50 protein-coding genes and 1 other annotated feature (2 of these 51 cut by a window edge) are annotated in these 57671 nt (G+C 37.1%); of the genes, 40 read left to right on the top strand and 10 right to left on the bottom strand.

The window, feature by feature from the left end; genetic code table 11:
- The 28 genes from aroA to D1Z92_RS07345 all read left to right on the top strand — a co-directional run.
- Positions 1-415: the 3' end of a 3-phosphoshikimate 1-carboxyvinyltransferase gene (gene aroA, locus D1Z92_RS07485; RefSeq protein ID WP_128895039.1), read on the top strand. The gene continues 881 nt to the left of window position 1, outside the view; the window shows 415 of its 1296 coding nt (coding positions 882-1296); its start codon lies beyond the left edge, outside the window; its stop codon occupies positions 413-415.
- Between the two features lie 680 nt (positions 416-1095).
- Positions 1096-1914 carry a C39 family peptidase gene (locus tag D1Z92_RS07480; RefSeq protein WP_128895137.1) on the top strand — a complete coding sequence of 273 codons (819 nt, stop codon included), beginning with the start codon at positions 1096-1098 and terminating at the stop codon, positions 1912-1914.
- 160 nt (positions 1915-2074) lie between these two features.
- Positions 2075-2704 carry a hypothetical protein gene (locus D1Z92_RS07475; RefSeq protein WP_128895038.1) on the top strand — a complete coding sequence of 210 codons (630 nt, stop codon included), beginning with the start codon at positions 2075-2077 and terminating at the stop codon, positions 2702-2704.
- A gap of 349 nt (positions 2705-3053) precedes the next feature.
- Complete coding sequence (locus D1Z92_RS07470; RefSeq protein WP_128895037.1) at positions 3054-3500, top strand: hypothetical protein; 447 nt, start codon at positions 3054-3056, stop codon at positions 3498-3500.
- A 421-nt stretch (positions 3501-3921) separates the two neighbouring features.
- Entirely contained in the window at positions 3922-4380 is a 459-nt protein-coding gene (locus tag D1Z92_RS07465; RefSeq protein ID WP_128895036.1) for a helix-turn-helix domain-containing protein, read from the top strand.
- Positions 4381-4637: 257 nt separating this feature from the next.
- Positions 4638-5150, top strand: coding sequence for a hypothetical protein (locus D1Z92_RS07460; protein ID WP_128895035.1), 513 nt, complete (start codon positions 4638-4640; stop codon positions 5148-5150).
- Between the two features lie 43 nt (positions 5151-5193).
- Entirely contained in the window at positions 5194-6300 is a 1107-nt protein-coding gene (locus tag D1Z92_RS07455) for a phage tail sheath subtilisin-like domain-containing protein (RefSeq protein WP_128895034.1), read from the top strand.
- A 32-nt stretch (positions 6301-6332) separates the two neighbouring features.
- A complete protein-coding gene (locus D1Z92_RS07450) occupies positions 6333-6773 on the top strand; it encodes a phage tail tube protein (RefSeq protein ID WP_128895033.1) in 441 nt (146 codons plus the stop codon).
- 81 nt (positions 6774-6854) lie between these two features.
- Positions 6855-7247, top strand: a complete 393-nt coding sequence (locus D1Z92_RS07445) for a phage tail assembly chaperone (RefSeq protein WP_128895032.1) — start codon at positions 6855-6857, stop codon at positions 7245-7247.
- 185 nt (positions 7248-7432) lie between these two features.
- Positions 7433-9418, top strand: a complete 1986-nt coding sequence (locus D1Z92_RS07435) for a LysM peptidoglycan-binding domain-containing protein (RefSeq protein WP_128895031.1) — start codon at positions 7433-7435, stop codon at positions 9416-9418.
- 13 nt (positions 9419-9431) lie between these two features.
- The gene (locus D1Z92_RS07430; protein WP_240666608.1) at positions 9432-10082 is read left to right on the top strand and encodes a LysM peptidoglycan-binding domain-containing protein; all 651 of its coding nucleotides are present in this window, start codon (positions 9432-9434) and stop codon (positions 10080-10082) included.
- Entirely contained in the window at positions 10079-11047 is a 969-nt protein-coding gene (locus D1Z92_RS07425) for an XkdQ/YqbQ family protein (RefSeq protein WP_128895030.1), read from the top strand. Before D1Z92_RS07430 ends, D1Z92_RS07425 begins: the two co-directional genes overlap by 4 nt.
- A 36-nt stretch (positions 11048-11083) precedes the next feature.
- The gene (locus D1Z92_RS07420) at positions 11084-11602 is read left to right on the top strand and encodes a DUF2577 family protein (protein WP_128895029.1); all 519 of its coding nucleotides are present in this window, start codon (positions 11084-11086) and stop codon (positions 11600-11602) included.
- A gap of 1 nt (position 11603) precedes the next feature.
- The gene (locus D1Z92_RS07415; RefSeq protein ID WP_128895028.1) at positions 11604-12152 is read left to right on the top strand and encodes a DUF2577 family protein; all 549 of its coding nucleotides are present in this window, start codon (positions 11604-11606) and stop codon (positions 12150-12152) included.
- Complete coding sequence (locus D1Z92_RS07410) at positions 12149-12574, top strand: DUF2634 domain-containing protein (RefSeq protein WP_128895027.1); 426 nt, start codon at positions 12149-12151, stop codon at positions 12572-12574. Before D1Z92_RS07415 ends, D1Z92_RS07410 begins: the two co-directional genes overlap by 4 nt.
- Complete coding sequence (locus tag D1Z92_RS07405) at positions 12564-13676, top strand: baseplate J/gp47 family protein (protein ID WP_128895026.1); 1113 nt, start codon at positions 12564-12566, stop codon at positions 13674-13676. The genes D1Z92_RS07410 and D1Z92_RS07405 overlap by 11 nt, the downstream gene beginning before the upstream one ends.
- A gap of 14 nt (positions 13677-13690) precedes the next feature.
- Complete coding sequence (locus tag D1Z92_RS07400) at positions 13691-14266, top strand: putative phage tail protein (protein WP_240666616.1); 576 nt, start codon at positions 13691-13693, stop codon at positions 14264-14266.
- A gap of 23 nt (positions 14267-14289) precedes the next feature.
- Complete coding sequence (locus D1Z92_RS07395) at positions 14290-14676, top strand: hypothetical protein (protein WP_128895024.1); 387 nt, start codon at positions 14290-14292, stop codon at positions 14674-14676.
- Positions 14677-14691: 15 nt separating this feature from the next.
- A complete protein-coding gene (locus tag D1Z92_RS07390) occupies positions 14692-15153 on the top strand; it encodes a hypothetical protein (protein ID WP_128895023.1) in 462 nt (153 codons plus the stop codon).
- Between the two features lie 151 nt (positions 15154-15304).
- Positions 15305-18271: a hypothetical protein gene (locus D1Z92_RS07385; protein WP_128895022.1), complete on the top strand. Its 2967-nt coding sequence runs from the start codon at positions 15305-15307 to the stop codon at positions 18269-18271.
- A 44-nt stretch (positions 18272-18315) separates the two neighbouring features.
- Complete coding sequence (locus tag D1Z92_RS07380; protein WP_128895021.1) at positions 18316-18576, top strand: BhlA/UviB family holin-like peptide; 261 nt, start codon at positions 18316-18318, stop codon at positions 18574-18576.
- Positions 18577-18580: 4 nt separating this feature from the next.
- Positions 18581-19309 carry an N-acetylmuramoyl-L-alanine amidase gene (locus D1Z92_RS07375; protein ID WP_240666607.1) on the top strand — a complete coding sequence of 243 codons (729 nt, stop codon included), beginning with the start codon at positions 18581-18583 and terminating at the stop codon, positions 19307-19309.
- A 19-nt stretch (positions 19310-19328) separates the two neighbouring features.
- Positions 19329-19583, top strand: coding sequence for a hypothetical protein (locus D1Z92_RS07370; RefSeq protein WP_206099720.1), 255 nt, complete (start codon positions 19329-19331; stop codon positions 19581-19583).
- 129 nt (positions 19584-19712) lie between these two features.
- Complete coding sequence (locus tag D1Z92_RS07365) at positions 19713-21713, top strand: oxidoreductase (RefSeq protein WP_128895019.1); 2001 nt, start codon at positions 19713-19715, stop codon at positions 21711-21713.
- A 428-nt stretch (positions 21714-22141) separates the two neighbouring features.
- Positions 22142-22666, top strand: coding sequence for a type 1 glutamine amidotransferase domain-containing protein (locus D1Z92_RS07360; RefSeq protein WP_128895133.1), 525 nt, complete (start codon positions 22142-22144; stop codon positions 22664-22666).
- A gap of 16 nt (positions 22667-22682) precedes the next feature.
- Positions 22683-23093, top strand: coding sequence for a VanZ family protein (locus D1Z92_RS07355; RefSeq protein WP_164931497.1), 411 nt, complete (start codon positions 22683-22685; stop codon positions 23091-23093).
- A 55-nt stretch (positions 23094-23148) separates the two neighbouring features.
- A complete protein-coding gene (gene ccpA, locus D1Z92_RS07350) occupies positions 23149-24150 on the top strand; it encodes a catabolite control protein A (RefSeq protein ID WP_128895017.1) in 1002 nt (333 codons plus the stop codon).
- Positions 24151-24219: 69 nt separating this feature from the next.
- The gene (locus tag D1Z92_RS07345) at positions 24220-24930 is read left to right on the top strand and encodes a 5'-methylthioadenosine/adenosylhomocysteine nucleosidase (protein ID WP_276318867.1); all 711 of its coding nucleotides are present in this window, start codon (positions 24220-24222) and stop codon (positions 24928-24930) included.
- A gap of 291 nt (positions 24931-25221) precedes the next feature.
- On the opposite strand, the gene D1Z92_RS07340 is transcribed toward D1Z92_RS07345, so the two are convergent.
- On the bottom strand, positions 25222-29697 hold the full coding sequence (locus D1Z92_RS07340; RefSeq protein ID WP_164931496.1) for a binary toxin-like calcium binding domain-containing protein: 4476 nt from the start codon (positions 29695-29697) through the stop codon (positions 25222-25224).
- Positions 29698-30111: 414 nt separating this feature from the next.
- Between D1Z92_RS07340 and acsA the strand changes: the two genes are divergently transcribed.
- The gene (gene acsA / locus D1Z92_RS07335; protein WP_128895015.1) at positions 30112-31824 is read left to right on the top strand and encodes an acetate--CoA ligase; all 1713 of its coding nucleotides are present in this window, start codon (positions 30112-30114) and stop codon (positions 31822-31824) included.
- 141 nt (positions 31825-31965) lie between these two features.
- Here the strand turns inward: acsA and D1Z92_RS07330 are convergent, their stop codons facing one another.
- The 5 genes from D1Z92_RS07330 to D1Z92_RS07310 all read right to left on the bottom strand — a co-directional run bounded on the left by D1Z92_RS07330 (position 31966) and on the right by D1Z92_RS07310 (position 39840).
- The gene (locus D1Z92_RS07330; protein WP_128895014.1) at positions 31966-32745 is read right to left on the bottom strand and encodes an amino acid ABC transporter ATP-binding protein; all 780 of its coding nucleotides are present in this window, start codon (positions 32743-32745) and stop codon (positions 31966-31968) included.
- 12 nt (positions 32746-32757) lie between these two features.
- Positions 32758-33975, bottom strand: coding sequence for an amino acid ABC transporter permease (locus D1Z92_RS07325; RefSeq protein WP_240666606.1), 1218 nt, complete (start codon positions 33973-33975; stop codon positions 32758-32760).
- Positions 33976-33984: 9 nt separating this feature from the next.
- Positions 33985-35142 (bottom strand): amino acid ABC transporter permease, encoded by a 1158-nt coding sequence (locus D1Z92_RS07320; protein WP_128895013.1) that lies wholly within the window; start codon positions 35140-35142, stop codon positions 33985-33987.
- A 233-nt stretch (positions 35143-35375) separates the two neighbouring features.
- On the bottom strand, positions 35376-36410 hold the full coding sequence (locus D1Z92_RS07315) for an amino acid ABC transporter substrate-binding protein (RefSeq protein WP_128895012.1): 1035 nt from the start codon (positions 36408-36410) through the stop codon (positions 35376-35378).
- A gap of 259 nt (positions 36411-36669) precedes the next feature.
- Entirely contained in the window at positions 36670-39840 is a 3171-nt protein-coding gene (locus D1Z92_RS07310; protein ID WP_128895011.1) for a transglycosylase domain-containing protein, read from the bottom strand.
- Positions 39841-40316: 476 nt separating this feature from the next.
- Positions 40317-40548 (top strand) — a binding site (T-box leader).
- Between the two features lie 53 nt (positions 40549-40601).
- Here D1Z92_RS07310 and tyrS point away from each other — a divergent pair.
- Positions 40602-41855: a tyrosine--tRNA ligase gene (tyrS, locus tag D1Z92_RS07305; RefSeq protein ID WP_206099719.1), complete on the top strand. Its 1254-nt coding sequence runs from the start codon at positions 40602-40604 to the stop codon at positions 41853-41855.
- A gap of 60 nt (positions 41856-41915) precedes the next feature.
- On the opposite strand, the gene D1Z92_RS07300 is transcribed toward tyrS, so the two are convergent.
- Positions 41916-44726 (bottom strand): transglycosylase domain-containing protein, encoded by a 2811-nt coding sequence (locus D1Z92_RS07300; protein ID WP_128895009.1) that lies wholly within the window; start codon positions 44724-44726, stop codon positions 41916-41918.
- A 346-nt stretch (positions 44727-45072) separates the two neighbouring features.
- Positions 45073-45672: a 30S ribosomal protein S4 gene (gene rpsD, locus D1Z92_RS07295; protein ID WP_128895008.1), complete on the bottom strand. Its 600-nt coding sequence runs from the start codon at positions 45670-45672 to the stop codon at positions 45073-45075.
- A gap of 430 nt (positions 45673-46102) precedes the next feature.
- Here rpsD and D1Z92_RS07290 point away from each other — a divergent pair, with 430 nt between their 5' ends.
- The 6 genes from D1Z92_RS07290 (at position 46103) to D1Z92_RS07265 (ending at position 50640) form a co-directional block, all read left to right on the top strand.
- Positions 46103-47527 (top strand): sensor domain-containing diguanylate cyclase, encoded by a 1425-nt coding sequence (locus D1Z92_RS07290; RefSeq protein ID WP_128895007.1) that lies wholly within the window; start codon positions 46103-46105, stop codon positions 47525-47527.
- A gap of 115 nt (positions 47528-47642) precedes the next feature.
- Positions 47643-48755 (top strand): aminopeptidase, encoded by a 1113-nt coding sequence (locus D1Z92_RS07285; protein WP_128895006.1) that lies wholly within the window; start codon positions 47643-47645, stop codon positions 48753-48755.
- A gap of 86 nt (positions 48756-48841) precedes the next feature.
- Entirely contained in the window at positions 48842-49081 is a 240-nt protein-coding gene (locus tag D1Z92_RS07280; protein WP_128895005.1) for an HPr family phosphocarrier protein, read from the top strand.
- Positions 49082-49238: 157 nt separating this feature from the next.
- Positions 49239-49523, top strand: a complete 285-nt coding sequence (locus D1Z92_RS07275) for a DUF1507 family protein (RefSeq protein WP_128895004.1) — start codon at positions 49239-49241, stop codon at positions 49521-49523.
- A 107-nt stretch (positions 49524-49630) separates the two neighbouring features.
- Complete coding sequence (locus D1Z92_RS07270) at positions 49631-50038, top strand: DoxX family membrane protein (protein WP_128895003.1); 408 nt, start codon at positions 49631-49633, stop codon at positions 50036-50038.
- Between the two features lie 212 nt (positions 50039-50250).
- On the top strand, positions 50251-50640 hold the full coding sequence (locus D1Z92_RS07265; protein ID WP_128895002.1) for an Asp23/Gls24 family envelope stress response protein: 390 nt from the start codon (positions 50251-50253) through the stop codon (positions 50638-50640).
- Positions 50641-50697: 57 nt separating this feature from the next.
- Here the strand turns inward: D1Z92_RS07265 and ftsW are convergent, their stop codons facing one another.
- Complete coding sequence (ftsW, locus tag D1Z92_RS07260; RefSeq protein ID WP_128895001.1) at positions 50698-51864, bottom strand: putative lipid II flippase FtsW; 1167 nt, start codon at positions 51862-51864, stop codon at positions 50698-50700.
- 11 nt (positions 51865-51875) lie between these two features.
- Positions 51876-52214, bottom strand: coding sequence for a YugN family protein (locus D1Z92_RS07255; RefSeq protein ID WP_128895000.1), 339 nt, complete (start codon positions 52212-52214; stop codon positions 51876-51878).
- A gap of 209 nt (positions 52215-52423) precedes the next feature.
- Here D1Z92_RS07255 and D1Z92_RS07250 point away from each other — a divergent pair, with 209 nt between their 5' ends.
- From D1Z92_RS07250 to D1Z92_RS07235, 4 genes are all read left to right on the top strand, one after another.
- On the top strand, positions 52424-53599 hold the full coding sequence (locus D1Z92_RS07250) for a M20 family metallopeptidase (protein ID WP_240666605.1): 1176 nt from the start codon (positions 52424-52426) through the stop codon (positions 53597-53599).
- A gap of 110 nt (positions 53600-53709) precedes the next feature.
- Positions 53710-54132 carry a CBS domain-containing protein gene (locus D1Z92_RS07245; protein ID WP_128894999.1) on the top strand — a complete coding sequence of 141 codons (423 nt, stop codon included), beginning with the start codon at positions 53710-53712 and terminating at the stop codon, positions 54130-54132.
- Positions 54133-54253: 121 nt separating this feature from the next.
- Positions 54254-55954 (top strand): DNA repair helicase XPB, encoded by a 1701-nt coding sequence (locus D1Z92_RS07240; RefSeq protein WP_128894998.1) that lies wholly within the window; start codon positions 54254-54256, stop codon positions 55952-55954.
- A protein-coding gene (locus tag D1Z92_RS07235; protein ID WP_128894997.1) for a hypothetical protein crosses the window boundary here: on the top strand, positions 55932-57671 show its 5' portion. The gene runs 87 nt beyond the window's last position; the window shows 1740 of its 1827 coding nt (coding positions 1-1740); the start codon lies at positions 55932-55934; the stop codon falls past the right edge of the window. Before D1Z92_RS07240 ends, D1Z92_RS07235 begins: the two co-directional genes overlap by 23 nt.

The following is a 57671-nucleotide window of genomic DNA, read 5'->3' as shown; positions in this document are numbered from 1 at the left end:
TGGCAAGCTTGTTGCTGGTGAATTTGATGGCGATGAATTCACAGATGGTGTTTTAGCTATGGTAGCAGCGGCTGTACATGCAGAGGGAACATCTCGTTTTTACAATGTGGAGAACCTGCGATACAAAGAGTGTGATCGAATAACTGACTTTTTAAATGAATTGCGCAAAGCTGGAGCTAATGTGGAAGAGCGACAAAGTGAGATTATCGTACATGGAACTCCATCTGGAGTTGCTGGTGGTGTGGAAATAGATGCTCATTATGATCATCGAGTCATCATGGCTTTATCCATTGTGGGATTAAGATCAGAAAAAGGTCTTATTATTAATGATGCAGAACATGTAGCAAAATCCTATCCTCAGTATTTTGAACATTTAAAAGCACTAGGAGCAAATATCCAATTAAGTAAAGCGTAATAGATAAGTTGAAGAAACAAGTTCAAGCAACTTATTACCACTAACATAAGATGGAGAAATTCCTATATGAACCTTTACGCCTGGCAACTGAGGCGTAAACATATCTTGTTATTTCTTCATCTTAGATAAGTTGAAGAAACAAGTTCAAGCAACTTATTACCACTAACATAAGATGGAGAAATTCCTATATGAACCTTTACGCCTGGCAACTGAGGCGTAAACATATCTTGTTATTTCTTCATCTTATAGATAAGTTGCAACGTGTTCAAGCAACTTATTACCACTAACATAAGATGGAGATATTCCTATATGAACCTTTACGCCTGGCAACTGAGGCGTAAACATATCTTGTTATTTCTTCATCTTATAGATAAGTTGCAACGTGTTCAAGCAACTTATTACCACTAACATAAGATGGAGATATTCCTATATGAACCTTTACGCCTGGCAACTGAGGCGTAAACATATGTCTTATTATTTCTTCATCTTAGATAAGTTGAGTGAACTTGTTCAAGCAACTTATTACCACTAACATAAGATGGAGAAATTCCTATATGAACCTTTACGCCTGGCAACTGAGGCGTAAACATATGTCTTATTATTTCTCCATCTTATATATAAGTTGAGTGAACGTGTTCAACCATGTTATATAGAACGGGGTGTTGATTAACTTGAAACTCATGTTCAAAAAGCTTGGTATCATACCAACGATTATATTTGTTATTTCCGTAATGCTGATGAGTAGTGCCATGACAGTGATTTTATACGATCAATATATGCATAAAACAACAGCGAATGTCATTTATACAATGGATACCACAGTAGAGGCGATGCAAACGGTGCCCATTGAGCAAAATGTGTTGGATATTCCACATTCTGCGGAAGCTATGGTAACAGCGCCTCATGTACTGCAATATCCCGAGCTTCCACGTGGCTGTGAAATCACTAGCCTTACAATGCTATTGCAGTATAGTGGTTTAGATGTAGACAAGCTTAAGTTAGCTGAAGAGATGAAAAAAGACACGACGCCACTCGTTCGAAACAAGAGTGGAGAAATAGCATACTGGGGAAATCCGAACGTTGGGTTTGTAGGTAATATCACACTAAATGAACCGGGATTCGGCATTTATCATGCAGCTTTGTTTCCGTTGTTGCAATCGTACATGCCAAGTGCAGTGGATTTAACGGGTAAATCCTTTGCAGAGTTAGAAAAACAAGTAGCCGATGGCATCCCTGTTGTCGTTTGGACAACCGTTGAATACAATAATCCAACAGATTGGGTGATTTGGGATACAGATTTAGGTCCTATTCGTACGACGTTTAAAGAACATGCCGTTTTACTTGTTGGTTACGATGAAGATCATGTGTACATTAATGATCCGTTGAAAAAACAATTCCCTGTAAAAGTAGATAAGGAACAATTTATCGTAAGTTGGAATGTAATGGGTAAACAAGCTCTTTCTTATGAAAATAATGATAAAGATGAAGATAATGTATAATATTTGAACTTCCTATGTTCCATGTTAATTGGTAAATGTTGAGATACAATTATGTAACAAACTTCCTCATAATTTTTGTGATATGTGAAACACTATACATGCAATCACTATAAAGGACTTCATGACATTCATGAAGATTTATTCACAATAGGAGGAAGTTATGTATAACCAACAATCTGGAGGCAAGCAGAAGTCTGGATACCAAGCGTCGTCACAAGGATATGGACAAAGCATGAGCACACAGCAATACGGTGCAGGTGCACAACAAAGCCAATATCAGCAGCAACAAAGTCCAAGTCAGTTCCATACATCAAACTATAAAGGGAACCAATCAGGATACAACACAAACCAATATGAGCAAGCATATCAAACAAATGCACAATACACCGCTCAATATGGTGCTCAAGCTGGTGCTGGTATGCAACAAGGAATGGGACAACAATCTGGTGGACAGCAAGGTCAATATCAACAACAAAACCCAAGCCAGTTCCACATGTCAAACTACGTGGGAAATCAACAACCATATCAGTACAACCAGTACAAAGAAGCTTCTGATCAACAACAATACGCAGGTCAAGGTCAGCAGTATCAAGAGCCTCAACAAAGTGCAGGCCAAGGACAATCGTATCAGCAATCTGCTGGAGCAATGGGAGGCCAACAAGCTGGTCAATCATATCAAGCTAGTACTGGACAATTCCACCAATCCAATTACAAAGGGAATCAACCAGGATACAACGTGAATCAATACTATCAACCAGCTTCAACTGGTGGTCAACAAAGCCAACAATAAAGCAACAAACTCCGGTGTTTGCCGGAGTTTTTTTATTGTGCAATTGTTGTAATTTACATAATTTGCAGACATTGCAGCAAAAGCAGAAAGAATGAATCGATAATATTTGAATGTATAATAATAATAAATGCATAAAAATTTAATTTTTCAAATTAATAAACCATAATAAACAATGAAAAGACGGTATAATATTCTTTAAAATCTTAAATATTCTGTAAATAAAATTAATGAAATATATAATTAAACACATTTTTTAAAAAATTAACCTTAGTTTAGACATTTGAATTTTCCAATTTCACATAAAAATATATTCAACATTCAGTTGAAACAATAGGATGGTGTATAAAAAATGAATAAACAAGAGATAAGGTTAGCATTGAAAGATTTTCATTGGATGGAGAGTGAAATATTAAGATTGTATGCTGAATTACATGTAACATCAAGTGGGTCAACATCACGATATGAAATGGAATCTATGATGATACAAGAACGAGCATGTGCTGATATAGTTGGTACTTTTGTAATTAGAAAAGACCGATATCGAAAGATCATACATAAATTAGAGAAGAAAGTGAGGATGATACATGATCATACAGAAAGTATCAAAGAAGATCGAATGACAGCGGTGTTATATTGCATTTTGGATGGTATGACGATTGTTTCTATATCCAAACATTTAAACATAAGTGAACGCAACATATACAATATTCGGGATGCCATAATCAATCATATTTATGAAAGTATACACAAACAAAAAGAACATCTAGATAGGTTTAATAATGTTATAACTGTCTAATATGTTTGCTGTATATGCAGGAAAAACAGGAAAGATGCATGAAAAAAGGGGGATGAGATATAATGATGGCAAGAGTAGAAGAGTAGAAAAACAACATGATTGAGATATCTTCAACTTTATGGGATGGATTTTCTTATGTCTAAATATAGTGCAGATGTTGCAGGAAAAGCAGTAAAGATGCGGAACTTCGATGTTGTTTGTTAAAATAAAGATAGGACAAATTATAGTAATCATATTCAATGCAGAACAAATGTTTGGTATAATAAAAGAATAGTAAGTTAATTAATTATGACAGCAGATAGTGACAACATCGATGATAGCTAAATTATTAAATAAATATTTCTTTATATAGAAAATAATAACCAATAAGATATTATTTTTTTATGTTTCATTCATCAAAATGGATTGGATGGTGTTGTGTATGAATAAAAAAGAAATTAGAGAAGCACTGAAAGATTTTCATTGGATGGAGAAAGAAATTTTAAGACTGTATAAAGAACTTGATATGACACCGACAGCATCCACTTCACAATATGGAATAGAAGCAAGCATGCCTAAAGGAAGAGGGAATCCTACAGATAAAGTTGCAAATTTTGTCATAAGAAAAGACCGTTATGGGAGCATCATTTTCAAGCTAGAAAAAAAGGTAAGACTGATTAATGAGCATACGGAATCCATTAACGATGATAGAATGACAGCAGTGTTGCATTGTATTTTAGACGGTATGTCCATCGTATCTATATCTAAACATTTACAAATTAGTGAGCGTAATGTGTACAATATTAGAGATGCTATTGTGCATCATATTCACCGAAGTATGCAGAAGCAAGTAAATGCAAGTAATCATAAAGGGCAAGCAGTAATCAAAGTAAAGCGGTAATTTGCAGTTGTTGCAGGAAAAACAGGAAAGATGCAGGCAGTACGCTTGAACTGATAAGATAAAGACAAGAAAAAAATATCTTCCATATAGTTGAATGCCATGTACACCCTTTGCGGATGTGGATGGCATTTTCCATTGAAAGGAGGTGAAAGTCATTGTTTATCGTCATAACTCGAAAATGGATATCTTTTTCTTATGATTAATTAAGATGTTATTGCTACTGCAAACGCTCATCATTTGCTTAAGGAGGGAACCAGATGGCAATTGCGGAGTACTTTCAAGCAATAGAAGATGTGATAAAAAGTCAATTCCCTACAAAACAAGTAGTAAAACATCACTTTTCAAATACGATAAACGGGGACACATTTTATATGTATCATGTGGAAGATAAGAGAGAAAAACAAATGCAGCAACATATGATCATACAGCGTCAATGTCGTATTGAATACGTAGACGTTAGTGCGGAACAGGCATTGATGGAAATGGATAAACTGAGTGAGGTTTTGCATCAAGTACAAGGCATTCCGATTTCGACGAATCAAAACCAACATAAGCAGGCTAATAACGGAATAGCAGTAGAATACTTCATCATAAATGAAGTAAAGCAGATACCGCAAAATGAAGACTCCCAAACTACTGAACAAATTGGGATGCACCAATGCACTGGAGTGTTGTTGACCACGGAGCGAGTGCCGATGCAACAACAATCATGGGATAAGATGAATAAAATGTACGTCAATAATAACTTGATTGCACAGGCCGAAATATAATAACTTTTCATAAAAAAATAAATTATTTTAGGAGGAATGTAACATGGCAGGAGGAACATGGGATCCAACAGCTTTGAAAGTAAGACCAGGTCTATATATTAATTTCGAGGAAGCAGCTGCAGCACAAATTAGCGGTGGTGCGCGAGGTACGGTAGCGATGAACCTATTTTCCTACGCAGTTGGTGATGATAAAGCTGCAAATGGAAAAGTGTATACGATTGAAACGTTACAGCAAGCAAATGATTTATTCGTAAAAAAGACAGATACTACTACTGTAGGAGATATTACTTCCATTGAAATGGCATTGCAAGCAGGTGCGAAGAAAGTGCTTGTGTACACTGGTGCTGTGGGGGATAGTGGTGACGTTTCCGCCATTGTCAATGCACTAGAAGGGTATGATTTTAACGTATTTGTTTTTGATGGAAAAGATAGTAAAGTGAATGATGTTGCAAGATATAAAACTGCGTTTTGGATTGAAAATAACATGGACGCAGGCAAGCATTTTATGGGCGTGTTTGGAAGAGATGATGATACATTAGCCATAGGTGAAAGTACTGTAGATTCGGATGGTAATTCAATTTCATATCAACTTCCAAATTATAATAATGGTAAATACATTGTGCAACTAGTCAACGGTGTAGTAAATAACGATATACAATATAACTCACAGGTATATGCGCCGTATATTGCAGGATTAATTGCTACAACACCAATTAATAAATCGATTACTTATCAGCAAGTACCAGGTTATACCGTTAATCAACGCTTTAGTAATGCAGCGATGGAAGATTTCTTAAATGCTGGTGCATTAGTAATGGTTCACGACGGAAACAAAGTGAAAGTGGAGCAAGGGATTACCATGACAAAAGATAAGATCCGTGCCATTCGCGCACGACAAGCTGTTTCCACCGATATTAGCAATACAGCGAAAGATTCCTATATTGGTAAACTAGATAATAGTGAAGATGGGCAAAAAGCACTTGTAGCAGCAATAAAAGCTTACTTAGAGCGTTTAGAAACAGCAAGTGTACTAACGGATATTGTGGTTACATTAGATGCTGAAAAGTCTATTAACGACCAGGTATTTGTTAACATTTCATATCGTGAATTAGATTCAATGGAACGTATATTTATTACTATTGATGTTTAATATACTAAATGATAAAGGAGAAGTGATGTAACATGGCACTAGATTCAACCAAAATAATTAACGGAACATATGGGGAAGTATGGCAAGACGGTGTGTGGCTAACGAATATAAAAAGTGCGGAAGCTACAGTAGAAATTAATAAAGAAGAAATTCAACGTGCAGGTACTCGTTGGGTCTCTCATAAAGTGACGGGGCTAACAGGGACAGGTACGATGACAGGATATAAAGTAACGACTGAATTAATTGAGAAGATTGGTTCAATTGCAGATGATAAAAGCGGAGTATTTTATAGTACAGAATTAATTTTAGCGTTGAAAGATCCAGAATCTTTCGGTTCTTATCGTGTACGTCTAAAAGGAGTGCAATTTGATAACATTCCATTAATTAACTATGAAGTGGGTTCTATTGTAGAAGAGGAGTTACCTTTTACTTTTACGGGTTATGAATTAATCGATACCATTGCTTCTGTTTAATGGGAACGATGCAAAGATGTGACGGGTGATATTCACTCGTCATTTTTCTTTGTACAAAAAACGATAAAGGATGATGTGATTATGACTATGCATAACGAAAACGACGTACTTCGTTCGCTTTTAGATACAGATTTGAAGCCAGAGAAAAATATATTCATGAAACGTTTCGGTGTTTCTTTTACCATTCAAGCGTTAGATGGAAAAACAATCAACCGCATTCGTGAACAAGCAAGTTTCCCTATTAAAGGTGGAAAAGAGCTAGACGAGGAAAAGTTTGGTGCACTTATTATTGAAAAGGCTTGTCTCATTCCTCAATGGTCTTCGTCAGAACTAATAGAAAAATTTGGCCCAACTCCAGCAGATGTTATACAAAAAAGATTGCTGGCAGGGGAAATTTCAAAACTGTCAAATGAAATCTTATCATTATCAGGTTTTTCAGATGAAGAGGAAGAAATCGAAGAAATAAAAAACTAATACAATCAGGTGGTAAAGCTTATTTATACCATGTTATTTTTCAACGGCATGGACTACCTCCTGATGAAATTTACAATAAATCAATAGGAGCAAAACATTTTATGTTCGCCTCTACCCTGCTTCAACTTGAAGAGGAGCAGAAGGAGATACAGAAAATAAAGCGAGCTCAGAAAGGAGGACAATAAATGTCATCGCTCAATTTAACGAATAATGTGTTAAGTGACATGAATAGAACATTAGATAAGCATGGTAAGCTCATTAAAAAAATGCACAAACTCATTGCTTCCATAGAACATATGCAACAGGACAATAAAATGTGTTCAAAACAAACAAAAGTAACCAAAATAACAAATATTAAAAATATTTCTAATATATCTAACACAAACAAAATAGTAAATATTTATCAAGCTACTGCTTCATCTAAAATAATGTCCATGAAGGGTAGTGGAATAACCACAAGCAATGCAGCAGGAAAGAAACCGGGGTTATCTTTAATAGACGGTTTCAAACAAATACTAGGAGCAAAAAAAGCACTAGATCATGTTGAAAAAGCAATCAAATATATCACACATGGTATTGACTCAAAAGCATTCAAATCCCTTTCAACTGCTTTTAAGCCATTGGGCAAGTTAATCAATAAAAAAATATTTAAAAAGGCACATTTACTCTTACGATTTTCAAGAAGAAAATTCACCAAGCTATTAGGTCCAGTTGGGAAAGCGATAGATATTGGTGAGAAAATTTTTAAATTTTCTAAAGCCAAAGACAAAGGTGAGGCAGCAGCTGATATTATCGGTTCTACACTAGGAACTGCCTTAGGAGCAGCAATTGGATCATTAGGTGGTCCCCTAGGTACTATGATAGGAGGTACTATCGGTGGGGAGCTTGGTGGGAAAGCAGCAAAATGGGTGTATAAAAATTGGAGTAAATTACCACAGTTTACTGAAAAAACGGGTCGTTTTTTATTCCGTGATGCTGGCGCGAAAGTGGGAAAACAGGCTGGTCAATGGATCATAGATCGCTGGGATGGAATAAAGACTGCTGCTGCATCTATGTGGAAGGCAACTAAAACATTGTTTGGTGGTAAAAAAATAAAAAGTGCATATACCGTAACAAAAGGAGACAACTTATGGAATATTGCCAAACAGCATTATGGAGATCCGATGAAATGGAAAGAAATATATGCAAACAATAAAGAGATCATAGGAAATAATCCAGATTATATTCTTCCGGGACAAAAGTTAATTCTACCAGGTATGAACAGTAAAGAACCTAGCAAAACGAAAAATAATGCTTCATGGAATGCTATGAAACAGATTTTTGGAGCAAAAAAAATCCTAGATAACGCGCAGAAAGCGATAAAGTTTATCACGCATGGTGTTGATACTGATTTATTTAAAAATATGACAAAGAAATTCAAACTGCTAGGTCGAATGACAGAAACGAAAGCTTATAAAAAGTCACATCTTTTACTTCGCTTTTCAAGAAGAAAATTTACTAAATTATTAGGTCCAGTAGGAAAAGCAATAGATATAGGAGAGAAAATATTTAAATTTTCTACAGCAAAAGACAAAGGTGAGGCAGCAGCAGATATTGTTGGTTCATCCATAGGAACGGCATTAGGGGCAGCAATAGGAACTACAGTGGGAGGACCTCTGGGTACGTTAATTGGAGGAACGATAGGAGGCGAACTCGGTGAAAAAGCAGGAAAATGGGTGTGCAAAAACTGGAGTAAATTACCGAGCTTCGGAAAGAAAGCTGGAAAATTTCTTTCCAGAGATGCTGGAGCAAACAGCAGTTATGTCGTTCAAAAAGGAGATAACTTATGGAATATTGCTAAACAGAGATACGGAAACCCGATGAAATGGAAGGAAATATATGCGCAGAATAGAGCGGTGATCGGCTCTGATCCGAATCTTATTTTACCTGGACAACAATTAATGCTGACAAGTTCATCACCAAAGTTAGGGACTGTAAAAGTGGATAGCACTTACAATGCAACCAATCCAGTAAGAAAATCATTCGAATTTGGTGCACAAGGAAATGTGAATAATACATTTCAAATTCATATTAACTACACCGCTCAGCAAGAGACGCAAGAAAAAGATGTAGATCATTTTACTAGATTATTAGTCAACAAATTAAAAGAAGCAAGCATGTCCTATGCTTAGGAGGTGAATTCTATTGCAAATATGGCTAATCTACGAAAAAGATAGTGAGCAAGAGCAATTTCAGTTGCCAGTTAATCCACCTACTATTAAAATGACATCGCCCCATCACTTTAACGATTTGCAAGTACCGCAGCTAGGTGAATATACCGTCATAGGGGACAAGCAATTAAGAGAATTTAGTCTATCTTCTTTTTTTCCTCGTGACTATCATAGAGGGTACTGTGAGTATGATGATCTAGCCTTACCTTGGGACAGTGTCAACTTAATAGAAAAATGGCAGCGAATCGGCGAACCTATTCGGTTGGTTGTTACAGGGCAAAATAAAATTAATTATCCCGTTACGATTCGCTCCTTTCAATATGAGGAAAGAGCGGGGAGTCCTGGAGACGTTTATTATGATTTGCAGTTAAAAGAATATCGCTACCTCACTTTTGAAAAAATAGAGGAACAAGACGGCGGTAAAAAGTTACAACAGAAAAGACCGAGCACGAAGAAAACGCCTAAAACTTATATCGTAGTACCAGGCGATTCACTATGGAAAATCGCTCACAAAATGTATCGAGACGGAAGCAAGTGGCAGATAATCTATAACGCGAATAGAAAGACAATAGGGGAAGATCCCGATAAAATTTTTCCAGGTCAAAAGTTGGTGATCCCAGCGTGAATATAAAAGTAGAGTATAACAAAGAGACTGTTCTTAATCCCATTGTGAACCGTATTACGTGGTCGGGTAATCAAGATCAACCATTTCGAAAGTGTGAAATAAACGTTCATAATACAGTGGATGGAAAATCTACCTTCATCGATTTTGAACCAGGAAAGTCTCTCCGACTACTAAAAGACGATCAAGAGTTATTTCGCGGCGTCATTTTTACCGATCAAATGGATTTGCAAGGAAGCATGAGTCTAACGGCATACGATGAAAATGTGTATTTAACAAAAAATATAGATACAAAAAAATTTGTAAATAAAAAGGCATCCGATATCGTGAAACAATGTTGTAAGGAATTTAACATTCCTACTGGAACGATTGTCGATACCACTTATAATATACCGAAGCTTCTACTTCGAGACAGAACGCTATGGGATATGATGAAAACGGCATTAGCAGAGACAGAAGATCACACAGGCAAGAAATATATCCTCTCCTCTAAGCAAGGTAAGTTACATTTGTTAGATGTAGCAGAGGAAGAAGTGGAATGGAAACTAGAACAAGGTGTAAATATACTTTCTGCTTCTCATTCTAAATCGATAGAGGAAATGAAAAATAAAATCAAAATTTTAAGTAATGATAACAAGAAAAAGCCCATGGAAGTAGTAAAAGAAGATGCTTCCCTAGCAAAAAAATATGGTACAATGCAGCACCTACAATACGTCGGGATGGATAAGAAGAAGGAAGGCATGAAGCAGCTAGCAAATCAATTGCTCAAACAAAGGGGCAAGGTTACCCATGAAACTCATCTTGAAGCACTTGGAAATGAAGCTGTCATTGCAGGAACCGTTGTAAACATTCAAGCTGGCATGACCAAGATGGAAGGGCTATATGATGTCATAACCGATCAGCATACATTTGAAAACGGTTTGCATAACATGTCCTTAACAATAAGAGAACATGCTAGTGAAAAGTAATACAATACCTATCCTCTTTCACAAAGGAGGGAGACGATGAACAAACTAGAGGGAAACGCATACAGTCAAATGGTGCAGCTAATGAAAGAAGTGGGATACAACAAAGACATCGATATCGAACTAGCAACCGTGCTGGAAATCGATGCAGATCAAAACATATTAAAAATAAAAGTAGACAACATGGATGTAGTACTAGAAGGGGATGACTTAATCGTAGCGGAACATTTGTTACATCATACACGTCAAATGGAGATTGTAGATCAAAGTCTGATTGTAGATGCGACGAGTGATGGAGTAACAGAACATGACATCGCTGCAAGTGGTAATTTCTCTGGAACAATAGGTTCCTATACAGGAAATGGAAATATAAATATCACTACAGATTCAGTACATTTCACAAAATTAAAATTATTAGCAAAGATAAGCACTAAAGTTGACCAGCCATTAATGCATAAAATTCATTCTCCTTTACAAGTAAATGACAGAATTATCGTTGCTTCAATTGATAATAACCAACATTTTATCGTTTTAGATAGAGTGAGCAAGGAGGAGTGATATGAAAAAGTTAAATGGTGGTCCTCTTAATCAATGGATACAGTTGTTTAAATTCCTAGGTTATAATGCTGACATTGGATTTGAATTAGCTACAGTTGCCTCTATAAATCCATTTAAGATGAAATTAAATCGTATGGAAATGGAGTTAGATGGAAGTGATATTATTATTTCCGATCATTTAGTAGATCATAAAAGGTATATAGAAATGAATGATCAATTACTAAAGTTTATTGAAGGGGAAATATACACAAAAGATGTTAATGGACATGATATTTCAGCTACAGGAAATTTTGTTGGAAGTTATGATAATCCAAATCCCCCACCACCAAAAATTCCTGTTGAAGGCGACATGAACCTTTCAACTAATCTATTTACCTTCACTTCGATGACACTGAATTCCGCTGTTTCCAATGCAAAAGATAATGATGGTAACGTCATTCCAATGGAAGTAAAAATACTTTCCCCACTAGCAGTAAACGATACGGTGATCGTGGCGGTCATTCATGACCAGCAACACTATATCATACTAGATAAGGCGGTGATCTTATGACATTTAGTCCATTGCAAGATTTTGATAATGATGAACAACGAGATGACGAGTTGGAAGAGGATAACCCGATGAGAACATATCGTATAGATTTTGAACTAGGAGAACTTGGTGGTTATGTCGATGGAATGGATGCTCTACGTCAATTTATTCGTAAAGCTCTCATCACTGCAAGATACAACTACCTCATTTACGATGATCAATACGGTTCTGAACTAGACTCCTTAATTGGGCAATCTTCTACCTATGATTTAATGCAAGCTGAAATACCCAGATATATTGTGGAAGCGCTCGTCTATCATCCTCATATTGAGCGCGTATATGATTTTCATATTGAATCGAACGGAGACGGTGTATACGTCTCTTTTTTTGTGGAATCTGCACTAGGTACATTTGAAGAGGAGGTGACATGGCGTGGCATTTGAACATAAAACAAAAGAAGAAATATTAAGTCATATGCTTATGAAAGCGAGCGAGGAGCAAGACATAGATACTTCGCAAGGCTCCATCGTCTACGACCTATTGTCCCCAGCAGCATTGGAATTAGCAGAAGCTTACGTGGCTATGGATAGAGTGTTGAAACTAGGCTTTGCTGACTCCACTTATGGTTCGTTTTTAGACAAGCGATGTAACGAAATGGGAGTTTATCGTAAACAAGCACAAAAAGCATCAGGAGAAGTCACATTCACTGGTAAGGTAAAAGATACCAAGATATTGCAAGGTACAAAAGTAGGAACGAAAGAAGATATTTACTTTGTTGTCACGGAAGATGGGAAATTAGAAGATGAGATCATGATAGATAACATCAAACACTATCAAACAACGCTTTCCGTACAAGCAGACGAAGAAGGGACATCAGGAAATATTCAAGCGGGTCAAATTACTGAAATCAACGATGTGAACGGGATCACAGTAAGCAACAGCAAAGACTTCTACGGGGGACTAGAAGAGGAAAAAGATGAAAGTTTATTGCAGCGTTACTTAGAAGTAGTGCGTCGCCCAGCGGCAACAGGAAACAAATACGACTATATTAAATGGGCAAAAGAAGTTAGTGGAGTAAAAGATGCAAAAGTATTACCCATTACACCTGACCCAGGAAAAGTCAAAGTCGTCTTGCTCGGAGAAGGAAATAAAAAGCCGGATGCACTTACCATACAGAAAGCCAATCAAATGATACAAGCAGAACGTCCTGTTGGCGCGTATGTAGAAGTGGTGGGCGTAGAAGAAAAAGAAATCAAGATTGAAGTTGAAATAGAAAGAACATTGCAAGCAAATACAGCAATCGATGAAGATGCATTAAAAGAAAAGTTAGTAAGTGTGATATCTGAATATTTATCTACCTTAGCATTCAGTAGTTCTGTCATTAGATATGCTCATATTGCTAAGTTCATATTAGATATGGAAGAAGTAAAAGACTATCGTAACCTTAAAATTAACGACGACATGATTAACATCCAAATCGCTGATACGGAAGTAGCTACCCTCAAAACCAATAACATTACCATTACTTTTGTGGAAGGAAGTTGATCGTAGTGAAAAACATGAATGCCTTGCAAACGATGTTACATTACCTTCCTTACTATTATCAGGATTCCAAAAAAGTACATTTTATAATGAAAAAAGAAGCACAGCAGCTCATAACGATAGATGATGCAATAAACAAGCTGCTAGATGAGTTTTTCATTACAACGGCCACGGCAGATGTTGGATTACCGTATTGGGAAAAAGTATGCGGATTAAATACAGATGAAAATGAAACGGAGGCAAGACGTCGCCAGCTTATCCAACTAAAGTTGAAACGCAATACGTTAACGACAGCATCACTTAGGGATACGGTTGCAAAATACTTTGAACTAGGTTCAGCTAATGTGGAAATCATAGAGCAATTTAATACAAATATCGTGCGAATCATATTGAGAGGAAAAAAAGGACAACCAAGCAGCTTTCCGCAAATTACACATGCAGTAGATGAAGTCATTCCAGCGCATTTAAAAGTGGAGTATGTATTCACCTACATTCTTTGGAGTGACCTAGATGCATATCAACTCACATATCAAACATTGGACGATGAACAAATAACATGGGATGAATTTCAAATATTTGATCCTAATAGTTGAAATACAATAGGGGGAGAAGATCAATGAGCGAAGCAAACACACATTCACAGCATTTGAAATTAAAGTTACCACAACCAAAAGATCAAGTATCAAGACAAGATTTTGTGGACAATTGGAACAAGATAGACGATGGGTTCGGGCGAGTGCCCATTCAATTATATAGTGGCACGGTAAGTTTGAAACAACAAGTTCATATTCCTTTAGATATAACGTCATCTGATGATTTGAAACATGTACAAATTCAATTATTGAAATATATATCCAACATTCAGTCAGATAGATATGAAATATACACAAACTATGATATTAAAGACTTCACACAAGACCCTAACTACAACAGTTGGATTTTAACAGTAAATCCTGAAACGAATAGAGAAATTGGTTACTTTAATATCATAAAATTTGCTTAAGAAAGGAGATACAATATGTATTTTTATGCTGTTCTAATGAATAATAAGGTAGTTGCTATATACAGGTCGGTTACAGAAATTTTAAGTAATGCAGTTATATCGATCTCCGAAGCGGAATTTAAAGACAGTCTGATTGGTACAGAATATAACGCACAAACGAAGCAATTTTCAGGTTTGAAAGCAGTGTTATCTTTACATTCTCCACCTACCATTCATTCTAGTCATCATAATGTCAGTATAGATCGCATTGAAAATGAGGACATAGAATTAAAATGTAGCATCATGACTTGGGATGGAAATCCAGTTTCTGACTATCAGAGTACGATTCAATTTGAAGTTAACGAAACGGAACATACTGTTTCAGCAGAAAATGGTGTTGCTACATTATCATTACACGAACCCGGAGTATATGAAGTGAGTGTCATAAATCACGATTTAATTACACACGGTAGCCATATGACGGTTACTGTGCATTAAATTTTAATATAGATATATAGCGGTTGCTACGTTACGTCTAGTAAAAATGAAAGACTAGATGGAATGAGGCTATCGCTATTTTTACATGAAAAAAGAGTAGAAAAGAACTTCGTCTGTTGTAGAAGTTCTTTTTTTAAGGAGGAAAGCAGCAATGTCCATGGTAAAAAGTAAATTCGTATTGTTAGATCAAGCTGACTGGGGAGACAACATAAGTGATGTTCAAACTAAGGCAGCAGGTGAAAAATGTGAAGTAGGTCAAAATGGTGTCACCGTCATAGCAACGAATGAAGTTTCACTTAAACTTGCAATGGAAATGCCAGTAGACCCGCAGAGTGTATATGTAGGGAGAGTCAAAGTAAAAAGTGTAAGTAATAGTGGTGGGACGATAGCGATAGGGCAAATCGGATTAAATGAATCTTTTGAAGAATGTTCAAATGAGTACAATAACTTCGTAGTGAATGAAATTGCATTGCCGACAAATCAAGAACAATATGTTGAAGGGATGATCACAGGTCAACATGCACTGGGTGATCACACACATCATCAATTTCATCCTGATGCTAAGTATTTCAATATCGGTATCATATGTAAAGGCAAAGGTACATGGCAAATACAAGCACTAGAAGTATATAAGATGGATAAGGCACCGCATGTAGACTATGAGCCTGATACAACCACGATAAAAGGAACAACCATTCTCGATGCGAGTAGCGATGAAAAACAGTCGAAACTAGAGATTACAGAACATGGTTTGACGTATAAAGGAAGTCAAGTAAGTGAACAGTTTTCTATTGCAAATGAACAATGGCAGCAATGGCAACAGTCCATATATTCTTATGAAAGTAAAAATTCACAACAAAATCCCCAACCGATTCACTACAAAGAATTAAAAGATAGCAACGGAAGTGTAATAGCAAAAGGATTGCAAGTAAACGGGGAACTATGGATGAAATTACGCATGCAAATGCCAGTAGATGGGCAAGGCGTATATATTGGTAAAATAAAAGCGCGCAAGCTGACTGGTAATGGATACACCTATGCTGGACAGATTCCACTAGATGAACAAAAAAATGAAATAAACTCTACTGATAAAGCCGTCGTATACAACTATTTTATTACAATATCCAATACATTTTCTCCGTCATCTTCCGCAGAAGGACTCATTACAGGATACAATCATGAAAAAGAAGGAAATCATCAAAAATTTGATCCCACTGCAAAGTACTTTGACATTTCTATAATCTGTAACTTTATTAAAGCTGGTGGAAGTCTGTCTGAGTTAGATCCCAATGCTTCCACGCTAATTGAATCATTAGAAGTATATAAACTGAATGATAAAAACAGTGTAGTAGTTAGGGACGAACATGGAGCCGTCTACAGCAAAGAAGCTAGAATACCTACGATAAAAGGAAACACGGTTATTGATGCGAGTAGTGGAAGTAAGGCCTCTAAGTTAGAATTGACAGAGTCAGCCATCACATACAACGGACAAGCGCTCGCTCTAAGGGATGCAAGTCATGGGAACGATTTTTTCTTAGGCAATACAGATTGGTCTTCTCTTATTTATAGTAATACAGAAAACGCAACTTACTACTATAAAAATGATGGAAACGACATGGGAATGGTCGTAGAAGGTAAGGCATTTTTAAAAGTTCGGATGCAAATGCCCATCGATCCAGATAGTATGTATGTAGGAAGAGTAAAAGTAAGACCACTAAGCGGAAAAGGACGTTTTTATGCTGGTCAAATTGCACTAAATGAAAAATTAAATGAATTTAGAAGTGATCAAGCTCATTCGTACAATTATTTTATATCGGAGTATGGACTAGCAGAATATAATGCCACTACAAACAAATCCCTTATATTTGAAGGTAGAATCTCTGGGTACAATGCTCCAGATGAAAGTAATGATCATAAGTTTGATCCAAATGCAAGTTATTTTGATCTTGTATTGCTTTGCAACTTCTATCCCGAGGGAGAAAATGTATCCACATTAATTGAATCCATCGAAGTCTGTCGTATACCAAATATAAGACAGAAAGAGCTAGTACATCAAGGGAGCAATTTCATATTAGGAAACAATGACTGGTCATCGCTTATTTATTGGAGAGATGGGAATGACACTAAAAAGTTTTATTACTCTAGTGAACATAAAGGTATGATAATAGATGGAGACATGTGGATCAAAGCACGTATGCAGATGCCGATCGATCCAGAAAGTAAATACATTGGTAGAGTGAGAATGAGGAAGTTAGATGGAAATGGTAAATTTTTTGCAGGTCAGGCAGCATTAGATCATCACTTTAACAATATCTCTAGTGATAAAGCAACGGCATATAACTACTTCATAGCGAATGGAGTGACGGTAAGTCCACAGCAAACAGAGTCACAAATTTTCGAAGGTTCCATTACAGGTTATAATACAGCAACGCAAGGAGATCATCACAAATTTGAACCGGGAGCAAGTTACTTTGATCTCGTATTTGTTTGTAATTATAAAGGAAGCGGGAAAACACTAATTGAGGCGGTAGAGATATGTAAGGTTCCGAAATCCTATGGAGCTGAGCATATTACTATTAAAGATTCAAAAAATTATTTTGCATCAAACAATATAGAAGGAGCACTATCAGAACTTTTTCAAAATGTCAGTGATGGGAAAAAGAAGATCGCTGCCGCTATTACTGACATGGGACAAAGTGCCAATGAAAATCAATCATTTTCACAAATGGCAGCGGCAATTAAAAAAATAACTACGGGGAAAAGGCACGCGCAAGGAACGTTTGAACTTGATATAAGTTCAACATATAGTGATGCTATTACCATTTCTTCTTTGCCATTTAGTCCCTCTATCATTAGAGTGTATGGAATCGATTCAGATTATAATGTAAATCCTTATAGATTGGTGACCCCAGGAAGTGCGGTTTATTTTGGGGGGTCATTCTCTTCACAAGGTATTTTTAAATTTGGTGAGATCTTTGACAATAGTAGTATACACACGAGGTATCTTGACAGTATTTCACTATATTCAAGGACGAATGGTTTTAAATTTTCTCATGAAGGTGCTCATGATAATATTCTTAACGGTAAAGTTACGTTTAAATGGATTGCCGTAGAATAAATGTTGTAGCAAAACGATAGAAAATAACATAGGAGGTCAGTGGTATGGATATAAGCAACGATTTTATTGACTTCTTTAGCATCTATGGACCGTTCGCGGTCCTTTTTGTTTCCCTTTTTTACTGGACGCTACGGACACATACGCAGCGGGAAGAGGTTTACCGTAAAGAAATAGCGAGCATGCGAAAAGAGCACGAAGAAAGATCCAAAAGATACTATACTTTGCTCAATAAGTTTGCAGAGAAATATGACATCATTATCGACAAAATTCTTGATATCGAACAGAAGCTTGACGGGAGGGAATAATATAGTGCAGAAAATTGTCATGGATGCAGGTCATGGTTACTTGACAGCTGGTAAACGTACTCCTGACGGTACGTTAAGAGAATACCAATTCAATAGCGCTGTAGCAAAATACGTAAGAGAAAAACTATTACACTATGAAAAAGTGGAAGTGCTGTTTACACACTCAGATGAAAGAGATGTTCCACTTATAGAAAGAAGTAATACAGCAAATGAATGGCATGCGGATGTATTTATTTCTATTCATGCCAACGCTTTTGGTAAAGGCGACTGGAACAACGTGAGCGGCATCGAAACATTTGTTCATATATCCAAGCCTTCAGAAGCACTGCAATTAGCCAGATGTGTGCAGCAACAATTCATTCAACAAACAAAACGTAAAGATCGTGGCGTGAAGCTAGCAGACTTTCACGTGCTACGTGAGACGCATATGACAGCGATATTAGTAGAATGTGAATTTATGACCAATCGAGAAGCAGCGTCTCTTTTGAAAAGCGAACGATATCAACAAACTTGTGCTAACTCCATCGTACAAGCTTTAGTGGAAATGTATCGTTTAATTCCAAAGAAGCAACCAGAGCATGAAGATCCTCTTCAAGACGAACATCAAGAGGAAGAAGGTCATGATGTAGATACATGGTATCGCGTACAAGTGGGCGCATTTCGAAGCAAACAGAAAGCGATGGAGTTACAAGCAAGGCTTAAAAAAGAAGGATATGCTGCTTTTGTAAGATAACAGGATAGGAGATAATATGATGGATATACAAGTATATGATATTGCTATTTTGCCGTTAATTGTCGGATTAGTTAGCATGACTAAAGCAATAGGATTACCACAAAGGTTTGCCCCATTCATTGCCATACTACTTGGAGTATTAGCGGGTATTTTTTACGTTGCTCCCCATAACATGAACGAAGGCATTCTTGTTGGAATCGCACTAGGATTAGCAGCAAGTGGTCTATATAGTAGTACGAAGACATTGGCGGAAAAGCGCTCATCAACAAAATAAAGAAAAAAGCAGGATTTAAAGCGCTTACAGCGAATATTTATGAATAGAATAGAAATATAGTCACTTTTTTATGTCTAACCAATATGACAACGTTTAAAAACTAGTTGAATAGTGAAAAGGAGGAATTGGATGCTGCATCATGTTTTTCAACCGATGACATTAGCAGGCATGACGATACCGAATAGAATTATTATGGGATCAATGCATGTGGCGTTAGAGGCATTAGATGATGGTGTAAACCGTCTTGCACAATTTTATGCAGAAAGAGCAAAAGGTGGAGTAGGGTTAATCATTACAGGTGGTATTGGTGTATGTCCGGAAGGTGGAGCAGGCGGGCACTACGTGAATGCTTACAAAGAAGAGCATATTGAACCTTTAAGCGCAATAACGGAAGCGGTACATCGTGAAAATGGAAAGATTGCCATGCAATTATTTCATACTGGACGATATGCCTACTCTATGATGACAGGGCACCCTAATGTTGCGCCATCCGCATTGCAAGCACCAATTAATCCAGATGTGCCAAAAGCGTTAACTGCCGAAGAAGTGGAGCAAACTATAGGCTATTTTGCGAATAGTGCGAAACTTGCGAAAAAAGCGGGGTTTGATGCTGTAGAAATTATGGGTTCCGAAGGCTATTTAATTAATCAATTTTTATCTCCAGTAACGAACATTCGTACAGATGAGTGGGGTGGTAGTTTCGAGAAGCGTGCGCGCTTTGGAGTGGAAGTTGCAAAAGCTGTCCGTGAAGCTGTGGGAGATGATTTCCCTGTTATTTTCCGCATGTCAGGTCTAGACTTAATCCCTGACAGCACGACGATGGAAGAGACGGTACAATTTGCTAAGATGCTAGAAGAAGTTGAGGTAGATGCATTAAATATAGGTATTGGTTGGCACGAATCCAAAGTACCTACGATTTACATGAGCGTACCACGTGCATCGTACGTATGGGTCGCTAAAAAAATTAAAGATGCTGTTAACGTTCCTGTCATTGCTAGTAATCGAATAAATGATGTTCGTTTAGCAGACAAAATACTTTCTGACCAACAATGTGACTTGGTTTCCATGGCGCGGCCATTACTTGCAGATGCACATATAGTGAATAAGAGTAAGGAAGAGCAGTATGACGATGTCAATACGTGTATTGCTTGTAACCAAGCTTGTCTTGATCATGTGTTCCAAGGTATCCCGGCTTCTTGTCTTGTCAACCCGATGGTAGGTAGAGAAGTAGAATGGGAAATTCAGCCTGTGAATGAGAAGAAAAAAGTCGCCGTCATTGGTGGAGGGCCAGCAGGAATGGAAGCGGCCCGTGTATTAGGAGAAAGAGGCCACAATGTTGTCTTGTTCGAAAAAAATAAAGAAATTGGTGGGCAACTCCTTTACGCAGTACAAGTACCTGGAAAGCAAGAGTTTAATGAGACATTAAGGTATTACACCACACAGTTTGAAAAATATGAAGTGGATGTTCGCTTAGGTTGTGAAGTGAATGAACAGATGTTATTAGACGAGGGATTTGACGACGTTGTTTTGGCTACGGGTGTAGTACCACGTGTACCTCAAATTCCTGGGATAGATCTCCCTCATGTCACGATGTATAGTAGTGTCTTCGAAGGAAGAGCTATGGTAGGAGAAAAAGTCGCCATCATTGGTGGGGGGGGTATCGCTTGCGATATTTCTCATTTCTTACTGCAAAATGAGTCATTTAGCTCACAAACAGGACAATATTTAATGCACTACGGTATTGTAGATAATGCGGCGGCAGTGGCGTATCAACATAGTGGTCGTCAAATTACACTGTTAAGAAGAGGCGATAAGTTTGGCGAAGGACTTGGCAAAACGACACGTTGGGCTGTATTATCTGATTTAAAACGCGAAGGTGTCAACATGATAGGTGGCATAGAGTACGATCGCATTGTTCCAGAAGGAATTATAGTCAGTAAAGATGGACAGCAACAGCTTATTGAGGCGGATACAGTGATTGTGGCAGCAGGCAGTACTTCCGATAATCGATTGCAAAATAAGCTAGAGGGTCGTATACCAGTACACGTGATTGGCGGTGCGAAAAAAGCAGGACAATTAGATGCGAAGCGAGCCATTTACGAAGGGGCAAAAATAGCAAGAAAGATATAAGATCATCATGTACTTAATATGATGTACTTTGTGCTTAAAGTCTTTTGCCAGCCAATGACTTCATATTATTGACTTTAAATAAAATACTTGAAACACGAAAAGGATCTCTAGGAGGTCCTTTTTTTTATATAAAATGAACAAATAATGAGAACCAGGTTTACGCCTCAGTAGCCAGGCGTAAAGATTTTGTATGCACCCAAATTAGAATGTTATGATTATATTAGAAGCGATTTTGTCCAACAATAGAGGATATCGTATTTTCATGCTATAATTTAAATATATAACTTGAAAAAAAACATAAATGAAAAAATAACACCTTTAGGAAACAAAACAAAGTCAGTGCGCTTTTCTTACTTATATTGTTCTAACTGCTGGTTATTTGAAATCATTTATGATTTGATGTATATAAGACATGAAGGAGGTAGATGATGAATCTACAAGGGAAGAAAGTGTTGGCTTTTGTTGATATAGAATTTGAAGATTTGGAAATGTGGTACCCTGTTTTACGTTTACGAGAAGCAGGTGCATGTGTGGATATCGTAGGACCGAAAGCAAAGCATACATACGTTGGAAAATATGGTGTTCCTATAGAAAGTGATTTTGATTTTTCGCAAGTAGAAGAAAGTGACTATGATGCATTATACATACCAGGGGGCTGGGCTCCAGACAAACTCCGTCGTTATGAGCGGGTATTGGAACTTACGAAACAGTTCCATCAAAATGAAAAGCCGATAGCTCATATTTGTCACGCTGGGTGGGTTCTCTCTTCCGCTAATATTTGTAAAGGTTATACGATGACCTCTACACCTGGGATCAAAGACGATTTAATTCATGCTGGTGCAAACTGGGTAGATGAAGAAGTCGTTGTGGATAGAAACATTGTTTCAGGACGAAGACCACCAGATCTCCCTGCTTTTATGAAGGCGTTTATTGAACTTATCCATGCAAAATAAATGGAAGGTTTTTATAGTGAGGTGGGCACCTGCCTTCATCGTGATGTCCATGATCTATTATTTATCTGATCAACCTGATCAATCGTTGAACACATGGTTGACTGCTTTCCAGCAATGGGTGCCTTGGATGGATAGTTTCAATTGGGGTCATCTAGTGGCTTACTTTACTTTAGCAGTGACTTATTATTGGGCTTTAGCTAATACTTTTCATCCTGTTATAAGTAAACTAATCACCGTTGGTTTATGCGTGTTATATGGATTAAGCGATGAATACCATCAAACTTTTGTTGAAGGAAGAATGGCAGATTGGTATGATATACGAAATGATACGATAGGAGCAATGATAGCCGTAATTATTTTATCACTCCCACCGGTGAAGCAATGGTTTAGTTATTGCAATAATAAATGTAAAACAATATTTTCATAACATGATACGAACGTCAAAAGGCAAAAAAAAAATAATAAATTGGAGAGATTGAATAGTGACCGTTACCATTTATGATGTAGCTAGAGAAGCAGCCGTGTCCATGGCGACTGTTTCCAGAGTCGTCAACAATAACCCGAATGTAAAACCGCAAACAAGGAAAAAAGTATATGAGGCGATTGAACGCCTTGGATATCGTCCTAATGCTGTGGCAAGAGGATTAGCAAGCAAAAAAACAACCACAGTCGGTGTTGTCATTCCAGACATATCGAATTCCATTTTTGCTGAAGTAGCAAGAGGGATTGAAGATATTGCCAACATGTACAATTACAATATCATTCTATGTAATGCGGATAAGAAAAAAGAAAAAGAAATTACGGTAATTAATACGTTATTAGAGAAACAAGTGGACGGATTGCTATTTATGGGTGGTACTGTCACAGAAGATCATGTCCATGCGTTTCAAACGACGTCTGTACCGATAGTGCTGTGTGCGACGATGGATTCTCAGCAAAAATTCCCGTTCGTCGATATTGATCATGAAAAGGCAGCTTACGATGCTGTAAAAATGCTGATTGAAAAAGGCCACCGTAGAATAGCTATGATCTGCGGGAAATTAGAAGATTACGCCAACGGAATGGCGCGCTTCCAAGGGTATAAAAAAGCAATGGAAGCTTACGATATTTCTTTGAAGGATGATTTGGTACTAATAGGCAACTACCGTTATGATTCAGGTATGGACATTATGGGTAAATTTTTATCCTTATCGGATCGACCAACAGCTGTTCTTTCTGCAACAGATGAGATGGCGATTGGTGCCATACATAAAATACAAGAACACGGTCTAACCGTACCAGATGATATTTCTGTCGTGAGTATTGGTAATACAAAAATTTGTTCTATGGTTCGCCCTAAATTAGCTGCTGTAGCACAGCCGATGTATGATATTGGTGCAGTATCCATGCGTTTATTAACGAAATTGATGAACAATGAGAAAGTGGACATGGATAAAGTCGTACTACCGCATGAATTCATTTATCGGGAATCGTTAAAGAAATAAACAGTAAACAATGAAACAGAAAAGAAAAAAAGCGGTTGGTTACGGTAAAGTGGAAAGGGAGAAACAACATTGAAAACCTCATGGGATAAAATTGCTATAATAGGAGCAATGGATGAAGAAATTCACTACTTTCAAGAAGAAATGAACGTAGTAGAAAACATTCAAATAGCAGGTATACACTATATTAGTGGCACTTGGCTTGGACAAGATATTGTACTTTGTAAATGCGGTGTAGGTAAAGTGAACGCTGCTGTATGTACACAAGTACTAATCGATAAATTTGCTGTGGAAGCTATCATTTTCACTGGTGTAGCAGGCGCATTAAATCCTGCATTGGATATTGGTGATATTGTCATTAGTGTTGACTGTTTGCAGCATGATATGGATGCTTCGCCACTCGGCTTTGAAAGAGGGGTCATTCCTTTTCATGAAAGGTCAACCTTCACAGCAGATCGTTTTCTAGTGGACAAAGCATATGAAGCTAGTAAAGCAGCTTTTTCTGGAAAAGTAATAAAGGGTACCATTCTGTCAGGAGACCAATTTATTGCGGATAGGACAAAAGTACAGTGGCTGCACGAACATTTACATGGAGACTGTACGGAGATGGAAGGGGCAGCTGTTGCACAAGTGTGTGATATGAACGATATCCCATTCGTTATTATTCGTTCCATGTCTGACCGTGCGGACGGTGCTGCTGATGTGAATTTTACAGAGTTTACAAAACTAGCGGCTGAACATTCATTCCAAATTGTCAGGTTGCTATTATCAAGTCAATCATGAATAAAACATCGTGATGATAAGCATAAAATTTTACCAAACGACGACAATCATTGAATATAGGAATGCATACATGAAGAAACATTTGCATATCGCTGCAAATGTTTTTTTTGTTTGTTTATCATATCCCAATAGAAAAACACCACTTCGTCGTATCGTGTATGTAACCTACACTATCAGACGGAAGAGGTGTCTCTCTATATTAAGGACAGAATCCATTCAATTATAATGCTCTGTATAAACGCTAATTACATTTATGTTACGATGGCTGCTTCATTTCTTTCTTTTTTATGTTTAATTTTTACTTAAATCACCTTTGTAATAATATCCCACGACTTTAACATCATAGTGTCCTTCGTCTAACCAGTCACTAGTGTTGGATTCCATGTAGAGCAAGTATCCATCCGTTACTGGGACGTACATGAATCCACTGTGTGTAACAGATGTTGGGATTTCTCCATTAGCATCTCTTGAAGGTGACGTCCCCAAATCCACGGTATGATTATTTACTTTCAGTTGTATCACGTCTCCTCCTGCATCTACAGCAGTAACATTCATGAGATAACCTGTGGGTTGCTTTTTAAAAACATCACTGTCCAATGCAGTAGCCCAGGTTCCAAAATCAATATTCGCTGGCATAGATACTTGTAACGGGTTATCCAATTGCTCGTATACCCATTCTCCATCTGGAGCGTAGTAACCGATAATTTGTATCTCATAGGAAGCTGAGGACGCTTTGTCTACGAAATGGTTGTCTATTGCAATGTTCACGTTTATTCTAGAAGGGTTTGCATCGTTTGCATTTACGGTCATGAGATGACTGTGTACAGGTAATTCATCTCCACCTGCATGTAATCCGAGTGCATGTGTAGGTGCCGTCCCTAACTGAGCAATATCTTCGTTTAGTTGTACTTTAACCTGGGATGAACCTACATCTTTTGAAGTTACTTTGACTAAATAAGCTGATGCATCTGTCACACCTGTGTTCAACGTATAGCTTCCTGCATTATCATAGCTCCATCTCCCTGTAGATTGGGAATACGTTTGGAATTTGTGTGCTGCACTATCTGTTGTAAAGTATCCATTTAACCATATTTCATAATCATTCCCGTAGGCCCTGTCCGTACCTGTAATATTTACACCTGTGATGTCTTCCTTGGATACGATCATGGACGAGTTGTGAATGGGGAGCTCTGCCGGAATCCGGGTAACGAATTGAATTGAAGAGATGTTATCATTCATTCCGTAATTTCCTAAATTCCCTATATTTTTATTGATAGAAACTTGTTTCCCCCCATGCCTGCCGTAATTGTAATCAACATGTTCATAACCAACTAAGCCGATCTCTGGCGAAGGGTTATATATTTTGACAGAACTGAATTTATCGTTAAAGCTTGACTTATTTACTAAATCATCATTACTTCCATAAAAATCCATGTAGTTCCCTTTATATCCATGATGTTCATAAAAGCGATAGACGGGACCGGTGTATAGTTTCCAAGAAGATACACTGTCATGGCCTAATTTCGTATTTCCCATGTTCGGTATGTCTTTATCTACAACAATATAGTCTCCATTGAAGTGGGCATCCTTGTATAAGAACAACTTATAGTTCGTATCTAAATCACTATTCAACATTTTGACAGAACTAATTTTATCATTAAAAAAATACGTGTTTGCATCAGCTAAAATAGTATCATCAATGATAGTTACATCTCTATAATATCCTGAATAGTTGCTACCTTCATAAAGGCGGAAAGTTGTACTTTTTTTCGACTCAATGCCAGCAAATTCATAGTTTTTATTCAACTTACTTATACTATGTGATGCAAATTTTTCAGCATTTGACTGATAATTCTCATACAACACAATGTTGAATTGATCTTTAGCATTGCTTATGATTTTAGCAGATTTGGCACGAAAGCCGTTTAAATGACTCACTTCTCTCACGTCAATTGAATCACCTTGAAAATTTTCTTGTGCATATAAACGTAAACGAGGTCTTTCATCTTGACCAATGATTTTATAAGAGGTAGTCACATCGTGAAAATCAGTAGCATAGAAGCTCTCCGTATCTCCTGTATACCCTTTGGCTTCACCTAAACCAAGATTATCTTTATACAGCACAACACCTTGTCCGCTTCCTTCATGGCGGTTAAACTGTAATGAACTTGCTTTATTATTCATAATGCTATATTGTGTTCTAAAATCGATCATATTTTGATTGTAACTAAAAGAATCGCCATTATAACCACTATTTTCAAATAATTTAATTTCAGGGGTTTTATTAGCGGGAACGTTAAATACTTCAAACGTATTGTTTGTACCGAGATAACTGTATTGATCGTTAAAGCTTACTTTCACACCGTCGTCAGCAACGCGATTTTTTTGGGCGATGATGGAGAACGCATCGGCTTCCGGATACTGTGCAGTTAAATCACTTACATTATTAATTTTAACTGGAGAAGGCAAAGCGACATACCCCATTCCAGGTATCGTAGTTGAATCTGTCAATATTGCAGTAGAAGATGAATTTCCATTTACATCTGTTGCCGTTACAGTTCCATCGTAATCCAAATCAATAAAAGTATCCTGCTTTTCCGATGTATATAAATAAGGAACATCTTCATCTTGTATGAGTGGGATTGTCTTCACTTTCCCTGCTACTTTCATTGTTGCCATTACACTGTCAATTTCTACTCCGTTTTGAAGGACAATCGCATGTACTTCTTTGGCTTCATTCGTATAAAATGCCCCTTGAAGAATTGGAGCTGCATGTTCATCAGGTTTCTGAATAATAATTTTCATCGAAGGGTCTAATACGATATCAAATAAATTAACATCGTCTGACATGTCACTCAATTGCTCTGCAATGCCTGGACCACTTTCTTCATTAAAATTAAAAATCCATGTTTCATCAATTGCTTGGCCATTGATCAAATATTTTAATTTACCATTTACTTTTACGGGTTGAGCATCAAATGTAATTTTTAACGCTTCCCCCAGTGTCATCTTCGGTCGATTTGGATTAAAATCATCCCCTGCTACGACTTTGGCATCCTCAGCTCCTGTAGATGGACTGATGAAAGAAATATCAGCAGTAACTGCATCAATCTCCCCTTTATAAAAACCCCACGGTTGACTAGTGTCGTAGTTGCCTCCACCTATATGCCGTTTAACATAGGCTTCCACCTGATTTAGTGATGTGCTGAATGCAACACCCGATTGAATTAACTTCAATTGATCCATCGTTAAATAAATGGGTGAGCTTTTCGTATCGGATATTTGATTATCTGTAATAGCAATGGATCCGTTAGCAGGATATCGTGTTCCAGGATAAAGTCCATCAGCAACACCATTTGCTGGCACTTCTACTGTCAAAGATGTTGTATCGAAAATACGAACAGAAAAGTTTGGTTTAACAAAGAAAGCAGGTGCTGTTCCTTTATTTTCATAATGTACACTCAACACTGCTGTTGCAGCTTCAGATGCATTAGTAGTGGTAGCTTTACTCCAATTGCTAGAGTCTATTCCGGAAGTAGAATCCGTTACGGATAATGACTTAGATGAAGTATGGTTTGCACTGTACTGGGTGGTTACACTTCCACTAATTTTCGTACCTCCAACCAAGCTGAAATTTGTTTCCCATCCGACGGTATTACTAACCCCCCAGCCATGGGTAACAGAAGTAGCATCACTATTAGATACAGCATTAGACCAACTTGATGATGTTGTTGTACCGTCAGATAGTGTGATCGTATCATTGGATGTAACCTGAAGACCAGTTAATGTCACTTCAAATACAGGTTGTGCTGGAACTAACGGGTGATCACCTGGTGCCATGACAGATGCATCCATATTGATTTTTGTTACTTCCATAAAGTCACTGTATGGATCTTTATCGGAACTCCAATCTACTGGGGAAGTAATGTATTTCGTTAACCCTAAATCTGCGTGGATAGCATCATTCCATTGTACAAGCATGAGGTTATGAAAAGTATATCCCATCATTTCAAAAAGATCAGGAATCCCATCACTGTCAAAATCACTTATGCTAGAGGAACCGACCATTGCATGGTTATCAGAATCACTTAACCTAGAAAAAGAAACAACTGGATTTTCATATGTGCTGTCATGTACGCTGGTTCTTTGTATTATTTTATCTTTTTGCATTGATTCCTCATATAAAGGTGGGAATAAATAATTGCTGGAGACAATTTCTTTTTCCTGCTTTTCACTTGACCAATAAATATTCAATGGTTGTATACTGTCTTCCTTGGTGTATGCAATGCGGATAGTATACTGCTCTCCTTGTTCTAAAAATATATTTTGAAGCGTATCACCATCTAGGATGAGTCGGCCATCTATCCATAGTCTGGTACTGTCATGATCAGAAGTTAAAAATGTATACTCGTCACTGTAAGGTGCCTCGATATAACCATTCCATTCAGCAGACGAAATGGAGTCTACTTTATTTTCACTCATCATACCTAATTGTTTTAAGTCTTTAATGCCATATGACGCATCTGAATCTTCGAATTTTATCGCTATTAACTCAGAAAAATCAGAGCCACTGTAATACCTTCCTTCTAAGCCATGACGTAGATCAATAGATTCATTTTCTACAGTACTGTTCTCAAATTGTACCTCTGCATTGTTATCAGAAAAATTAGAATTATTAGCAAATAAATGGGGTTGAGGTACAATCATACAAAATACTAGCATGGTGATTAGCAAAGTGGACCACATATTTTTTTTTGATTTGTTCATAGTTATCATTTTCTCCTCTCCATAATAAAATTGCTTTAAACGATTACGTTTTTTACGCTTATCACCCCTTATTGATTTCGACATCATTAGACATATTGCAATTTTATTATGATAGATCCAATAATGAGTGTCAATATAAAAATGCATAATAATTAGTTTTTATTCTATTTTAAATAATTAATTACAAAAAATGGTTTATTATGGATGTGAAATAAAATTTATAATTAAATTGAAATGGAAACGAAAATGAAAGAATAATAGTAAATATAATTTTTACACTTTTCTGAATAATCATCATGTTATATAATGAAACTTACATGTAATGTTTTACATTTTAAACTTTGAATGCGCTTTTATAATACGAAATTGGAGAACAAAAAATGTGGAAAAACGATCTGTTGAGGGGGAGAAGGGATGCAAGAGAAGTTAAACGTTGTGGCTACGGAAGCGAATATGCAACATTATGAGCAGTCCTATGCATCGTTTTCATGGAAAGATATTGAAGCACAATTTTCATGGCATAAAACAGGTCATATCAATATGGCGTATGAGGCGATTGATAAGCATGCCGAATCAGAGAGAAAAGATAAAATCGCTCTCTTGTATAGTGATGAGCAGCGAGATGAACAGTACACCTTCGAACAGATGAAGCGCAGAACAAATCAGGCAGGCAATATGCTGAAGCAGTTAGGTATACATAAGGGAGATCGCGTGTTTATTTTCTTGCCTCGTATTCCAGAATTGTATTTTACATTACTAGGAACATTGAAAATTGGTGCTATTGCTGGGCCGTTATTCGAAGCATTTATGGGAGACGCGGTAAAAGATAGAATGCTGGACAGTGGAGCAATGGCATTAGTGACAACACCAGAACTTTTACAACGAGTGCCAGTAGAATCATTGCCATCACTGAAAAAAATTATTTTGATTGGAGAAGATGTAGAAACGGGACAAGGAATATACGATTATACTTTAGAAATGGAAAAGTCATCTACAGACTTAGACATAGAGTGGATGGATGCAGAAGATGGGATGATTATACATTATACGTCAGGTTCTACTGGTAAGCCAAAAGGGGTGTATCATGTTCATCATGCCATGATACAACATTATTATACAGGAAACATCGTACTAGATTTGAAAGAAGACGACGTGTATTGGTGTACGGCTGACCCTGGATGGGTAACGGGTACTTCATATGGCATATTTGCACCATGGTTGAACGGTGTGACGAACGTAGTACGAGGTGGGAGGTTTAGCCCTCAAGACTGGTATGAAACGATACGTAAAAATAAAGTTACGGTGTGGTACAGTGCTCCGACGGCATTTAGAATGTTAATGGCAGCAGGGGAAGCGTCCGTACAGGAAGCCGATCTATCTTCCTTGCGTCATGTCCTTAGTGTAGGAGAACCGCTTAATCCAGAAGTGATTCGATGGGGAATGGAAGTGTACAAACATCGAATTCACGATACGTGGTGGATGACGGAAACAGGAGCACAGCTCATATGTAATTATCCAACTATGGAGATTAAGCCAGGTTCAATGGGTAAGCCCATTCCGGGTGTAGAGGCAGCTGTGATTGATGATGATGGAAATAAACTTCCTCCGTTCGAAATGGGACATTTAGCTATAAAGACACCATGGCCTTCAATGATGAGAGCGATCTGGAAAAACAAAGAGAAATATGATGAATATTTTAAAATGGATGGTTGGTATTTGTCTGGTGATGAGGCGTATGTAGATGATGACGGGTATTTCTGGTTTCAAAGTCGCAAAGACGATGTCATTAATTCAGCTGGAAAACGTGTAGGTCCATTTGAAGTAGAAAGTAAGTTAGTAGAACATCCCGCAGTAGCTGAAGCAGGAGTTATCGGAAAACCAGATGATGTACGTGGGGAAATAATCAAAGCGTTTATCTCCTTACGTCATGGTTTTGATCCGTCAGATACGTTGAAGGATGAAATATGTACGTTTGTAAAAGAACAATTGTCAGCGCATATGGTGCCTAAGGAAGTAGAGTTTAAACAAAAGCTACCTAAAACGCGCAGCGGAAAAATTATGCGAAGGGTACTAAAAGCATGGGAGCTAGATTTACCGACAGGAGATTTATCTACGATAGAGGATTAATAGCAGAGTGATGGCAATCAAACATAAAGAACACAACATTTCAATAAAAACAAACTAAAAAGTTCCCCTATATAAGAAAGGGAGAATGATCAAAGGAGATCATACCCCATCTATTTAGGGGAACACATAAAAACGATTTTGTTAAAGTATCTGAGATAAGAAAGCCTTCGTTCGCTCATGCTTTGGATTATCGAATAATTGTGCTGGCGTACCCGTTTCTACAATTTCACCGTAGTCAAATAAGATGATGCGATCTGCTACTTCTCTCGCAAAGTTCATTTCATGTGTCACGACAAGCATCGTCATTCCAGACTCTGCTAGTGTTTTCATGACATCTAGTACTTCTCTTACCATTTCAGGATCCAGTGCAGATGTCGGTTCATCAAACAGCATGATTTTAGGCTGCATCGCAAGCGCTCTCGCAATTGCCACGCGTTGCTGTTGTCCACCAGATAATTGCCCTGGAAATTTTTCTGCTTGTTCTGGAATCCCTACTCTTTCTAACAGTTCATGTGCTATTTTTTCCGCTTTTGCTTTTTTCCATTTACGAACCCAAATAGGCGCTAATGTGATGTTTTTCAAAATATTCATATGAGGAAACAAGTTAAACTGCTGAAAGACCATGCCTGTTTCTTTTCGTATCTCATCAATATTGCGAATATCATTCGTTAAATCAATACCGTCAACCTCAATTTCACCTTCTTGAAATTCCTCCAGTGCATTAATAGTACGGATAAAAGTAGATTTACCAGAACCAGAAGGACCAAGGATAACGACCACTTCACCTTGTTTCACCGTTAAATTGACATCTTTTAATACATGTAATTTACCAAACCACTTATTTAAACCTTTTACTTTTATAATATCTTTCCTTTCTTCCAAAGGAGTCGATATCTTTTCAACTGCAAATATACTATCCATTCTGTTTTCCTCCTATCGTTTGCCGACACCTAGTTTGACTTCAAGTCTTCTACTTACATAGGACATCAAATAGCAGAAGATAAAAAATACGAACGCTGAAAATAAATAGATTTCCATATCTAATTGGAAATATTCTAAATTAGAAGTAATTTTTTTCCCTATGCCGACAATATCACTCAGCCCAACAACTTGGACTAAAACCGTATCTTTAAAAATACCAATATATAAGCCAACGATAGCTGGGATAACCGTTCGAAGCGCTTGTGGCAAAATGACAAACAATGTGCGAAAGGTTGCGTTTAATCCCAGTGCGTGTGCAGCTTCAAACTGCCCTCTAGGGATCGCTTGTAATCCACCACGAATGTTTTCAGCGAGATATGCACTAGCAAATAAAGTAAAGCCTACCATCGCTTTAAGCACATCATCCAGCTCAATTTTTCCTCCAAGAAAAAACGGAAGTAAGTAGGTCGCAATGAACAAGATGGTGATAAGTGGCACAGCGCGAATTAATTCAATATAGGCGATGCTAAACCAACGTACAACAGGCAAATTGCTCCTTCTTCCTAGAGCGAGCAATACACCGAGTGGAAAGGAAAATACAATCGACACAAATGAAATGAGGCAAGTCAGTAAAAATCCACCCCAAGCACGTGTGCTTACTGGTGTTAACACATTAAAGCCCGCCAAAAAGAATATAAGGACAGGGAAGAGAACGAACCATCCGATAATAATCGTTAGTTTGAATCTTTTAAACGATACATAATGTCCGATAACATAACCCGCAATGACAAGCACAATATTCATGATCAGCCATATCCTTGATGCCATCGCTACAAAAGGGAGAAGGGAGCAAACTGCCATTACAGCTAATAGTGTCCAAGCGACACTTCCCATAGGGTCTTTCCACTTTGCCCAAGAAAGTCCAAGCAACAAGGAAACATAACATAAAGGTGTCCATACTCTCCATAATTCTTCAATTGGATATCGACCAACCATCAATTGGCGAAAGTTATCCGACACAGCGGACCAATTGGCATCAACGAAAATAAATTTACTAGCCCCAATAATGATGTATATCGTGATGGCGGAAAAAATAATCGTTAAAATGGTATTGAACCAACTACTGAATAAATTATGTTTTAGCCATTGAAGTAATTGAAACTTAACTTTAGGTGAAGACCGTGGCACAGGATTGTCTGATTTGTTATTTGTGACTATATTTTTATTCAAGTTTCACACCTACCTTTCCACCAATTGAAATTTACGATTAAATATATTCATAATGAAAGAAGTCAGGAGATTAATAGACAAATAAACGGCCATTAAAATGAGAATGACTTCAATCGCATGACCTGCTTGGTTAATAATCGTATTTCCAACGCTCACAACATCTGGATAGGCAACGAAAACGGCTAAACTTGAGTTTTTGATTAAATTTAAATACTGACTGGTAACCGGTGGAATAATGATTCGGATAGCTTGTGGAAATATGACGAATCTTAAAATAGCAGATCGCTTTAGTCCCAGTGCATTTGCTGCTTCTACTTGTCCTTTTGCTACGCCGAGAATACCGGCCCTTACGATTTCCGCAATGTATGTCGAGGTATACACCGTTAATCCAAGTAAAATAGCAATAAATTCAACAGATAATGAATATCCACCTACAATTCGCACATCTTCTACTACAGGAGTTGAAATCTGAAATGGTGAGGAACCCGTAATAAATAGGAGAGCCACAGCAGTAAGGATCACAATACCCACAGAAGATAGGATGGGGTATAACCTTTTTCCTAATTCTATTTGTTTCTTCACTAACGTTTTATAACAGATGAAAGATAAAAGGATAGCGATAAGCATGGTAATCCCCCACGTGGCGGAAAAATTAGAAAACCATGGAATGCCAAAGGCACGGTTGTTAAAAATGAATGAGCCTATGTTGATACTTTCTTTAATGTGTGGAAGCTGTAAAACGACAGCCGTGTACCAAATAAAAATTTGCACAAGAAGGGGAGTGTTACGAAAAACCTCAATGTATATACTAGCTAGTTTTGCTACAAGCCAGTTAGAAGATAAGCGGGATACCCCCGCAATGACACCGATAATGGATGTCAGTACAATACCGATAAGCGCTACTTTTACAGTATTTAAAAATCCAGCAAAAATAGCACGTTTATATGTATCCGAACCACTGTAATCAATCATCGTCTCTTTCAAATCAAATCCAGCTCTGTTATCCAGGAAACCAAAGCCGAATTCAGCATTCAGTTTGTTTAATCCATTCACTGTATTATTGAAAATGATGACAGCAAAAATAACAACAAATATAACGAATATGGACTGTAATAAATAAGGAATCACTACTTTATCTCGCCAGAAAGGAGTGGTCTTTTTTTTCATATCATCACCTCGGTTTGCTTCTGAATATAAGTTGAATTAACTTGTTAAACCAACTTATTACCGCTATCTATAAGATGGAGAAATTTCAATATGATAACCTTTACGCCTGGTAACTGAGGCGTAAACTTGCTTCTCATTATTTCTTCATCTTATATAGTATGTAAGGTCTGCTCTGACAAACTAAGCAGACCTTATGTTTTTCTTTATATATTTTTTTGTGGTAAAACTACGTACTAATTAAAAGGAGGGGAGTAGAGTAATCCACCATTTGTATATAAGTCGTTGTATCCTCTTTCCAATCCCATCCCACCTTCACCAAGGTGTCTATCGAATATTTCACCGTAATTACCAACTTGTTTAATGACTTGGTATGCAAAATCTTTAGGAAGACCTAATTGTTCACCGAAATTTCCTTCTACACCTAAGAAACTCTTAATTCTTGGGCTATCACTATCTAGAAACTCATCAATGTTTTGTGAATTCATACCGAATTCTTCGGCTTGAATGGTAGCGTTCACGACCCATTTTACGATATCATACCATTGTTCATCATGACCGATGACACCCATAGCCAACGGTTCTTTTGACATCGTTTCAGGCAATATTTTGTGAGCGGAGGGATCTTGCATGACAGATTGTCTTGCGACTAACCCGGATTTATCTGTTGTCCATGCATCGACACTCTTCTGCTGATACGCAGCAACTGCTGCATCGTCCCCATCAAACGTGACGGCTTCATAACTGATACCTAGTTCATTCATGACATCCGCTAAATTTTTCTCTGTCGTTGTGCCTTGTTCCACTGCAATACGTTTGCCATCTAAATCTTCTAATGATGTAATGCCGCTGTCTGCATGTACCATCATGCCTTGGCCATCGTAGAACGTCACAGGAGCGAAATTTAACCCTAAATCAACGTCACGTGTAGTGGTTACAGTAGTGTTTCTTGATAATAAATCTACATTGCCGGTCTGTACAGCGGTAAAACGCTCAGCTGCTGTTAATTCTTGAAACTCTACTTTGGATGCGTCACCGAATACAGCGGCTGCTACTGCATGTGCAAAATCAACATCAAACCCTACAAAGTCATTATTCGATTCTAAATATCCAAATCCAGGAAGTGTGCCGTTGATGCCAGCATTAATGTGACCTCTTTCTTTTATTTGACTGAGCAAGGATGATTCTTCACTACTACTGCTGTCTGAACAACCTACAAATAAAGATCCAAATAATAATATGATTGCGGATAACATGATGATACGTTTCATTCTATTTCCCTCCTATGTAATGGGTCTTCTTATTATTACTTATGAATACAAGTATAAATGAATAATAATAAGATCATATGAACATGTTAAACCATTTACATATAATTTACAATAATCAGTTTTAATGAAATCGATTACAATTTTTAATTGAACATTCTATGTTTTCATATCATTAATGATAATCGGTATAAAAAAACACCCTTCCACATTAAATGGAAGGGTGTTGAAAAGTGTGTAAATATTAGATGTGGATGAGGTTTTAGCCGTTGTCTGTATCTGTATCTGTATCTGTTTCATCATCATCATTATTGTCGCTGGTTTCATCGCCACCAGATGGCTGTTGCGTATCAATTTCATCATCCGAAGGTACATCAGTATCTTCGTTGTTATTAGGATCTTCATTGTTATCGGATGAATCTTCATCCTGGCCATCTTCACCGTTTGGGTTAGATGGTTCGTCATTGTCAGTACCTTCAGATGGATCTTGCTCATCGTCATTGGTGTTTTCATCATCACCATTGTTCTCTTGTTGCTCACCATCGTTTGGATTACCATCATTTTGCTCGTTGCCATTCTGGTCGTCACCGTTTTGGTCTCCATCGTTTTGACCACCATCATTTGGGTCATCGCTGTTTTGATTATCTTCGTTGTTCTCGTCTTCCTCTAAGTATCCGTCACCTTCATTTTCAGGATCTTCAATGTCAGTATAAGGAAGATTATCAACGACGTTACTATTTTCAGATTCATTGCCTGCAATATCCACGGTACGAATGACATAAGACAATTTCCTTGATGGGTTTGGATAAACGAGTTTCGAAGTAGAATCACCTAGTAAAATGGAATTTAACAACGTATACTCACCATCATCTATTGCTCTATACAAGCGATATCCTGCTACATCAGGGCTAGCACTTTCAGAGAAGGAAATAAGGTAGTTTCCTTCCTTTTCCGTCAATGACACACTAGCTGGTGGGTTCGGATTATTTCCATCTTCTTCTCTTGGATCTTCTTCCATAGGTGCCGTATCTTCAGAATCTGAAGGATGGTACCTTTCTATAGGTAATGAACGAACACCGTAAGGTAAACTTTTAATTTCTTCAAGAATTTCTTGTAATGAAGCTTCTTTACCATACATGTATCCTGTGCGATTTGTAATTAAATCGCCTTCTCTAAGCATATCAGATGGTGTACCAGCTTGTGGTAAATAGTTTAGACCATCTACGTTAATAAAAGTAACTGCTTCTTTTTCACCCTTGGCATTGATTTTTGGGAAATCGCCGTCAAGAACACTAGAAGCCGTACCTTCATTCGTATAATCTACAACGTCTTCGGGACGTGGGAATGTTTTGTTTGCAAATAGCTCTGGCTTCATTTCTATCGTTAAATCCATTACATTCGCCCATACATCCATTGCTCGGTTTCGTCCTTGGCCAGCAGGGATAGGATCGTTGTCATCAAATCCAGCCCATACACCGAAAGTAATATCTGGCGTATAGCCCATATACCATGCATCTCTATCTTCCTGTGTAGAACCTGTCTTTCCAGCAATTTGTATTTCGTTATAATGATCAAAGTTTCTACGTACATGTCCACCTGTACCGCCACTGATAACAGTGGATAACATGCTTGTCATGTCTGCCGCAGTTTGAGCAGAAAATACTCTTTCTGGTACTACTTTATGCTCGTAAATAATTTCTCCATTAGCATCGGTTATTTTTTCAATCATGTACGATTCCTTGTATTGTCCATAGGCCGGAATAGCAGAGTAAGCACTGGATAACTCTTCAACAGATACCCCTCTAGCAAGACCACCAATAACCCCTGTTTGAGCGTTGTAGTCTGATTCTTCTAGCGTCGTAATACCTAGTGACTCAGCGAATTTCCATGCATTATCGATTCCGAGAACATAGTTATACAAATAGATTGCTGGGATGTTATAAGATTGGTTAACTGCGGTTCTCATCGAAATAAAACCGTGATATTTTTGATCCCAGTTTTGTGGAATATGTGCACCTTTTGAACCATCACTCAAAATAATCGGAATATCATCAATCGTTGAATTCGTACTGATAGCATTGACTTCTAATGCTGGTAAGAAAGCACCAATCGTTTTCATCGTAGATCCTGGTTGCCTTACCATCGTTGTAGCATGATTATATTCTTCAATACCGTAATCACGGCCTTCTATCATACTTATGATCGCTCCGGTGTTATTGTCAATCATCACTGCTCCAACTTGTTCCACACCATTTTTATAGTCATCAGCTTCAATACTATGTTGATCTGGTGTGAAATTTTCTGGATTTTTGGCGTAATCTTGCATCATTCGATATAAATCTTTATCAATCGTGGTATGAATTTTGTATCCGCCTGTTTGTAATTGTTGAATGGCTTCATTCACTTGTTCTTCATACTCTTTTGAAGATAAATCTCTATAGGTTAGATCAGGATTGTTTTGCATTAACAGTAATTTTGCTGCTCGTTGCTCTACTTCAATCATAAGAAATGGATATGTAGAGTAAGCACGTGGCTTAGAAGCAGCTAAACTTGCTTTAATATCAAATTGCATCGCTTCATCATACTCTGCTTGCGTAATTTTGTTTTCTTCTAACATACGTCCTAAAACAAGTTGCTGACGTTGGATAGCATATTCAAAATTTTTCTCTCTAAACTGACCATACCCATCAAAAGCAGAGTAAGTTGTTGGATTTTGAGGTAAACCAGCTAAGTACGCAGCTTGCGCTATATTAATGTTATCTAGATTTTTAATATTAAAAATACCTTCAGCTGCCGCTTTAATACCACTGACGTTATATCCAGAAGAACCGTTACCGAAAGCAATTTTATTTAAGTATCCTAAGAAAATTTGTTCTTTACTTAAGTATCTCTCTACACGCATAGCTAATAAAATTTCTTTCGCTTTTCTTGCATAACTTTCCTCAAAGCCTAGTCCGTATGTTCTTCTCACAAACTGCTGTGTGATCGTACTTCCACCAGTTGTGACTGGGTCGTTATTTACTTGCTGCATCACGGCGCGAGCTGTACTTTGAAAATTAACACCGATATGTTCAAAAAAGTTTTTGTCCTCTGTGGCTAAAAATGCATCGATAACCACATTCGGAATTTCATTCCATTCTGCTAATCTTCGGTCTTCATCTGTTCGTAATTGCCCCACTAATGAATCATCATTAAAATAAACAAATCCTGATATATCATCTTTATACAATTCGGAAGTGATGAGTTCTTTTGAGCGGACTGGATCATCTTTTACCAAGTCTGTAACGAACCCATATACAGCACCAGCTGCAAAAAATCCAACTACAAAAAGTATAGCGAATAGCCACTTTGTTGAGGTCCAAGCTATTTTACCTATTTTTCTCCCTCTGTGACTTGATGATTTTTTTCCTGGTGTCTTTTTTGATTCAGTCATTGTTATCCCCCTTTTAACCAGCTATATTATATCACAAACAGTAAATGTGAGCATAACAAAGTGAAAAACCCCTTATGCTGCCTAGAACATACTTGTATGAAAGAAACAATCGAACGGGTGCACATCTAAAATAACCATGATTTAATGTTTCTTTAATTTTTTATACGCACAGTAAAGGAGAAAGTTTTTCATACAGGTTGAATTCATATTAACTTGGAGCATGCTTGACAGTAGAAGCGAGTTTGTGCTATAAAAATAAAAAAATACGTTAACGATAAATAACTTATATATATAAGATGAAGAAATAATTTAATACAAGTTTACGCCTCAGTAGCCAGGCGTAAAGCGTGTGATGTGGAGATTTCTCCATCTTATGCATCGTGGTAATAAGTTGTATTAACAAGTTAATTCAACTTATATTGATGAAAAAGTGTGAAGTGTTTTATGTATAAAGTATGCACGTTAACATACATACAGAAAATGCAATGAAGGATAAAAGTAGGGCGAAGAAGTGTTTTTAGAGAGTCGGTGGAAGGTGTAAACCGATATCACTATTCGTAGCGAAATACAATCTGGAGCAGGGGAGGTGAACGTAGTAGCCTCCTTCCGGGTGACCGTTATCTTAATGAAGTGCGCCTATCTTAATTGCATACGAAGCAGAAGATAGGTGAACTAGGGTGGTACCGCGAGCGCATCCTCGTCCCTAATGCAGGATGTGTTTTTTTATGTGCTTTTCATTACATTTTAATGGAGGAAATCAAATGACAGTAACGTGGGAACAACTGACACAAGAGCAACAAAGCGAAGTAAACAAGCAATGGGAAATTGCAAAGAGAGGCGTAGCAGAAATCGTTCCTGAATCAGAATTGAAACAGAAAATCATGACATCCCTTGCTACAGGTACTCCGATGAAAATCAAATTAGGTCTAGATCCATCTGCGCCAGATATTCATATTGGACATACTGTCGTGCTGCATAAACTGCGCCAATTCCAAGAACTGGGACATCGCATTCAAATCGTCATCGGTGATTTCACCGGACGTATTGGTGATCCAACAGGTAAGTCAGAAACGAGAAAACAGTTAAGTGTAGAAGAGATTGAGCATAACGCGTCGACATATAAAGAACAAATTTTTAAAATATTAGATGAGGAAAAAACGGAAGTACGCTACAACGCAGAATGGTTGAGTCCATTAACGTTTGAAGATGTGGTGAAATTAGCAGCAAATGTTACGGTCGCTCGTATGTTGGAGCGTGACGATTTCACGAAACGTTTCCAATCTGAACAAGCGATTAGTGTGCACGAATTTTTCTATCCATTGATGCAAGGATATGATTCCGTAGCATTAGAAAGTGATCTCGAACTAGGTGGTACAGATCAGAAGTTTAACTTGTTGATGGGACGTACGTTGCAAAAAGATTACGGACAGAAACAACAGGCTACGATGATGATGCCTATTATCGAAGGATTAGATGGCGTGCAAAAAATGAGTAAAAGCTTGAATAACTATATCGGTGTTTCTGAAGCTCCTAATGAAATATACGGTAAATCGATGTCCATACCAGATGAGCTCATGGTGAAATATTATGAGTTAGCAACGGACATGACGAATGAAGAATTAAGTGAACTGAAAAAAGGATTGGAAGATGGAAGCATACATCCAAGAGATGCTAAAATGAAATTGGCTCGTACTTTTGTACGTATGTATCATGATGAGCAAGCAGCAGAGGAAGCAGAACATCACTTTAAAACCGTCTTTCAACAAAATGCTTTGCCAGAAGATATAGATACCATTAAACTTTCTTCCTCCTTTTTAGCAGGAGAGATTCGCATTGTAGATTTATTGATGGAGCTAAAATTGCAAGCTTCGAACAGTGAAGCGAAAAGAAGTGTTAAGCAAGGTGCCGTTCGTATGAATGGAGAGAAGATGGTGGACATGCAGCAAGTGTTAACATTAAATGATGGGGATATCGTGCAAGTTGGTAAACGGAAATTCGCAAAAATTTCTTTATAACATAGATATAAAATAAAAAGCTTGATTTGTCTATTTTAAAATAGACAAATCAAGCTTTTTTTAATTACCGAACCAGTCATTCCATACATCATTAATGATCTGATTAGGAAGTCGAACATTATTCATAACTACATCGCTATTGTCGGATTCATTACCGTACATATCAACGGTACGAATGATATATTCGTATTTTCTCTTATTGGAACTTTCATCTGAGAAATACAATTCGTCTCCCATGAGTATGCTGTCTAGTAGCTTGAACTTGTTACCGTTTGTGGCTTTGTAAAGACGATAACCAACCACGTCAGGGCTAACACTTTCAGTAAAAGATATCGTATAGGTACCATTACTTTGTTGATCCAGACTCACATTAGTTGGAGGAGCTGGTATTTCTCCATCTTCTTCTCTTGGATCCACAGCAGAAGGAGCAGTGAGTGCCATATCTGTGGGTGCTATCGAAGCAGAAGTGTAGGATTGCATCGTCTCCATGGCAACATCAAGATCCATTTCTTCTCCTTTTACATAACCTTTGCGATCCGTTACCAGTATAGCTTCTCTGACCATGTCTTCTGGTGTTTGCTCATGTGCTTTATATTTTTTGCCATCGATAATGACATACTGTACGTTTTGATATTGTGTATCTTCTTTTGTTGGTATGAATGCTTTATTGAAATAATCCGTAACAACTTTCCCATCTTTTTCAATTAAAGATGAGGGCAACAAGCCACTCACACTGGATACGGTTGCTGTGACCACATTATTTGGTTGATCAAAGTACTTTTGCTGCACTAAATCTGGTGCTAGTTGTACGGTTTCATTTAATATTTGAGCCCAAATTTTATTGGCCCTATGTTTACCAGCGGCAGATAATGTCTTATTATTGTCGTAACCTGCCCATACACCTACAGTAATATCTGGAGTGTATCCGACAAACCATGCGTCGCGATCTAGGTTCGTTGATCCTGTCTTGCCGGCAATTCCTTTTCCATTGTCAAATTCACGATAAGATGTAAATTCACTTTTAATGATCGTGCCGGTTCCTTCACTAATGACGGTACTTAGCATATCTGTCATAAGAAAAGCTGTTTCTTCACTATACACTTCTATAGGTAGACTTTCATGTTCATACACGACCTCACCGTTTGCATCTACTATTTTTTCAATCATGTAAGCATCGTTGTATATTCCTTTGTTCGGTATAGATGCGTATGCATTGGTCATCTCTTCAATCGTTACGCCATGTGTTAATCCACCAATAACACCTGTCTGTGCCTGCATATCATTATCTACTAAACTCGTAATACCCAGCTGTTTTGCAAAATTCCATGCATTTTCAATCCCTACAGTATAGTTGAACAAGGATAAAGCAGGAATGTTATAAGATTGGTTCACTGCTTCGCGAACGGTAATGAGTCCATGGTACGTGTTATCCCAATTTTGCGGAATGTGTACAGATGCGCCACTAGACATCAGGATAGGAACATCATCTACGATAGAGGCAGGCGAAATAGCCCCCATCTCTAAAGCTGGTAAAAAAGCAGCAATCGGCTTCATCGTAGATCCTGGTTGGCGTTGCATCGTTGTAGCATGATTAAACTGCCCATATTCAAAGCCACGACCTTCTATCATGGATAAAATGGCCCCAGTTTCATTGTCTATCATCATTGCTCCGATTTGTTCCATCCCTTTTTCCTCAGAATCTGAAGAAAAGTAATCGGGGTTACTGGCAATGTTTTGCATTGCATCATACAGCGGCTTATGAATGGTCGTATATATTTCATAGCCTCCCGTTTGAATCATCGTTGTCATGTCATTTAATAACATTTGATTTTCTTCTAAAGCCAAATCTTCATCACTAAGCGTAGGATGTTCGAGTTCAAGTAATTTTTGTGCTGCTCGTTGTTGTATTTCAACAAGCAAGTAAGGGTAGGAAGTACTCTCTACTTCTTGGTTATCTACTAAACTTTCTTTTATATTAAATTGAACTGCTTGTTCATATTGTTCATTGTTAATGTATTTTTCTTCTAACATTCGCTGTAGCACTAATTGCTGTCTTTGTATGGCTAAATCAAAACCACTTTGATTGAAATTTCCTTCTGAATCAAAAGCAGAGTAATCATTAGGATCTTGAGGAAGTCCAACTAAATAAGCCATTTGTGCAATAGACAGTTGGGAAAGATCTTCTATACCAAAAATCCCTTTTGACCCAGCCTTAATTCCGTAAGTATACGTCCCATTAGAATTGTGTCCGAATGCCGCCGTTTTATTTAAGTAAGCTAATAAAATTTGTTCTTTACTTGCAAAGCGTTCAATTCGCATGGAAAGTAGTATCTCTTTTAATTTCCTATCTAATGTAGGTTCACGACTTAAAAAAACGTTTCTAGCTAATTGTTGTGTAATTGTACTGCCACCCGTTTTAACTTCTTCGTTAAAAATTTGCTGGTATACAGCACGAAGTACTCCATTCATATCAATACCAATATGGTGTTTAAAATTCGTATCTTCTATGGCGAAAAGAGCATTTAACATCATAGGTGGTATTTCGTTATATTCAACTAACAATCTATTACCGTCAGACTTTAGATTGCCAACTAGTTCTCCTTCATTAAAATATACAAAACTCGTTAAATCAGTTTTAATAACTTCGGTTACAATCTCATCTCTTGAACGAACTGGCTCGTCTTTGACCACCTTGGCCACGTACCCGTAAATGACTCCTGATACCATAAAAAAAGAGAGAAGTAGTGTGAAAGCTCCCCATTTACCAATTTGTAAAAGTGTATGCTTTCTGTCTATTTGTTTTATATATTGCTTTAATCTTTGGATGCTTTTTTTGCATTTTTCTTTCACTAGATTTATTTTTTGTGACATTGTTTGTTATTTTCCTCCTTCATGATATGTGCGTCGTTAGTTGTTGGCGAAAAATAAGGATCGTATAACAATAAGATGAAGAAATACATCCTGTTCTCTTTATGAGTGCATCGCTTTGTACAGGATAAGTCCATCGTTCTTCATCTTATATATAGTCGTTGTAGGTTCTCACGATAAAATTTAACCTTTACAGCTTGGTTAATTATATTATACGTTGTTACCATTCAAAAGTTTTTATCCAAATGAAAGATAAACTAAATAAATAATAGCAGAAAAAATATAAATAAAAAAACAACCGCGCTTTATTAGCAGCGGTTGTTTGATCATGCAGAGAAAGTTAAACCACTTATCTACTGTAGAACTCGACGATTTGTTTCTCATCAATTTCTTGAGGAAGCTCAGCGCGCTCTGGTAAACGAATAAATTTACCTTCCATCGCTTTTTCATCAAATTCTAAGTATGCAGGCATGAAGTTATTGTTTTCAATAGCTTCTTTAATCACTTTTAAGCTTCTGCTTTTCTCACGTAAGCCAATAACATCTCCTGGTTTTACGCTGTAAGAAGGAATGTCTACTTTTTTACCGTTAACTGTAACGTGTCCATGAGCTACAAGCTGTCTGGAACCTGATCTAGAATTAGACCAACCTAAACGGTATGCAAGATTATCCAAACGTCTTTCAAGTAAAATCATGAAGTTTTCACCTGAAATACCTTGCATGTTAGAAGCTTTGTCAAATAAGTTACGGAATTGTTTTTCACCTAAACCGTACATGTGACGAAGTTTTTGTTTTTCTTGTAACTGCAATCCATAGTTACTGATTTTCTTTCTTTGAGTAGGACCATGTTGTCCTGGTGGGAATGCGCGTTTTAGTTCTTTTCCTGTTCCGCTTAAGGAAATTCCTAAGCGACGGCTAAGTTTGAATTTAGGGCCAGTATATCTTGCCATATGTTTTATTCTCCTTTGTTTTTAAGAAATGTAGATTAAAGCAAGTTGAAAAACTCCGTTTAATCTTATATTTAATTGTTATCACCTTGTGTATTTTACTGCATTATAACAACGTTATAACCTGATAAGATGTTCAGCCGCAGCTCACCAGTCAGTAAAATTTTTTGAGGGTGAAACACAAAGGTTCTAGATTAAGGAACAATATTTTATTGTTCAACTATATTAGTTTATAAATTGGCGTAGCAAATGTCAAGTTAAAAATGTCAAGTTCAATGGGTTCACTATCAATTATATTCATTTAATGATGTTTTCATAATATAGGTACTTTTTTGTGATATATTATGATATATTACATAACTAGTATAATAGTTTTAGGACAAAAGATACATATGTGATGATGATGGTATTAAATAAGAGGCGGCGATAAACCATGTTAAAGCTAAGTAATAATGGAAATGTACAAGCTCCTTCCCTTGTGGATGCCACCAACTTAATTTTACAGTTTGCAAGTAGGCTGCACTCTATAGATGATGTGGAAGTGGTAATCAATGAAGTTTTCGATGGTGTTCAACAATTATACCCTACATCTCGCGTCAATTTATATATGTCACAAGATTACGAATTAACACACAAGGATGTAAAATTGTTGTCCATGCAAGATGAACGAAACCACTGGTGTAAGACAGCATTTATAGAGGGGAATACGGTGAGTTATACATGGGGTAATGGACAAACTAGTATTGCAGCTCCATTGAAAGGAAAACAAGCAGTGTATGGTGTTCTTGAAGTTTCATTGACCTCGCATGATGCTCAAAAAGATGCCGATACGATGACTATGCTGTCTAATTTTGCCGGAACTGCATTTGAAAATGCAAAGTTGTTTGAGCAGTCTAATGAACTAATAAAGGAACTTATCATCATTAACGACATACTAAAAAAACTAAATGAAAATAATGATGAAGAAGAAATTTACGACTTTGCATATAACGAATTACTTCGTGTTTTTAACGCTGATTACTGCTGCATTATAGATGTAAAAAATATTAACAATATGAATATTCGAGCCGCTAATTTTGATGATAATATGGAGGATTTATTTACTTTAGATCGTGGATATTTAAATATCGTTTACAATACGAAAGAAGCTATGATTATATCGGATTATAGTAGTGCAAGTTTGACCCATTCTACATTTATGGAAAAAATGCAAGCAGAATCATTTATGGCAGCGCCGATTATCGCTCAGTCCAAAGTGATAGGCGTCATGATGTTAGCTGATAAAAGGAAAAACTTCTTTACATACGGAAACTATAAATTTTTTCAAGTCATTACTAGTCATTTTGGTATGGCCATCATCAACGCATCACTGTTAGCGGAAATACAGAGAATGGTGATCACAGACAATTTAACCAATTTGTATGAGCGTCATTATTTTGATGAGCAAGTACAACAAATGCAACTAGAGCACTATAGTGGTGGATTGATTGTACTGGATATTGATTATTTTAAAAAAATTAATGACACGTATGGACATCAAACAGGGGACGATATATTAAAGCAAGTCAGTTCTATTATACAGTCCAGCATTCGAGAGACCGATATAGCAGCGAGGTGGGGAGGAGAAGAGATAGCTATCTATTTGCCAGATGTTAACTTGAAACAAGCTTATCAAGTAGCGGAAAGAATTAGGTCAAAAGTAATGGAAGAAACAACACCTTCCGTCACCGTTTCGTGTGGAGTGGCGCATTGGAATCATACAGATGACGTTAAGAATGCTCAAACGTTGTTTTATAATGCAGATATGGCATTGTACAAAGCAAAGCAAGCGGGTAGAAATCAAATTAGAGTGGGATAATACATAGGATGCAAGTACGCAATTACTTTCCATGAGACTTTAATTAAAGTATAATGGACATAGCTTTGGAGCTAATATATTTCAGTGCTTATATGATGAAGGGAGAAATGCAACAATGAAAGATCCAAGATTACAGCAACTTGCTAAAAATATCGTTAACTATTCTGTAAACATACAACCAGGTGAAAAAGTATTAATACATATGATTGGGCAAGAGAGAGAGTTTGTGAAATGCATTATTGATGAAGTATACAAAGCAAAAGGACAACCTTTTGTTGAAATCGAAGATAGAACGGTGGTTAGAGCATTAGTGCAACAGGCGGGCAAAGAACAAATAGAAGCCATGCAGCGTTATCACTTACCTCGTATGCAAGAAATGGACGCTTATATCGCTATTCGTGCTGCGGAAAACGCGAACGAGCTGTCTGATATTGCCGCAGAACAAATGAGTATGTACGAAAAATACTACATGAGACCTGTGATGAACGAACGTGTCAATAATACAAAGTGGGTTGTGATGCGCTATCCAAATGCTGCTATGGCGCAATCAGCTAATATGAGTGTGCAAGCATTTGAAGACTTTTATTTTGATGTTTGCAATTTGGATTACGCTAAAATGTCAAAAGCAATGGATGCGCTAGTAACATTGATGGAGCAAACAGACAAAGTTCATATTAAAGGACCAGGTACAGATTTACGCTTCTCTATCAAAGGGATTCCTGCAATTAAATGTGCTGGCAACTTCAACATACCAGATGGAGAAGTGTATACTGCTCCTATCTTAGATACCGTGGAAGGAACTATCTCCTATAACACGCCAAGCGTATATCAAGGCAAAACATTTGAAAATATATGCTTCCGCTTTGAAAAAGGTAAAATTGTTGAAGCGACAAGTAACGATACGAAAAGTATAAATGATGTCCTCGATATGGATGAAGGAGCACGTTTTATCGGAGAATTTAGTCTCGGGTTCAACCCACATATTTTATACCCAATGAAAGATACATTGTTCGATGAAAAAATTGCTGGTAGTCTTCACTTTACACCTGGACAAGCATACGAAATAGCAGACAACGGCAATCGTTCTGTTGTCCATTGGGATCTTGTATTAATTCAACGACCAGAATTCGGTGGTGGAGAAGTATATTTTGATGATCAATTAATTCGTAAAGATGGCATATTTGTGCATCCAGCACTAGAGCAACTAAACCCTGAGAATTTAAAATAACATCATAGGGTGTGATTTTTCTCCTTTTTATAAGATGAAAATTATGGTATAAAGATAATAAGTCTTAATGAGAGGGAGAGAGGAGCATGGTTGAAATGAACAAAGCCATCGTCGACATCGCACAAACTGCAAGTGAATTTTCTTCATCTATTGTTTTGCAATATGATAACAAGTATATTGATGTGAAGAGTATATTGGGGTTATATACTTCATTAGTTGAAGTAGATAAGTATGAACTACACATTCACGGTAAAGATGAAGATGCAGCTAAAGCGAAAATGAAAGAAGTGTTTTCTAAGTACGGTTTAACCGTTGTTCTTATATAAGCATAGCCACTGTAAACCTCATTGTTTATGGTAAAAGATACCCTTGAAATATCAAGTGGTATCTTTTTTTTATACTCTCTTGTCTAATGCGCTAGTTTAGTCTAAACTAGACAGTATAAGCTTGGTTAGTCTCTGCAAAAAGGAGGAGTTAAGTTCAATGTCGTCATCAGAAGTAACTAGTTTAAATGAAAAAGCACTATTACTGCTAAATGCTGAAGCAGATAAAATAATAAAATTGATTAAAGTTCAATTAGAAAACTTATCTACACGTAAGTGTCCTTTATATGAGGAGGTTCTAGATACACAAGTTTACGGTTTTTCTAGACAAGTAGACTTTGCTATTAAGGCCGAGATGATTGAAGAGCAAACGGGTAAGCAACTCATAAATGAATTAGAAAGAGAGCTTGCTGTCTTGTACGAAGCGCTAAACAGTAAAATGTAATGACACGCAGCTAAATTCTATACATGTCTTAAAGTGAAAATAACCATCAATATTTTGCTTTTACCGCATATATATTAGTGTTAGTAAGCGGCACGAGGGAGGAAATCATGAAAACATTTGTAATGATTCTTCAAATATTATTGGGTGTTATGTTTTTATTTTTTGGTTTCAATGGCATTTTTGAATTTATGGAAGTACCTGAATATGATGGAACGGCAAAATTGTTTATGGATGGACTTGTTGCAAGTGAATACATGTTTCCATTCATCGGTGTAATTGAAATCATTGCAGGTATAGGCCTTATTTTTAATGTTTTTGTTCCTCTAGTGCTCATTTTAATCTTCCCAATTGTAAGTAATATGGTGATGTTTCATATATTCCTTGAGTTAGAAGGCATCGGTTTCTCCTTAGTTTTATTCATTCTCGTCATCTTTTTTATGTTCGTCAATCTCAAGAATTACAAACCTCTGTTTAAAGCAAAAAAGTCAAATACTAACACTTCTTATTACACATAACGCATAGAAAATAACAGGATAAAAGTAATAAAACGTATCCCCATGTTAATGTCTTCATATTGACATGGGAATATTCATATAACAAGGTTGATTTTGCCTGAATTTGTCGGTAAAATTAGAATTATATATTATTATTTAATGCTTTCATTATTTACTTTCATAACAAAGGATGTCATTTTAATTTTTTGAGAATACATAAGGGGTGATTTGAAATGGAAGAAGTAATCAAGATGGGAAAAACGGGAAATGTAAAAATTTCAGAAGATGTTGTTTCTACTATTGCTGGTCTCGCTGCTGTAGAGACAGAAGGTGTTAATGGCATGTCGGGAGGTATCTCAGAAGGATGGGCAAAACGACTTTCAGGGAAAAACGCCCAAAAAGGAGTTCACGTTGAAGTTGGTGAAATTGAAACAGCCATTGATCTCAGAGTCATCGTTAATTATGGCGTAAAAATTCAAGAAGTTTGTACTGATCTTCAAGCTAATGTCAAAGATGCTGTTTCCAATATGACAGGACTCAAAGTAGTAGAAGTGAATGTGAAAGTGGAAGGTGTAGCATTCGAAGAAGATACACCAGAAGAGGAAGAGCCTAGAATTAAATAATGATAACGATGGATAAACATATATAGTTTTTAACAATAACATAAGAGCAGATCCAGACTATGCTTTGGATCTGCTCTTATTTTCTACTGTTTTATCCACAGGTTGTTTCCGAGAAATACTTAATAATATTCCTATTGCAATTAATGAAGCTAATAAAGAAGATCCACCTGCACTAATGAGTGGGAGAGGTACTCCTGTCATTGGAATCAAATTGATGACTCCACCAATATTAATGAACGCTTGTATTCCGAGCATCGCGACAAGACCACTACCTAATAACGTTCCAAACGTATCGTTACAGCGTAGAGAAATAATTAATCCTCTCCACAAAAAGGTAAGATATACGAAAAGAAAAATACAAACGCCAATAAATCCATACTCTTCTCCAATGAAAGCAAAAATAAAGTCGTTATGTATCTCTGGCACGTAATATTTTTGTATGCTCTGTCCAAATCCCGCCCCAGTAAGTCCGCCATGACCAAAAGCCATCATCGATTGAACGGTCTGGTAACCGAAACCTAACGTGTCCGACCAAGGATCAAGAAATGTCTCGATACGTTGAAAACGTAAGTTGGTCGAAAGACTTTCTCCTCCGTTCATCAGCAGCATGAGTACAATGGCAAATCCACAAAAAGCAGCAACAATCATCGAAAATTGAAAAAGATGCTTCATGTTCACTCTACCAATGATAATGACACTGAATGCGGATAGAACGAGAATGATAGCTGTTCCAAAATCCCCTTGCAGCAAAATAAGAAGCGTGATAAAACCGACTACAGTGACAACAGGAAGGAATCCTTTCTGGAAATCACGAAAGTTTTCTCCTTTTTTACTAATGAGCGCGGAGATGTAAATAATGACGATAATTTTAGCGAATTCAGATGGTTGTAAAGAGAAGTTTCCCATGATGTCAATCCAACTTCTAGCACCATTTCTTTCGTCAGCAAACAGCAATACGAATAATAATAAGCCAATGATGACGATAAATAATAGCAAGAACCATTTTTCAAATTGTCGATAGTGAATGTTCATCGTGATTAACATAATGAACGTTCCACCAGTAGCGATAATCATTTGTTTGCTAGTAAAATACATCGGATCATTTAATATCTTCACTGCTTGTAATGTGCTTGCACCGAATACGGAAACAATACCAAATCCAACAAGAATAAACGTTAAAAATAAAAGGAGAAAATCAGGAGTACCTCTTTTTTGTTGCTCCATTTATCGTTGTCCTATGTTAATACTGTTTTGAGTTTGTCTAATTTTTTGTTTACTAACGTATTGACTTTGTCTGGAATGGAAGTGTTGTAATCTAACCCGTGTGGGAACGTAGCCAGCCCAACATATACCGCTTCAATTTCCAGCACTGCAAATGGATTTTCTAGCTTTCCTTCTATTGCTCTTGTATTTATTCTTAGAAAATAATCAGAACCGTTATCGGAAATTTTAAAGTCGTAAGTAGCTCGGTTGTACTCCCATTGCCATCTCACAAAACCTTCTTGCTCCAGCACCTCATCCAGATGAGCGAGTTCACTTTTTGCCTTTAAAATGCTTGCATTTTCTAAAATCATAGATTTCTTTCCCCTTTGTATATAATTTCTAGTCTATTACTGTTATGTATTCAAAGACTTGCAGGACTAGATCCAATTGATTGTATTTTCTCTCTATTATATGATAGTATGTTTAACCAACTTGCGCAAGCAAAGGATAAGAATATTCATTGAACAATAAATCTGGTAAAATAGTGAGCATAAACAATATGGGAAAAGGAGGGCTTACTATGCATACATGGATGACAAGACTCAAGGAGCTATATCCCGAGATGGTGGAATGGCGTAGACATATGCATCAGTATCCAGAACTATCGTATCAAGAAAAAAACACCACGCATTATGTTGCGGAAAAATTAAAAGAATGGAATATCCCATATCGTTTTGGAACAGGGGGGAGCGGCATTATCGCTGATATTACATCAGACAATACCGGTCCTACCATAGCATTAAGAGCCGATATGGATGCATTGCCTATTACGGAGGAGAGCGATTTTGAATTTCGTTCCCAACATGAAGGAATTATGCATGCTTGTGGACATGATGCGCATACCGCTACGTTACTTGGCATAGCAAAACTATTAAACGAAAATAAAGCGAATTTACCTTATCATGTAAGACTTTTATTTCAGCATGCTGAAGAATTACCACCTGGTGGAGCCATCTCGCTCATTAAAGATGGTGCTTTAGATGGCGTTGACGTTATATATGGCGTGCATATTTGGACACCACTAGAAGTGGGAAAAGTGAGCAGTGCTCCTGGTGAATTAATGGCAGCAGCAGATGAATTTAAAATCAAAGTAATGGGTAAAGGTGGACATGGTGCCATGCCCCATCAAACGATAGATAGTACACTCATTGGCGCTCAACTCACGGTGCAATTACAATCGATTGTAAGTCGAAATATAAATCCATTAGATCCAGCTGTAGTCACGGTAGGTTCTTTGCAAGCGGGAACGGCATTTAACGTCATTGCAGATACTTGTGAAATGCAAGGTACTGTACGTACATTTTCAGAAGATACAAGGCAGTTTATTCGTCAACGTATCATGATGATGACGGAGCATACTTGTGCATCTTTTGATGCTAAACATGAACTGGATTACATTATGGGATACCCAGCTGTAGTGAACGATGAGAAAGAGGCTGCACGTTTTTTTGACGTTGCCAATAATATGTTTGATAAAGAACATGTTTCGTTATCAGAGCCGGTGATGGGTGCTGAAGATTTCGCCTATTATCTAAAAGAAGTACCTGGCTGTTTTATGTTTGTTGGTGCTGCGAATACAAAGAAAGGGTATGTTTACCCTCATCATCATCCTAAATTCAGAATTGACGAAGAATGTATGTTCAATGCAGCGATGTTATTCCTTGCAATGATGGATGATTATGTTGCTGAAAAATAAGCTATTGCTCAAAAATAAATAAATACAACATGATTGTTGTGCATGCTCCTCCTTCAAAATGGGAAAGTTAAACTTGTAATCTGTACTACATTTTTGAAGGAGGTTTTGTTGTGCATACGTTAAGAGATATTATGAGCACGGATTGTGTTACCGTTGCAGAAGATAGTAGCTTATACGAAGCAGCATGCAAAATGAAAGACAATGATATTGGCTTTGTTCCTGTTGTTGAAGGAGATCGAATGGTTGGCGTTGTAACGGATAGAGACCTGGTTGTACGCGGATACGCTGAAAAACATTCTGGTTCCACCAGCGTTAACGAGGTAATGAGCAACTCCATTACGACAGCATGTCCCGACACTTCCATCGATGAAGCATCTCAAATGATGGCACGTGAACAAATAAGAAGATTACCGATTGTAGAAGAGGAACGTTTACTAGGTGTTGTGTCTATTGGGGATCTTGCAACGCACAGAAGCTCTGAGGATGAAGCAGGAGAAGCATTAAGTGAAATATCTGAGAAACGGGTCTATTAAGACATTATAACGTATTTACTACAATACGTACGTGTATGAATATAGGTATAAACGAACTGGATACAATCAGCATCATCCAGTTCGTTATCTAGTTCGTAAAAATAATATGTGAGGTTACACCATGTATTTTAACGATGAAAAAGCCCTAATCATACAAGAGGACGGCTGCGTTCAACTAGAAGTAAACCATCCTGACTATGAGCAAATGCGGAAAGAACTGATTTGCTTTGCCGATTTGATGAAAACACCAGAGCAATTCCACACATTCCATATTACAAACACATCGCTTTGGAATGCAGCTGCTATGGGTAAAAAAGCGGAAGAAATCAAACAGTTTTTGACCACCCATTGTAAAATGAAAGTGCCGCTTTCTGTCATTCAACAAGTTCAAAAGATGATGCATCGTTATGGAACATTACAGATAAATAAAGAGAATGAATCACTCTACATCAACGCCGACACCTCATTGGAACAGGACTGGGTACAAGACAAAGAAATTCGCTCTCTTTTAGAAGAAGAAATAAAAGAAGGTAAGTGGAAGTTAAAGAAACAAAATAGAGGGATATTGAAAAAAGTAATGACAAGTAAAGGGTATCCCGTGATAGATAAAGCAGGATACGACGACAGTGAGCAACTACCTATTTCATTACGGGATGTCACGAATTCAGGTGAAATGTTTCACATACGTGATTATCAAAAAGAAGCCGTGGAAGCTTTTTTAAATTCAAAGAACATATTTTCTGGTAGTGGTGTAGTTCATCTTCCTTGTGGTGCTGGAAAAACGATGGTAGGTATATATGCGATGGCAAAGCTACAATGTGAAGTGTTAATCCTTACTTCCAACAAAACGTCGGTGAAACAATGGAAGCGAGAAATTGCAGACAAATGCAATATTTCCACGTCTGCTATCGGAGAATATACTGGAGATAATAAGCAAATAAAACCAATTACCATCTCAACTTACCAATTGTTAACATATAGGAGAGACAAACAACATGATTTTAAACATATGAAACTTTTTTCTAGTCGAAAGTGGGGGTTAATAATATACGATGAGGTCCATTTGCTTCCTGCTCCAGTGTTTCGTGCTACAGCAGATTTACAAGCCACGAGACGCCTAGGTTTGACGGCAACATTAATTAGGGAAGATGGACGAGAGACTGATGTTTTTTCTTTAGTAGGACATAAATGTTATGAATTGCATTGGAAAGAGCTTGAAGCAAAAGGGTGGATTGCCAAAGTACAGTGTCATGAAGTTCGTATTGATTTATCTGAAGCAGATCAAAAGCTATATTGGGAAAGCGCTGCGAAATACAAACATCGTATTGCAGGAGAAAATAGTAATAAATTACAGTATATTCAACGTATTTTGCATCATCATGCTCATCAGAAAATATTAATTATAGGACAGTATATTACCCAGTTAGAACATATTGCAGATGTGTTGAAAGCACCTGTTATTCATGGTAAAAGTAATAATGAAACAAGGGAAGCATACTACAATGCATTCAAACAAGGTAAACTTAACATATTAATTGTCTCTAAAGTAGCTAATTTTGCTGTTGATCTTCCAAATGCTACAGTGGCCATTCAAGTGTCTGGAAGCTTTGGCTCACGTCAAGAAGAAGCTCAACGACTTGGGAGAGTGTTGCGACCAAAAAAAGGAGACAATGAAGCTCATTTTTACAGTTTAGTGTCGAAAGACACAGTAGAGCAGGAAAACAGCATGCATCGGCAACTGTTTTTAGTAGAACAAGGGTATACTTATGACATCAAAGAAGTATCTGGTGATGAGAAGGATGGGATGTACCTTGTTCAGTGAAGAATGGATAAATACGATACCGCTTTCGTTGTTGCAACAAATAAGGGAACATGCTTCGTATCAACCACTATTGCAAGATGGAGATGCTATCGAGCAGTTGTTGCAAAACAAATCTAAGCTAAAGCAAGCTTTTCAGCACTTAGATCCTTATGTAAAACAAAGCCTTACATACATCCTTATCTATTTTCCAGCAAGTTTTTTTACAATAGATCAACTGCTTGCATGTGACATAGATGATGTAGCTGGGGCAGAATTAAAAGCAGCTGTCATTCAATTGAGTCAGCTTGGCATGCTATATGTTTTCCACCGTCATCGTCAACAAGAACGATGGTTCATTTTGCCACAAGATTTAGTATCTCATTGGTTTTCTGTATGTTTTTCATTGGAAGATCACTTTTCATCTATTGCGAAAGAGAATACGATGGATAATGACATGATAAGCTGTGATGGATTTATGGAAGATGTAATTACAATCTTGCAGTTCGTACAATATCAACCTATTACGTTAACTAAAAAAGGGGTATTGCCCAAGCGTATCACGCATATGCTGCAACAAGAAATTCGGTCCTTAGATGAACATTTTCAATTTGTTAAATTCAAAGAAGAAAAATATGCATCTTACCCTCCTTATGTTGCTGTGCTGTTAGATTATAGTCTCCGTTTAGGACTAACAAGCATATCAGATGATCAATTACATATACAACCTTCTGTTTGCAATGAATGGTTGCAAGGATCAGAGCAGGAGCATCAAATATGGATGGAAAAATTCATTCATGAAGTGTTTTATCCCAGTACTATTTATGTTCAGCACCTACTTTCTATTATTCCACTACTTTCTCCTCATTCATGTTACGCTGTTGCAGACATCATGAACCAAGTGAGAAAAGAACTAAAGTGGAAAGATGACCAACTAGAAGATGAGATACTGACACAATTTCATTTACGTTGTTTAAAACCGTTGCAAGCTCTGGACTGTGTTCTGTTACATTATGATGAACACGACGATCTTTATATATCGCTTTCGGAAAAAAAACGCATAGCCATGCTATATTTGCAAAGTGATTTCTCCTTATTGAAGCCTCCACATTTACAATTAGATGTACAGTTTGAATTGCAGTTAATGACAGAAAAGCAGGATCAGCAATATAAAATTACAAAAAATAGTGTAATGAAAGCTTGCTTAGCGGGTCGAGACGGCAACTATCTGTGTTCCTTTTTACAACAAGTATCCAAATATGGTTTACCTAAAAATGTAGAAAAATGTATGATGGATTGGAGTAGGGATGCTCACAATACCAATCATGGCTCCATACATACACATAACATGCATGAAATGACGAGTCAACGGCAGCAATATCAGCATGTACCTTTATTGTTTTCAAACTCATGTCAGTCAGCTGAAGCCATAGATGTATACAATTACATGTTGGATTCACAAGAAATAAACAGTATATTATATAGTAGGTATAAGGATTTTCAAGGATCTATTGAGAAAAAATATCTCACGTTTGACGATATATATGCTTATCCTCACGTCATTCCCTCGCACTGGATGCATGCATATCGAAAGTACCATATTGCAATAAATGTACAAATAATTGAAACTGCGCTTCATCTTCATACGTATATAATGGTGAGGCATAAAGATGAGAATGTATATTTTGTACCGAAAAGATTAACAAAATGCGATCAAGCTTGGAAAGTAGAGGGGAATATC

The sequence above is a fragment of the Longirhabdus pacifica genome (assembly GCF_004115085.1).
Lineage (GTDB): Bacteria > Bacillota > Bacilli > Paenibacillales > DSM-105158 > Longirhabdus > Longirhabdus pacifica.
Note: the sequence above shows the minus strand (reverse complement) of the source record. Positions and strands in the feature narration are given on the sequence as shown.

Coding starts and splice junctions, on each gene's coding strand:
- tyrS (WP_206099719.1), top strand. CDS start 40,602: ATGACAGTAACGTGGGAACAACTGACACAAGAGCAACAAAGCGAAGTA.
- D1Z92_RS07395 (WP_128895024.1), top strand. CDS start 14,290: ATGAGCGAAGCAAACACACATTCACAGCATTTGAAATTAAAGTTACCA.
- D1Z92_RS07445 (WP_128895032.1), top strand. CDS start 6,855: ATGACTATGCATAACGAAAACGACGTACTTCGTTCGCTTTTAGATACA.
- D1Z92_RS07480 (WP_128895137.1), top strand. CDS start 1,096: ATGTTCAAAAAGCTTGGTATCATACCAACGATTATATTTGTTATTTCC.
- D1Z92_RS07270 (WP_128895003.1), top strand. CDS start 49,631: ATGAAAACATTTGTAATGATTCTTCAAATATTATTGGGTGTTATGTTT.
- D1Z92_RS07320 (WP_128895013.1), bottom strand. CDS start 35,142: ATGAAAAAAAAGACCACTCCTTTCTGGCGAGATAAAGTAGTGATTCCT.
- D1Z92_RS07300 (WP_128895009.1), bottom strand. CDS start 44,726: ATGTCACAAAAAATAAATCTAGTGAAAGAAAAATGCAAAAAAAGCATC.
- ftsW (WP_128895001.1), bottom strand. CDS start 51,864: ATGGAGCAACAAAAAAGAGGTACTCCTGATTTTCTCCTTTTATTTTTA.
- D1Z92_RS07410 (WP_128895027.1), top strand. CDS start 12,149: ATGACATTTAGTCCATTGCAAGATTTTGATAATGATGAACAACGAGAT.
- D1Z92_RS07435 (WP_128895031.1), top strand. CDS start 7,433: ATGTCATCGCTCAATTTAACGAATAATGTGTTAAGTGACATGAATAGA.
- acsA (WP_128895015.1), top strand. CDS start 30,112: ATGCAAGAGAAGTTAAACGTTGTGGCTACGGAAGCGAATATGCAACAT.
- D1Z92_RS07400 (WP_240666616.1), top strand. CDS start 13,691: ATGAATGCCTTGCAAACGATGTTACATTACCTTCCTTACTATTATCAG.
- D1Z92_RS07265 (WP_128895002.1), top strand. CDS start 50,251: ATGGAAGAAGTAATCAAGATGGGAAAAACGGGAAATGTAAAAATTTCA.
- D1Z92_RS07380 (WP_128895021.1), top strand. CDS start 18,316: ATGGATATAAGCAACGATTTTATTGACTTCTTTAGCATCTATGGACCG.
- D1Z92_RS07280 (WP_128895005.1), top strand. CDS start 48,842: ATGGTTGAAATGAACAAAGCCATCGTCGACATCGCACAAACTGCAAGT.
- D1Z92_RS07315 (WP_128895012.1), bottom strand. CDS start 36,410: ATGAAACGTATCATCATGTTATCCGCAATCATATTATTATTTGGATCT.
- D1Z92_RS07465 (WP_128895036.1), top strand. CDS start 3,922: ATGAATAAAAAAGAAATTAGAGAAGCACTGAAAGATTTTCATTGGATG.
- D1Z92_RS07460 (WP_128895035.1), top strand. CDS start 4,638: ATGGCAATTGCGGAGTACTTTCAAGCAATAGAAGATGTGATAAAAAGT.
- D1Z92_RS07275 (WP_128895004.1), top strand. CDS start 49,239: ATGTCGTCATCAGAAGTAACTAGTTTAAATGAAAAAGCACTATTACTG.
- D1Z92_RS07455 (WP_128895034.1), top strand. CDS start 5,194: ATGGCAGGAGGAACATGGGATCCAACAGCTTTGAAAGTAAGACCAGGT.
- D1Z92_RS07340 (WP_164931496.1), bottom strand. CDS start 29,697: ATGAACAAATCAAAAAAAAATATGTGGTCCACTTTGCTAATCACCATG.
- D1Z92_RS07250 (WP_240666605.1), top strand. CDS start 52,424: ATGCATACATGGATGACAAGACTCAAGGAGCTATATCCCGAGATGGTG.
- D1Z92_RS07450 (WP_128895033.1), top strand. CDS start 6,333: ATGGCACTAGATTCAACCAAAATAATTAACGGAACATATGGGGAAGTA.
- rpsD (WP_128895008.1), bottom strand. CDS start 45,672: ATGGCAAGATATACTGGCCCTAAATTCAAACTTAGCCGTCGCTTAGGA.
- D1Z92_RS07330 (WP_128895014.1), bottom strand. CDS start 32,745: ATGGATAGTATATTTGCAGTTGAAAAGATATCGACTCCTTTGGAAGAA.
- D1Z92_RS07285 (WP_128895006.1), top strand. CDS start 47,643: ATGAAAGATCCAAGATTACAGCAACTTGCTAAAAATATCGTTAACTAT.
- D1Z92_RS07255 (WP_128895000.1), bottom strand. CDS start 52,214: ATGATTTTAGAAAATGCAAGCATTTTAAAGGCAAAAAGTGAACTCGCT.
- D1Z92_RS07385 (WP_128895022.1), top strand. CDS start 15,305: ATGTCCATGGTAAAAAGTAAATTCGTATTGTTAGATCAAGCTGACTGG.
- D1Z92_RS07240 (WP_128894998.1), top strand. CDS start 54,254: ATGTATTTTAACGATGAAAAAGCCCTAATCATACAAGAGGACGGCTGC.
- D1Z92_RS07390 (WP_128895023.1), top strand. CDS start 14,692: ATGTATTTTTATGCTGTTCTAATGAATAATAAGGTAGTTGCTATATAC.
- D1Z92_RS07420 (WP_128895029.1), top strand. CDS start 11,084: ATGAACAAACTAGAGGGAAACGCATACAGTCAAATGGTGCAGCTAATG.
- D1Z92_RS07415 (WP_128895028.1), top strand. CDS start 11,604: ATGAAAAAGTTAAATGGTGGTCCTCTTAATCAATGGATACAGTTGTTT.
- D1Z92_RS07360 (WP_128895133.1), top strand. CDS start 22,142: ATGAATCTACAAGGGAAGAAAGTGTTGGCTTTTGTTGATATAGAATTT.
- D1Z92_RS07475 (WP_128895038.1), top strand. CDS start 2,075: ATGTATAACCAACAATCTGGAGGCAAGCAGAAGTCTGGATACCAAGCG.
- D1Z92_RS07365 (WP_128895019.1), top strand. CDS start 19,713: ATGCTGCATCATGTTTTTCAACCGATGACATTAGCAGGCATGACGATA.
- D1Z92_RS07310 (WP_128895011.1), bottom strand. CDS start 39,840: ATGACTGAATCAAAAAAGACACCAGGAAAAAAATCATCAAGTCACAGA.
- D1Z92_RS07470 (WP_128895037.1), top strand. CDS start 3,054: ATGAATAAACAAGAGATAAGGTTAGCATTGAAAGATTTTCATTGGATG.
- D1Z92_RS07370 (WP_206099720.1), top strand. CDS start 19,329: ATGGATATACAAGTATATGATATTGCTATTTTGCCGTTAATTGTCGGA.
- D1Z92_RS07290 (WP_128895007.1), top strand. CDS start 46,103: ATGTTAAAGCTAAGTAATAATGGAAATGTACAAGCTCCTTCCCTTGTG.